This window comes from Rhodobacter sp. NTK016B (genome assembly GCF_017303295.1).
GTDB lineage: Bacteria > Pseudomonadota > Alphaproteobacteria > Rhodobacterales > Rhodobacteraceae > Pararhodobacter.
On record NZ_JAFKOK010000003.1, the window covers coordinates 224,855 to 281,184 of the forward strand.

Sequence of the window (56,330 nt, forward strand, 5' to 3'; positions counted from 1 at the left end):
CACGTCCCAGCCCGAGGCCGCGAAGCGCGCCTTCTGGTCGGTCACGTCCGACAGCGAGACCTTGCCGTCGATGGTGATGCCGTTGTTGTCCCAAAGCACGATCAGCTTCGACAGCTGGTGACGCCCGGCAAGGCCGATCGCCTCCTGGCTCACGCCCTCCATCAGGCAGCCGTCACCGGCGATGACATAGGTGTAGTGGTCCTGCACCTTGGCGCCCCAGCGCGCGCGCAGATGCTCTTCGGCCATGGCGAAACCGACCGAGTTTGCGATGCCCTGACCCAGCGGGCCGGTGGTGGTTTCGACCCCCTTGGCGTGGCCGTATTCCGGGTGACCCGCGGTGATCGCGCCCCATTGGCGGAAGTTCTTGAGCTGCTCAAGCGTCATGTCCGCATAGCCGGTCAGATGCAGCAGCGAATAGATCAGCATCGAGCCATGGCCCGCTGACAGGATGAAGCGGTCGCGGTCGGCCCAGTCGGGCGCAGAGGCGTCGAACTTCAGATGATTGCGGAACAGCACGGTGGCGACATCGGCCATGCCCATCGGCATGCCCGAATGCCCGGAATTGGCCGCGGCGACCGCGTCCATGGCCAGAACACGGATGGCGGTGGCAAGGCGCCAGTGATCGGGGTGCGTGTCTCGAAGCGTGGCGATTTCCAAGGCAGCGTTCCTTCACGGTGGGGAATGTTAGCGCAGGCTCTTAACAGGGATCGGACCAAGATCAAGCGTAGCAGGCAGGAACTGGCGCGCGAAGGGCGCTGATCGGTTGGAAAGGCGCGATTTTCAACCTATTCTCGGACAAAACTATTCCGGACCCGCGGGCGGCATGATTCGTGTGCCGCGAGAACCGGGCTGTCTCGAGGAGAAGCACATGAGCGATCTGGCTCCCGTTGAACGCAGGCTATCGGCGGCGCTCGACCGGATTGCGTTCCAGTTGGAAAAGGGGGCCGCGAAAGCGGCGAAAGGGTCGGTCTTCGGGCTGGGCCGTCCGGCCGAGGCCGCGCCCGATCCCGAACAGGCGGCCACCATCGCCAGCCTGCGCGACGCGCTGGAAAAGGAACGTGCGGCCAATTCCCAGCTTTCCGAGCGGGTGCATCAGGTCAAGCAGCGGCAAGAAACCACGATCGGGCAGCTTGAACGCCGTCTTGCGCGGCTGACAGAACAGCTCGATCTGCAGAGCCTCGAAATGCTGCGGCTGAAAAAGGCCAATGCCAAGCTGATGGAATCGAATACGGCCCTGCGCGAAGCGCAGATCGAAGGCTTCCCCGACGCCACGCTGATCAACAAGTCGATTTCGGCCGAATTGGAAGCGCTGCAGGCTGAACGCCGCGCCGAGATGGCCGAGATGGAAGAAATCCTGTCGGAATTGAAGCCGCTTCTTGCGGCGGATGCGCGCTGAGCCGGAGGCCCCCATGCCCAACGAAACCGTTACCATCGGCGGCAAGAATTTCGATGTCGCCTGCCAGCCGGGCGAAGAGCATTACCTGCGCGCCGCCGCCGCCCTGCTCGATGCCGAGGCGACGACGCTGATCGGCCAGATAGGCCGGTTGCCGGAATCCAAAATGCTGCTGATGGCGGGCCTGATGCTGGCCGACAAGACCGCCGGTGCCGAAGACCGCGTCAAGCAGCTCGAAGCCGAGATGGCCGAGCTGCGCGCCGAGACCGAACGTCTGCGCGCCACGCCCCCGACCAGCGCGCCGACCCTGCCCGAGGGCACGCTCGAACGCATGGCCGATCTGGCCGAGCGGGCCGAGGCCATGGCCGAGGATCTCGAAAACCGCTGAGCCGCGTCAGCGCCGGATCTCGGCTTTCAGCCGCCGCGCGGTCTCGATCAGCGTATCCAGCGCCTCGGGCTCGGTCACTTCGCGCGCCAGACGCAGCTGCAGGCCGTTTTCGGTGATCATCACCAGCGGCTGCTCGCCCTTGCCGAAGACCGACAGCGCGCGCTCGGCGGCAGCGGCATCGAACCATGGCGCGGGATCGACGCTGGCGAGGATCGTCAGGTCCAGACCCGGCGGCACCGGCTGTTCGTCGATCTCGCCCAGATACTCGCCGACATCGTCGCCCAAAATCCGTCCGATCAGCATTTTGCCGATTGAATTGTCGAAGATCCCCGCGAAGGTGCTTGCGGCCTGCGCCATGCCCTCGCGCATTTCCTGCGCATAGATCGCGATACCGCCGGGCATACGGGGATCGTCGAACTGAACCACCGCGCTGCCGCCCGAGCGGCTGCGGCCATTGCCCGATTGCTTCTTGTAGCGCCGCTTGACGATCAGCGTCATGCCTTGATGCGGGTCCTCGAACAGCGCCTCGGCGCCCTTTCCCCGGATCGTGCGGTAATCATGGGTCAGTCCATGCGCCTCGGCATAGGCCCGGTAGCCGGCCTTGATCTGCTTGTTGCGCTGGATCGACCGCCAGATCATGACGCCCATGAAGGCAAACATCGCCGCAAGGCCGATAAAGGTGATCGTCGCTTCCATTCCGTGTCTTTCCGTCTCAATCGTCGTCTTACAGGGCCGCGCGCCTTCGCGGCCACTGCAACCGCCCATAAGTAGCCGGGGCAGGGCGCGCGGTTCAATCGTCACGGACCGGGACACGAAAAAAGGCCGGTGCGCTGCACCGGCCTCTTGTTTCTGAACCCGAAGGCGGTCGCCTCAGGTATTCGCTTCGCGGATCTTGTTCGCGGCGTCCTTGTCATAGGTCACGCCCTTGGCGTCGAACAGCTGGTCCAGCTCGCCCGACAGCGTCATCTCGGTGATGATATCGCAACCGCCGACGAATTCGCCCTTCACATAGAGCTGCGGGATCGTCGGCCAGTCCGAGAAATCCTTGATGCCCTGACGCACATCGGGATCGGCCAGCACGTCGATATCGGTGTACTCGACCCCCATGAAGTTCAGGACACCGGCGACGCGGCTGGAGAACCCGCATTGCGGCATGGTTTTCGAGCCCTTCATGAACAACACGACATCGGTGCTGTCGACTTTCTCGCGGATCTGATCCTGAACGCTCATCTTGGGTCCTTTCCTCGGTGCGCTGTCGGGCGCGTGTTTCTGTGCGGGCCGGAAACGATGTCCGGCGCGATTGTGGTCTCAGATAATCCCGAAATCGCGGGCGAGAAGCCCCGACCCGGCAAAGATTGCAAGCCCCAGCACGATCGCCGTGACCCGGCGCAGGCGCTCGCGTCCGGCGGTGAGGGGTGTCAGACGCCAGAGCCAGAACACGGCCAGCCCGGTCAGCGCCAGATGAAAGACCCGCGCCATGGCGATATCCGGCGGCGCCATCTCGACCTCGGGCCCGGTGATTGCGGCGTGGGCAGCCAGCCCGATCAGCGCCGCCGCGTTGAGCATGGCCAGCCGCCAGCCCGACGGATCGCGGCTCTCACGCATCGCTCTTCCTGCGCGGCTCGGGCTCAATCCGGGGCCTTGGTGGTCAGCGCCAGCGCGTGCAGGTCGCCGTTATGGCCGTCCATCTTGCCTTTGAGCGCGGCATAGACGGCGCGCTGCTGCTGGACCCGGTTCTGGCCCTTGAAGCTGGGATCGATCACCTCGGCGGCGTAGTGATTTCCGTCGCCGGCAAGGTCAGTGATGGTGATCTGCGCCGAGGGAAAGCTCTCGCGCAGCAGGGTTTCGATTTCGGTCGCCGAGATGGGCATGCGCGTCTCCTTGAGTTGAGACAGATGTAAAACCCGGTGGGTTTGGGTGCAAGTCCCGGCTCCGGCGCCCAGCGCGTTAAACATGCGCCCTGAGGGATGCCAAAAAGGCCCGCAGCCGCTTATCAAGCCCTGATGCGGCATGCGCGCGCAAGGTCTCCGGCGTCCAGCCGGCCTCAGGCGCATAAGCAGCGCGCAACGCCGAGCGCTCGCTCGCAAGCGCATCGGGCAGGGTCAGACGCTCTGCCGCCACCAGAAGTTCCAGCGCGGCATGGACGCGGTGCAGCAGGGTCAGCGCCTCGGCCATCGGGGCGCGCAGGCTGGTATCGTTCTGCCAGTCGGCGCCCGCGAAGATTTCGCCCACCACCCGTTGCCCCGCGCCTAGGCAATCGTAAAGCCCACAGCCGCGAAACCCCTCGGTTTCCAGCCGGTCATGGATCGTGCAGGCATGGCCCGACAGGTTGGGGCAGGGATGCAAAGCGGGCTTGTCGAAGGCGAAAGCCTCGCCCTTGTCGAAGGGCAGCGCCATGCAGCACAGCGCCGCGCAGGCCGAGCAATCGGGGGTGAGATCGGGAAGATCGTGCATGACCTCCCCCTGCCGCGCCCCGCAGGACGAAACAACCCCCATTTTCACTTTGCCGGAAATACTCACGGGGATTTCTAAGGGGGGCGTGCCCCCCTTGGAGCGGGGGGCGCGGGGGGCTTGCAGCCCCCCGCCGTGCCTCAGTTCCGTCCCGCGTGACGGTCGGTCAGGAAATCGCCGCCTCGAACGCCCCGCGATAGAGCGCCGACAACTCGGCCAGCGGGGCCGAGGATCCGCCGACGCTGAACGTATCGCCGCCGAACTTGCCGACCGAGGTCAGCGTGACGCCGGCCGCGCTGGCCGCGACCATCAGCGCTTCGGCCCGGTCGAACGAGCAGGCGACGAGATAGCGCGCCTGATCTTCGCCGAACAGGAACTCGGTCGTCGCGGCGTCGAGGCTCACGCCGATCCCGGCGCCTTCGGCCATCTCGAAGGCCGCCAGCGCGATACCGCCATCGCCCAGATCCGTCGCGGCGCTGAACAGCGCGCGGTTGGCGCGCAGGAACTCGCCATTGCGCTTCTCAGCGTCCAGATCGACATGCGGCGCGTCGCCGTCTTCGCGGTTGAACACTTCGGCCAGAATCGCCGACTGGCCCAGATGGCCCTTGGTCTGGCCGATCACCAGCGCGAAATCGCCCAGAACGGGCTGGCCCGCGATCAGCTCGTCAAGGCTGTCGAGCAGCCCGACCGCGCCGATTGTCGGCGTGGGCAGAATCCCGGTGCCGTCGGTTTCATTGTAGAGCGAGACGTTCCCGGACACGATCGGCATGTCCAGCGCCGCGCAGGCTTCGCCGATGCCTTTGATGGCGCCGACGAACTGGCCCATGATCTCGGGCTTTTCGGGATTGCCGAAATTCAGGTTGTCGGTGGCGGCGAGCGGCCGCGCACCGACGGCGGTCAGGTTGCGATAGGCTTCGGCCACTGCCTGCTTGCCGCCCTCGACCGGGTTCGCCTTGACGTAGCGCGGGGTGACGTCGCTGGTGAAGGCAACGGCTTTCTGCGTGCCATGCACCCGCACCACGCCCGCGCCAAGACCCGGCACGCGCACCGTGTCGCCCATGACCATGTGGTCGTATTGCTCCCAGACCCAGGCCTTGTGGGCGTAGTTGGGGCTTGCGATCAGCGCCTTCAGCCCGTCCACCGGGTCGATCTGCGCGACCGGTTCCAGATCGGCAGCGTCGGGCGTCTCGACCCAGGGGCGGTCGTATTCCGGCGCTTCCGAGGACAGTTTCGACAGCGGCAGATCGGCCTTGATCTCGTTGCCATGCAGGATCAGAAAGCGGTCTTCGGCGATGGTTTCGCCGACGATGGCGAAATCGAGATCCCATTTCTCGAACACCGCGCGCGCTTCGGCTTCCTTTTCGGGATGCAGCACCATGAGCATCCGCTCTTGGCTTTCCGACAGCATCATCTCATAGGCGGTCATCGCTGCTTCGCGCTGCGGCACGGCATCGAGCTGCAGCTTGACGCCCAGCTTGCCCTTGTCGCCCATCTCGACCGCCGAACAGGTCAGGCCCGCGGCCCCCATATCCTGAATCGAGATCACCGCGCCGGTCTGCATCAGCTCCAGAGTGGCTTCCATCAGGCGCTTTTCGGTGAACGGGTCGCCCACCTGAACCGTGGGGCGCTTTTCCTCGATCGTGTCGTCGAATTCGGCCGAGGCCATCGTTGCGCCGCCGACGCCGTCGCGCCCGGTCTTGGCGCCCAAATAGACGACCGGCATGCCGACGCCCGAAGCGGCCGAGTAGAAGATCTTGTCCGCATCCGCCAGACCCGCCGCAAAGGCGTTCACAAGGCAGTTGCCGTTATAGCTGGCATGGAAGCGCACTTCACCGCCCACATTCGGCACGCCGAAGCAATTGCCGTAGCTGCCGATGCCCTCGACCACGCCCTTGACGATATGCGCGGTCTTGGGGTGGGACGGCAGGCCGAAGCTCAGCGCGTTCATCGCAGCGATGGGGCGGGCGCCCATCGTGAACACGTCGCGCAGGATGCCCCCCACGCCGGTCGCCGCGCCCTGATGGGGCTCGATATAGGACGGGTGGTTGTGGCTCTCCATCTTGAAGATCAGCGCCTGACCGTCGCCAATATCCACCACGCCCGCATTCTCGCCGGGACCACAGATCACCTGCGGGCCCGTGGTGGGCAGCGTGCGAAGCCATTTCTTCGAGGATTTGTACGAGCAATGCTCGTTCCACATGGCCGAGAAGATGCCCAGCTCGGTGAAGCTGGGTTCACGGCCGATGATCTCGAGGATGCGATCGTATTCGTCGGGCTTCAGGCCGTGGGCTGCGATCAGGTCGGGGGTGATGGCGGGCTCGGTGGTCACGGGCGAGGTCTCCAATGCTTGGGGGCGTCATAGGCCAAGCGATGCCCAAGGAAAAGCGCCGCCTGTTCCCGATCCCGCCTGCCACGGCATTTTTTCGGCTTTTTCGCCTTCCGCGCGCATCTCTGGCCCGGTGCGCCGGTCATGTCGCGTGCCGCGTCGGCTGTCGGGACGCTGTGCCTTGTAGCGACCTCGGTGTTTTCAAACTGCCCGCTTCTTGGGCGTATCCCCGAGTCGCCCTGCAGGAATGCCAAAAAAAAAGGCCGAGCAAAGCTCGGCCCAAGTCCAACAGGGAGGTAAAGATACATGACAGAGCCATGCATCTTGAAAACTCAAATAATCGAGTCGTTGCATTCGTTCAATGATTTCGTTGCTGCGCTTGCATCATAGCCGTGATGCGTTGCATGCATGCCTCACTCAAGGCGCGCAATCTGGGGGAGAGCCATCAGAGATCTGCTGCCGTCACACGTTGCTTGCGATAGGCGATCACGCCCTCCAGAACGAAGTCGCGGAAGGCCGCGATGCGCTTGGAATGGCGCAGCTCTTCGGGATAGGCGAGGAACACCGGGACATCGGCGCTTTCCACATCCGGCAGCACGCGCACGAGCTGCGGAAAATCCTCGGTCAGGTAATCGGGCAGAACGCCGATGCCTAGATGATTGATCACCGCCTGCAGCACGCCGAAATAGTTGTTCACCGTGAAGGTGGTGCGGATCGCATGCGTCATCAGCTCGCGCACCAGGGCCGCACCGGCCGACACCTGATGGGCATTGGCATTCTGGCAGACCAGCCGGTGACGCGCCATTTCCGGCAGCGTCTGCGGCGTGCCGTTTTCCTTCAGGTATTCGGGCGAGGCATAGAGCCGCATTTTCACGCCCATCAGCCGCTTGCGGATCAGGTCCGCCTGGCTGGGTTCTTTCATGCGGATGGCGACATCGGCTTCGCGCATGGGCAGGTCCAGAACCCGCTCTTCCAGCATCAGGTCGATCTTCAGTTCAGGATACTTGGCGTAGAGCGAGGGCAGGCGCGGCGCCAGCCACAGCGTGCCGAAAGCGGTGGTCGAGGTGACGCGCAGTTCGCCATACACCTCTTCCTCGCTGTCGCGGATGCGCGCGGCGGCGGTGTCGAGCCGCTTGCTCATCGCCCGCGTCGCGTCGAACAGAAGCTCGCCCTGTTCGGTCAGGATCAGGCCGCGCGCGTGGCGATGGAACAGCGTCGTGCCCAGCGATTCTTCCAGACCGCGGATCTGACGGCTGACCGCAGACTGACTCAGTCCCAGCGTATCGCCGGCATGCGTGAGACTGCCCGCGTCCGCGACCGCGTGAAAAATTCGAAGTTTATCCCAATCCATCGCGGAAAATTCTGTTTGAGGGGCCAGCCGTGCCGTGCATGAAGGTGTCTATCGGAACGTTCTCGCCGACGAAAGCTAAGAATTCCATAGCAGGGGCTGGAAGGTCAGTAATTTTGACCTATAATCACGCATAGGCCAGCAAATCGGCAAGCGCTTGGGAGGGTGCACGATGGGTAAGCAAACGGTGTCTCTTAACGACCGGTTCGACCTCGAGAAGTCTCCGGTATTGCTTAACGGAACGCAGGCCCTTGTCCGGCTGATGATCGCGCAGGCCGCGCGCGACCGGGCGGCGGGGCTGAACACGGCAGGCTTCGTGACCGGCTATCGCGGTTCGCCGCTGGGCGCCGTCGATCTGCAGATGCAGCGTGCGAAACCCTTTCTCGACGACGCCCATGTGAAATTTCAGGAAGGTCTGAACGAAGACCTCGCTGCGACTGCCATCTGGGGCACCCAGCAGGCCGAGCTTCGGGGCGAGGGCGCCTATGACGGGGTCTTCGCGCTGTGGTACGGCAAAGGGCCGGGCGTCGACCGCTCGGGCGACCCGATGAAACATGCCAACATGGCGGGCACCTCGCCCCAAGGCGGTGTCATCATGGCGATGGGCGACGACCATACCGGCGAATCCTCGACCGTGCTGCACCAATCCGATTGGGCGATGGTCGATGCCTATATGCCGATCGTGTCGCCCGCGGGCGTGCAGGAGATCCTCGATTACGGCCATTACGCCTATGAACTCAGCCGGTTTTCCGGGCTGTGGGTGGGCCTGAAGACGATGAAGGACACGATCGAGGCCACCGCCGTGGTCGATGCTGACCCGCACCGCATGCAATTCGTGCGTCCCGATTTCACGACGCCCGAGGGCGGGTTGAACATCCGGCTGCAGGACACGCCCGTCGCGCAGGAAGCGCGGATGATCGACTACAAGCGCTTCGCCGCCGAGGCTTTCAGCCGAGCCAACCGCATGGACAAGCGGATCTGGGGCAAGCCGGGCGCGAAGATCGGGCTGGTCGCGGCGGGCAAGAACTGGCTCGACCTCGTCCACGCGCTGGGGCTTCTGGGGCTGGATGAAGAGACCTGCGAGCGGCTTGGCATCACCACCTATAAGGTCGGTCAGACCTGGCCGTTGGACATGGAAAGCTTCCATGAATGGGCCGAGGATCTGGATCTGATCATCTGCGTCGAGGAAAAGCGCAAGCTGATCGAGGTGCAGATCAAGGAAGCGATTTTCGACGACCGCCGGGGCCGCCGCGTTTACGGCTGGTACAAGGGCGGCGCCGGGGGGCGGCATTCGGAGGAGCTATTCCCGACCCGCTACGCACTTGATCCGGTGATGATCGCCGAGAAGTTGGGTGGCATTTTCCTTGAGGAAGGCTGCGACAGCGAGACGATTCGCACAGGGCTTGAACGGATGGCCGAAACCCGCCGCGCCGACAACGCCCCCGATATCGCGCAGCGCACGCCGTGGTTCTGCTCGGGCTGCCCGCATAACAGCTCGACCAAGGTGCCCGAGGGCAGCCGCGCCTATGCCGGCATCGGGTGCCATTACATGGTGCAATGGATGGACCGCTCAACGCAGGGCTTTACCCATATGGGCGGCGAGGGCGCAAACTGGATCGGCGAAAGCCTGTTCTCGCATCGCGGCCATGTTTTCCAGAATCTCGGCGACGGCACCTATAACCATTCGGGCGTGCAGGCGATCCGCGCGGCCTTGGCCGCCGGAACGACGATCACCTACAAGATCCTCTTCAACGACGCGGTCGCCATGACGGGCGGTCAGCGTAACGAAGGCGGGCTTACCGCCTATCAGATCGCGCGCGAGATCGTGGCAATGGGCGTCAAACCCGTCGTGGTCGTCTATGACGAGAAGGAAGAGATCGACCTGTCGCAATTCCCGTCCGATGTCGAGAAGGTCGAGCGCGCGGATCTGATGTCGGTGCAGGACCGTCTGGCGGACACCAAGGGCGTCTCGGCGCTGATCTATGTCCAGACCTGCGCCGCCGAAAAGCGCCGCCGTCGCAAGCGTGGGCAATTTCCCGATCCCGACCGCCGGGTCTTTATCAACACCGATGTTTGCGAAGGGTGCGGCGATTGCGGTGTGCAGTCGAACTGCGTGTCGATCGTGCCGGTGGAAACCGAACTGGGCCGCAAGCGCGCCATCGACCAGTCGTCGTGCAACAAGGATTTCAGCTGCCTCAAGGGCTTCTGCCCGTCTTTTGTCACGCTCGAAGGGGCCACGGTGAAGAAGTCCGCGACCCAGGCGCTGGATCTGCCGGATCTGCCAGACCCCGAACTGCCCGCGATCACCGGGACCCATAACGTCGTGATCACCGGCGTCGGCGGCACCGGCGTGGTGACGGTGGGCGCCGTCATGGCGCAGGCCGCGCAGATCGACGGCAAGGGCGCGGGCATGATGGAGATGGCGGGCCTCGCCCAGAAGGGCGGCGCCGTGCATATCCATCTGCGTCTGGCGAACAGGCCCGAGGATATCAGCGCCGTGCGCGTCGCGGTGGGCGAAGCCGATGCCGTGATCGGCGGCGATCTGGTGGTGACGGCGGGTGCGAAGACCGTGGGCCTGATGACCACCGGGCGCACCGGCGCTGTCGTCAACAGCCACGAGATCATCACCGGCGCTTTCACGCGGGACACGGAATTCCGGCTTCCGGTCCGCGATTTGCAGGTCTCTCTTGAAGCGCGGTTGCGTGAAGGTCTGACAATGTTCGACGCGTCGGAACTGTCGCGTCTGTTGCTGGGCGACTCGATCTATTCCAACATGATGGTCTTGGGCGGTGCGTGGCAGATGGGGCTGATCCCGCTGTCGGGCGAGTCGATCCGCGAAGCGATCCGCCTCAACAAGGCCGCCGTCGAGGGCAATTTGCGCGCCTTCGATATCGGTCGCTGGGCAGCGCTGCACCCTGAGGATGCCGCGCGCGTGATCGAACCCGCCGATACGGCCAGCGTGCCGGTCGATCCGGTCGCCTATCGCGAGGCGCGGCTGGTCGCGTATCAGGGCAAGCGTCTGGCCAAGCGGTTCCGCAAGCTGGTCGACCGGGTCGAAGACAAGCCGCTGCGCGAGGCCGTCGCCAAGGGCTATTTCAAGCTTCTGGCCTACAAGGACGAATACGAAGTCGCGCGGCTGCATCTGGCGACCGAGGCCAAGGCGCGCGAAACGTTTGACGGCGATTTCGTGATGAAATTCCATCTCGCGCCGCCGATCATGACCGGCAAGGATTCGCAGGGACGCCCCAAGAAGCGTGAATTCGGGCCGTGGATGATGTCGGGCTTCCGTATGCTGGCGAAGATGAAGGGCCTGCGCGGCACGCCCTTCGACCCGTTCGGTTATTCGTCCGAGCGCAAGATGGAACGCAGCCTTATCAAGCAGTTCGAAGGCGACATGCAGGCGGTTCTGCCCAAGCTCGCGCCTGAGACGCGGGATCTGATCCTTGAACTGGCGATGCTGCCGCTGTCCATTCGCGGCTACGGTCCCGTCAAGGAAGCCAATGAACGCGCAGCGGCGAAACGGCGCGAGGAACTGCTTGCCGCGATCGCCTCGGGCGGCACGCCCACGCGCATGGCCGCCGAGTAACGCCAGCCCGTGACGAAGAGAGAAACGGCGACGCCCTCGCGGCGTCGCCGTTTTGTCATTCGGCGCTGATAGGACAGGCCAACCGCACGAGGTCTGCCCATGTCCTTCGCCATCATCGATCCGCCCCTGCCGCCATTCCCCAAGCGCCGCCGTATGCGGCCCGCGGCCGGTGCCGCGCGCGAGATCACCTATGCCCATTCCGCCGCCACGCCGCTTGGCCGGGCGATGATCCGCAGTGTCGAGAACGCGACGGGCCGCGCGTCACTCTTGCGCCGGGCCGAGGGCTATGGAGACGAGGTCGCCGCGGGTCGTGACTTCTGGCGCGTGATGATGGAGCGCTTCGGCCTGCGGCTCGACATATTGCGCGGCTCGCTCGACACGATGCCCGCGATCGGGCCGCTGGTCGTGGTCTCGAACCACCCGTTCGGCATCCTCGACGGGCTGGTGATGGGGCATATCCTGTCGGCGGTCAGGGGCGGGGATTTCCGCATTGTTGCGCATCAGGTCTTCGACAAGGCTCCGGATGTGAACCGCGCGATCCTGCCCATCGATTTCTCCGGCAGCCGTGACGCACAGGCACGCAACATCGCCACGCGCGCCGAGGCGATCCGCTATCTGAAGGCCGGCGGCGCCGTCGGCATCTTTCCCGGCGGGACGGTCGCCACCGGCGCCACGCCGCTTGCCCCCGCCCGCGATCCGCTGTGGCGTAACTTTACCGCCAAGATGGTCACGCAATCAGGCGCCACCATCGTCCCGCTGTGGTTCGAGGGCCAGAACAGCCGCCTGTTCCAGCTATCGAGCCATCTGCACTATTCCCTGCGCATGGCGCTTCTGGTGCGCGAATTCGCCGCGCGGACGGATCGGCCGGTGCGGCTGGCTGTGGGCGGCCCGATCCCGCATCAGGAAGTCGCGAGCGCGGCGCAAACCCCCAAAGAGGTGATGGATTTCCTGCGCCGCAAGACGTATGACTTATCGTCAAATCCCTCGGACTGGGCCCGGCTGGGCCACGAATTCGAGGATACGTATCGGCGATAGAGGCTCAGATGGCAGTAGGCGTGTTCGATTCAGGGCTGGGCGGGCTCACGGTTCTGGATGCGCTGAACAAGCGTCTGCCCGATGTGCCCTTCGTCTATTACGGCGATAACGCCAATACCCCGTACGGCACCCGCGACGCCGAGGATATCTATCAGCTCACCACCAAGGGCGTGCAGCGGCTGTTCGAAGAAGGCTGCGATCTGGTCATTCTGGCCTGCAACACTGCCTCGGCGGCGGCTTTGCGGCGGATGCAGGAAAGCTGGATCCCCGAGAACAAGCGCGTGCTGGGCGTCTTCGTGCCCCTGATCGAATCGCTGACCGAACGGCAATGGGGAGACAACTCGCCCCCGCGCGAGGTGGCGGTGAAGCATGTGGCGCTGTTCGCCACGCCCGCCACCGTGGCCAGCCGCGCCTTCCAGCGCGAACTCGCTTTCCGCGCCATTGGTGTCGATGTCGAAGCGCAGCCCTGCGGCGGCGTGGTCGACGCGATCGAACAGGGCGACATGATCCTGGCCGAGGCGCTGGTTCACAGCCATGTCGAGGCGCTGCACCGCCGGATGCCCAATCCCGAAGCGGCGGTTCTGGGCTGCACGCATTACCCGCTGATGGAAGACGCGTTCCGCGCGGCGCTTGGTCCCGATGTCTCGGTGTATTCGCAGCCCGAGCTGGTCGCGGCGAGCCTTGACGATTACCTCAAGCGCCATCCCGAGATGGTGGGCGAGGGGCGCGAAAGCGCCTTCCTGACCACCGGCGACCCGGCTGCGGTGGGCCGCAAGGCCACCCAGTTCCTGCGTCGTCGGATCCCGTTCAGCGCGGCCTGATGCGGCATTCGGCCCGATTGCGCCACGGGTCGCGAATGCTTAGCTGATGCCGATATGACCAACGAGCGAGCGATCGGAGCAAGCCCATGGCCGGTATGAAGAGCCTCAAGAAGACCCGCCGCGTGCAGATCATCGTCGTGGCCGCCGTGGCGCTGGCGCTCAGCACCGGTCTGATCGGGTTCGCTATGCGCGACGGTATCAATTTCTTCCGCTCACCCAGTCAGGTGATGGCCGAGCCGCCCGCCGCGAACGAGGTGTTTCGTCTCGGCGGCATGGTCGAGGTGGGATCGATCGTGCGCGGGCAGGGCGAAACCGTCTCGTTCCGCGTCACCGATTTCTGCGAATCCGTGCCCGTGACCTTTCGCGGTATCCTTCCCGACCTGTTCGGCGAGAACGAAGGCACCGTCGCCACCGGCAGTCTGGTCAATGGCGTGTTCGAAGCGTCCGAGATCCTCGCCAAGCATGACGAGACTTACATGCCCCGCGAGGTCGCCGATGCGGTGGGCGTCGAAGGCAGCCCCAACGCCGCCGCCAATGCCCCGGAATGCGAATATCACGGCGAGACTTACGCAACGTCCGCCCGCGATACCTGATCTCAGCCTTTCCGCCGCCACTCTCGCACCGTCTGCAGTGACGGGAGAACGCCATGCGCGATGTGCGAGAGCTGGCCGAAGAGATCGTCGCCCGCGAGGGCGGCTTCGTGAACGATCCCAACGATCCGGGCGGGGCCACGAATTTCGGCGTCACCATCCATACGATGCGGCGGCTGGGGCTGGATCTGAATGACGACGGCGCGGTCGACGAGGCCGATGTACGCGCGCTCAGCCGCGAACAGGCCGTGGCGATCTTCTTGCAGCATTACTATCACGGGCCCGGTCTGGCCGGTCTGCCCGATGCGCTGCAGCCGGGCGTGTTCGACATGTATGTCAATGCGGGCAGCAACGCCGTGCGCATCCTGCAGCGGCTGTTGAATGCGATGGGCTTCGATCTGGTCGTCGACGGGGCCATCGGCCCGCTGACGCTTGCCGCCGCGCGCGAAGCCGCCGACCTGGCCCCCGACCACATCGCCGATGCCTACGGGATTGCCCGGCGCGATTATTACTACGCACTGGCCGACCGCCGCCCGGCTTCGCGCCGCTATGCGCGCCGGCGCGACGGTGGCAAGGGGGGCTGGATCATCCGGGCCGAGGAATTCATCGCGCCGCGCTTTCATCTGAGCGAGGCCGAGCATCGTGAAAGGGTGGCGGCATGGGGCTGATCTCGGGAATTGCGCGGGCGCTCTTCGCGCGCGGCGGGGTGGCCGAGATCGGTCGCGTCGGCGCTCAGGTGGCCGAGGTCTTCCGCCCCAACGCCACGCGGCGGATGGAGCTGGGCCACGACGCTTTCACCGCCACGCAGGCGGCCTATGCGGCCGAGTTCCGCGCGGGCAGGGCAGGGTGGTTCGACGGGCTGGTTAACGGGCTCAATCGCCTGCCCCGCCCGATGCTGGCGCTGGGGACGCTGGGGCTGTTTGCCTATGCGATGGCCGACCCTGCGGGCTTCGCCGTCCGGATGCGCGGCCTTGCCGAGGTGCCCGAGCCGCTCTGGTGGCTGCTGGGCGCGGTGGTGGCGTTCTATTTCGGCGCGCGAGAGACGCATTACTTGCGCGGCGGGCGTCCGGTCACCCTGGCGCCGGGACGCGCGGTATCACCGCGCCCGGTGCCCGCCCCGGACGAGGGGACACCGCCTTCGAACCCGGCGCTCGCCGAATGGGAGGCGCTTCAGGGACGATGAAAGGCAGTAAATGCAGGGAATAGGGGAACTCGCGCGTGGCTTGGCACGTTTGCCTCACGATAGCGGCAACAGGCCCGCGACTATTTTGAGGTTTACCCTATGCTTGAATGGATCCTGATACTGCTCGTCATTGCCGCCGTCGCGGCCCTTCTCGGTTTCGGTCGCCTGTCGGGGCTCGCGCTCAGCGGTGCCAAGATTCTGATCGTTGTCGTGCTGGTGTTGTTCCTGCTGATGTTGCTCGGCGTCTTCGCCATAGCCTGACGAACAAAGACGACCGGCCTGCGCGTCAGCGCAGGCCGAATTCTGCCAAGGCCTCGGCCAGTTCGGGAGGCAATTCGTCGTCGCCCTCCCGATATTCCGGCATGTCGCGCGGCGCATCTTCGGGTTTGAGATATCGCCAGCCCTGAAACGGGCGCCTCGGTGCAGGCTCAGTCCGGATCAGCTTGGGTTCGAACACCATCGCGCAACGCTGAATACCATCCGCGCCCTCGACCGGATCGAGCCGCAGGATCCGCTGGCGCGCCAGCACCAATCCCTTGATCACCCAGTAAATAGACCCGCCGTCGAGCACCTCGTCGGCGCGTTTCGGCCACATGCGCGTGACGTGACGCGGCAGGCCATCGGGGGCCTGCTCGGCGCGCAGTTTCTGCCAGCCTTCGAGATCGTCCACCGACTCGGTTCCGACGCTCAGCTTGAGGATATGCGTGGTCATGGCCGCAATATGTAGCGCCGTGCGGCCGAGAACAAGGGGAGGGACGACAGGTCCGCAGCGGCTCGGCAAAGGCCCGCGAAAGGGCGGCGAAAGCGCCGCCAGCGCCGTTGACCGCGCGCGACGCTGGTCCTATATCCTGCGCCTTCCCCTCTAAGACCCTCTTGCCTCAGGATCCCGCCATGAGCCGTTTCGCCGCCCCCATCGCCGCGCAGATCTGGGACATGAAATACCGGATGAAAGCCGCCGACGGCACGCCGGTGGATGACACGCTTGAAGACAGCTGGCGCCGTGTCGCCCGCGATCTGGCCCGCGTCGAGGCCAAGCCCGAGGCGTGGGAGGACAAGTTCTATGCCGCGCTCGAAGATTTCCGCTTCCTTCCGGCGGGCCGCATTCTGGCCGGGGCGGGGACCGGGCGCTCGGTCACGCTGTTCAACTGCTTTGTCATGGGCACGATCCCCGACAGCATGGGCGGCATTTTCGAGATGCTCAAGGAAGCCGCGCTGACCATGCAGCAGGGCGGCGGTATCGGTTACGATTTCTCGACCATCCGGCCCAAGGGTTCGCCGGTGGCGGGGGTTGCCGCCGACGCATCGGGGCCGCTCAGCTTCATGGATGTCTGGGACGCAATGTGCCGCACCATCATGTCGGCCGGCTCGCGCCGGGGCGCGATGATGGCGACGATGCGCTGCGATCACCCCGATATCGAGCAATTCATCGAAGCCAAGCAGGATTCGGCCCGCCTGCGCATGTTCAACCTGTCGGTGCTGGTGACCGATCCGTTCATGGAAGCGGTGAAGAACGATGCGTCGTGGGACCTGACCTTTGACGGCCGCACCTATCGCAGCCTGCCCGCGCGCGATCTGTGGAACAAGATTATGCGCGCGACCTATGATTACGCCGAGCCGGGCGTGATCTTCATCGACCGCATCAACAAGGCCAACAACCTCAGCTACGCCGAGACCATCGCGGCCACCAATCCCTGCGGCGAACAGCCCTTGCCGCCCTATGGTGCCTGCCTGCTGGGCTCGATCAACCTCGCGCGGCTGGTCTCGGCCCCGTTCGAAACCGAGGCCGGGATCGACACCGCCGAACTGGACGAACTGGTGCGCACCGCGATCCGCATGATGGACAACGTGGTCGATGCGTCGAAATTCCCGCTGCCCCAGCAGGCGCAGGAAGCGCAGGCCAAGCGCCGTATCGGTCTTGGCGTCACCGGCCTTGCCGATGCGCTGCTGATGATGGGCCTGCGCTACGGCTCGGACGAGGCTGTCGCCCAGACCGAAGCCTGGATGAAGGCCATCGCCCGCGCGTCTTACCTCGCTTCGGTCGATCTGGCGAAAGAGAAGGGCGCGTTCCCGCTTTTCGAAGCCGAGCCTTACCTCGCCTCGGGCAACATGCAGCAAATGGATGACGATGTGCGCGAGGCGATCCGCACCCACGGCATCCGCAACGCGCTGCTCACCTCGGTCGCGCCCACCGGGACGATCAGCCTCTATGCGGGCAATGTCTCGTCGGGGATCGAGCCGGTCTTCGCCTATGCCTATACCCGCAAGGTGCTGCAAAAGGACGGCTCACGGACCGAGGAAGAGGTCGTCGATTACGCCGTCAGCCTGTGGCGCGAGAAATTCGGCGATGCCGAGCTGCCCGACTACTTCGTCTCGGCGCAGACGCTGGCCCCGATGGACCATGTGCGGATGCAGGCCGCAGCGCAGAAATGGGTCGATTCCAGCATCTCGAAGACCATCAACTGCCCTGAAGATATCGATTTCGAAAGCTTCAAGGACGTGTATCTCTCGGCCTGGGACATGGGCTGCAAGGGCTGCACCACTTACCGCCCCAATGCGGTGACGGGCTCGGTTCTGGCCGTGTCCGAGAAGGCCGATACCGTGCCGCAGGCCGAGACGGGCGCCGAGGTGATCTATCTCTCCGAACCCCTCGACCGCCCCGAGGCGCTGGAGGGCCAGACCTACAAGCTGAAATGGCCGGTGAGCGAGCACGCGATCTACATCACCGTCAATGACATCGTCGTGGCCGGGCGTCGTCAGCCGTTCGAGGTCTTCATCAACTCGAAGAACATGGAGCATTACGCCTGGACCGTGGCGCTGACGCGGATGATCTCGGCGGTGTTCCGGCGTGGCGGCGATATCAGCTTCGTGGTGGAAGAGCTGAAAGCGGTCTTCGACCCGCGTGGCGGGGCGTGGATGCAGGGGAAATACATCCCCTCGATCCTCGCCGCGATCGGCGGCGTGATCGAGGAACACCTGATCGCCATCGGCTTCATCGAAGGCGCAGGGCTGGGTCTGAAATCCGACCCCAAGGCCGGCGCGGCTTTCTCGGTCAAGGGCAATGCCAAGCCAAAATCCTGCCCCTCGTGCGGCGCCTATGAATTGGTGATGATCGAAGGCTGCATGACCTGCCGCGCCTGCGGTCACTCTAAATGCGGGTGATGGGAAGGCTTTCGCGAGGGCTTGTGGCGTGCCACGCGACATGACCTAACCGTCTCACAAGGTCATTTTGGCTGAGATGATCAAGAAACGGCCTCGGAGAGTACCCGAGGCCGTTTGCATGTCTGGCTGTGGCGACGCTTGGAGGAGTGTTTCGGAAGCATCGCGACAAGACACTCCGCCGGCCTTCACTGCGTCTCGTAAGCTCGTGTGAGCAAAGAGAGGTGCAGAAAGGGTATGTGTTCCGTGTAGTCTGCTCCCAGCTAGGCGGAGATTCCCCCATGGCGTTGGTAGTCCTCAATGCAAAAGCGGCAGCGTTCAAGATGGCCCGTTTGTCTTCTTCCGGGAATTTCAAACAACTCTGGCATCAGGCTGTATGATCTGCGCTTGGTTACAGCTTAAGTTCCTAATCGGCGCGCATGGACGCTGTGCCCAACTCAACGTCCAGTTCTTGCCACGCAAAACTCTCATAGCCCCCACACTTCCTACTGAAGTCTCGACTAATCCGATGGGGGGCTTGATCTATGATGCGCAAGGCGCCGGCGCCGGATGGCGCCAGCTATCCGGTTCAGTCCACGCGAGCTTGCTCCGCCGTGCAATGTAGGATGGGAGTGTACAGGGTATGAACGCGATGCTGCCTAGGAATGCAAATGCAACTAACTGCACCGCCTCGCGGAGAACAGGTCAGGCTCAGGGTCTTCCATGACATCCGCATAAAGGCTCTCCATCGTTGCCAAGAACTCGCTTTGCCCGCCATAACTGGGGTGGCGAACCTTTGAGACATTCCCACACGAGACCGCTGAGGAAACAACCTTATAGGCATCGCTTCCAACGGCGATTATACGCTTTGGCCTCAAATACTCTACGATGTGAACAAGGATATCGGTCCCAGCCCTTCGCTCCTTTGCGTTGTGGGCGCGATTAGTGAATGGCTTATTCTCTTCGAAAGGATGGAGCGGGAATACGTTCCACAAAAAAATTGGCACCTGAACCTGAAGCAAGATATTCCAAATCACCGATGCGGTCCGCTCTGCCACAGGCTCTCCATACGTTGGCCGTTCAGGCTCCAGACCCCAGCGACTCAAATGGCTTGAAAAATGGACATCATCTGTGAGAGCCAGCCCGGTTCTTCTGCCGCCACGATAACCGAGATCGCGTCCGACCCAGATAGCATCAAGATCAGCTGCGGCTGCGCGCTCCAACATTGCGTGCAGATAAAACCGCCTTATTTCAGGGGCTTCCTGTGCATCATAGACCGGGCATCGCTCGAAATATGGGTTGAAAGTGTTATCAAACTCTAGGCGTCCCAAGGCCTTGAGTATATCGCCCGCGCTCACTGCTACGCCCCTTTCAGTGGCCTGTATTCGATCGTCCTCTTATCTCGATTCCCGACCACGATACCACCGTTATTCTTACGCATCTGACGGAAGACCTCATACCCTTGTAGGATAGCAGTTTCCCAAAGATTAAGCGGACATCGCTCCACCTCGTAGCCGCGAACGAAATTGCTCACAGCCTTTAGTAAATCGAAAGAAACCGAATTTTGACTCTCAAAGAAGTTCAATGCCTTAGCCTCCGAAAATATGTAGGCAGACACCCCTTCATCGACAACGATCGCACGGCCACTGTCCTGCGCTTCATCAACCCTAGGATCACTCTTTCGCTTATGTTTGATCAGTGCCCTGAACGTCGGGGACCAGTGCAGGATGGCAGCGTTTGCAAAGTGGAAAACATCATGAAAGCGATAACCATCGGGGTCCGCGATATTGTCCGTAAGCGGGTCCCCGATAAAAACCCCATTCCATCTCAAGTAGCTTCTTCCATTCGATCTTTGCGTGATCTCTATCTCAAACTGACGCGGAAGTTGCTCCTCTGCCAGAAAGCCAGCATCGAAGTCGGGAAGGCAATCTGGAGATGGCTTCAGGAAGCGCCCCGTTGATTTGCGAATGTTTGATTCTAAAACTTCAGAGAAGGACACTCCTGAAGACTGCACGGCCTGAATGTAGGCGCGCACAAATTCAATCATTATCGGCTTGGCAGTTTTTTCATCAGCTTTGACACCAAGAAGACGGGCGGAATCCTGTCCCAGCTTTAATAATACGTTATCTAACGGCCCAAGCCCTTTTGCCGTCATCACACGCGCTATAGGTGCGCTTGGATCGGAATTTGCAGTGATATTTGCGACAAACTGATCGCCCGAGGTCGCCTCCACAAAAAGCTCGGACAAGGTGAGTTTGAGCCTTCGGCAAAGTGCAGCAGCATACCATAGCGTATCACCCAGCTCTTCCTCAACGTCGCGTCGATACCCAGATTCAAAGGCGCCCTTTTCCCGATGAAGCTTCTTGGACGAGCTCATAACACTGCCGACCTCACCAAAGAGACCGAGTAATATCGGCGTAATCTCATCGTCTGCAAATCGATCGGTAGGCGTAACGGCTTTCTCATAATCATAAATTGAAATCTGGGGCATGCTTGTTGAGTTAATCATTTTCTCCGTCGCGCCTCTTCTATCATATCATATGGCCGCCCTTGATAGCCCTGAACACCAAGGTCGGCTAACCAAATTTCAAAACCTTCTATCGTATTTTGATCGGAAACTTTCTTCCGCCCGACACCAGAGTGGACGAGACCCGCATCGCGAAATTCCACAGGAATAAGCGGCCCCTCGGCCCCGAAGTAGATGAATTCGGAGGAAACTAAAACACGGTTCACTGAGGTGTCGCGGTTAATATGCTTCTGTAAGGGCTTTCCCTCTGCGGTGCTGTGGTAAGAGTTGAGTTGACTCCAGCTGCCGTTGCCTGGGTCAGGATTGTATATATTATCGCCGCATGCCTTTCGGTAACTGCTGCGCAAATTGGGCTTTTTTCCAGAAAAGCGTGGGTCATTCCAGTATTCGGAAAATGTTAGTGCTTCCTGCACCCGCATCGCATGAACGAGATGCCCGCCACGTCGCACCCCCTTGCGATTACTGCCGGTGCCAACGACCCAGTCTCCAATAGCGGCATGCTGCCTAATGCTAGGCTTGCAGGTTGCCAAAGTGCAAAACCCAAAAAATGGATTGGGTGCAAACCCACTATCGAAGCGCACAACGTAGCTGTGGAGGGTCTTCATTCTATACCCTCATGCGCACGGATGGCGGCGAATAGCCCGTGGCGGGAGAGGCTGACCTTTCGGGTCCTCAAAGCGCTCATATTCACCATTAATCGCATCGATGATCCTATCAGCATTCCAGCCTACGATCGCGTCGCCGTACTCATCAAGCGCTTCCGGAACTTCACAACCGTTCGATCCTTGCTCCCAAACACCGACGATGGTCTTGCCTTTTTCACGAGCCCGCTCGATTTCCCAGTTCACCCACTCACTGTTTCTTGTTTCCGGAGTGATATAAACGATAAGTGTACTAGCCCAGTCAATTCTGGGCGCAAGGATCTGAGACTTAATATAGTCTGGAGATTTTGCGTTGTTGGGTTTTTCTGAATTTATGGAACCGTCCCTGACATCCATCCCCTTACTTTTTAGAAGATTCTTCAGATCGGCTAATCCTGCATCGTCTTCGTGGATGTGGCTAATAAAAACATTTTTGCTGCCCTTGCTCATTGATGCTATCCTCTGCTTCACACTATTGCTGGCGTCAGCGCAGTCACTCCCACGACATCATGTGTCCGGCGCTCACTCAGATCAAGTCCGATAGTCAAGGAAATCGATGCTACCGCCAATCCTCGAAATTTTCATCGTTTGGCATCCGCAGGATACGTCGGGTCTCCAGACGGCTGATGCGATATTCAAACACTTCATGCATGGCCCGACATTCTCAGGTGTCATTGGGGGAGGGATTCAGGTCTCCTTTCGCAGCACGCCGTGGGGTGGCGCCGGAACCGCACCAAGGCCGATCTACAACAGCGCTCATCCTGCTCCGAACGGCATCCGACCGGCCAGGTTCACTGTGATCGTTCCTCTACTTGGCACAGAACTCGCCGCTAGCGTCGAGGACGGAACGTCGAGTTGGTCCCGATACATCGCCGCGCTTCAAGAGGATCAGGCGCGAGCACCAGATGAAATCGGAATCTACCCCTTTTTGCTGTCAGAGGGTGCCACGAATGGTACGAAGTTAGGCGGTATTTTTGGGCGCTATCAGTTCATCGCTGCCGGGAAGCCTGAGCAGCTTGGTGAAAGCGAAGTGAGCATGCTGTGCCGCGATCTAACGCAAGGGATAGCTCAGCTGATCTCGCCGGATGAGATGGATCGATTGACAACCTTCATTAGCCACACCAAGCGTCATAGCAGCTCTGAAGGTGAAGATGTTGACGCATTGGTCGATTTGGTGCGTGATGTCATTGGGAATACGCGGCTGCGCGAGTATTTCGATGCCAGTGACCTTCAACCAGGCTCTGACTGGGATGCCGAGCTCAGAGGGAATGCTAGTCAGAGCGCGATGCTGGCCATTCGTACCGATCTCTACGCTAGCCGCTCTTGGTGTCAGCGCGAAATTGCCTTGGCGAAAACCAATGGCATGCCGGTGATAATGATGGACGCGATCGGCTTTGGTGAGGAACGCGGCTCCTTCCTGATGGATCATGTCCCACGAGTGGCGGTTCGAAAAGTCGATGGCCGCTGGCAGAAGAAGGATGTCTATCGTGCCCTCAACCTGCTCGTAGATGAGTGCCTTAAGAGGGCGCTCTGGCTACACCAAAAAGATCTATCCGGCGAGCGCCCGGAGCTGGATATAGCCTGGTGGGCACCTCATGCGCCCGAGCCGCTAACCTTACTCCATTGGATCGGCTCTCAGCTCACGTCTGGAAACCCAAGGGAGGCAGAGGGCGCCTTGCGCATACTGCATCCTGATCCGCCCCTCGGAGAAGCTGAGCGGGAGGTACTGCAAGATTATGCAAAGAGCACACAGCTGGGCCGTGATATCGACATAATGACCCCACGCCAGCTTGCGACCAGAGGAGGCTAAAGTGGCCGACGACAAGCAAAGGGCTGAACTGCTGCCTGCCGATGCCTTGAAAGGCAAGCGCTTAGGAATTTCTGTCTCGAACAGTCCGGACCTCGATCGGCTGGGCCTCACTGAGACCCACTTCCGCATGACCTTGGGGGAACTCGTGCGTTCCGTAGTCATCGCGGGCGGCGACCTCTATTACGGTGGCCACTTGCAGCCCGAAGGTATCACGACTTTTCTCATCGAAGAACTTCATCGCTATGGTCGCCGTGACAGGCCTCTGAAAGTTTGCTTGGCTTGGAGCATTCATCGATCTATGAGCAAGGAACAGATCGCCGAACAGAAAGACTTCCTTGGCCTCTTTGGTGAGATCCACTTCTTGGACAACGATGGGGCTCGCCTGGAGGGCCCTCTGAATGAGCAGCCAGTAAGCGAGTTCCCTGCCGAGGAAAGGGCCAAGGCACTCAGCGGCTTGCGCAATTACATGGCAAAAAACACCGACGCCCGCATTGTGATTGGTGGAAAACGCGATGGTTTTGAAGGCGCTATGCCTGGCATCGTAGAAGAAGTCTTGCTCTCACTTGAAAGTAAACAGCCTGTTTTCTTGGCGGGTGGGTTCGGCGGCGCTACGGTGGACATTATCCGCGTTCTCCGTCCTGGAAGTGCAGAATGGTTTCCTTTGAGCCCAGAGCCAAAAAATGATTCCCGCTTACTGGATAGTCTTGAACGGGTTGCAGAAGCTGCCACGCGGATGGAATGGGATGTTTTGGAGAATGGCCTGAGTGAAGAAGAGAATAACCTCCTCGCAGCCTCATATCGGCCAAGCGAAATCGCAGCTCTCGTAGGGCGCGGACTCGGGAAAGTTCTATAAGACTGACGTTTCCTTAAGATATATGCTTCGCTTCGAATGATGGGCGTCAAACATGTCAAGGAACACTTGACTCGGCTCAGGACCCATTTTTTTGGTTGGACGCTCGTGATTCATCGCTCGAAAACGAGTGGTGACCAGGTCAGATCTTTTCTGGTTGAGCGATGCGCAGATGGCGCGTCTCGAGCCTTACTTTCCGAAGTCGCACGGCAAGCCCCGGATCGATGACCGGCGGGTTCTGAGTGGCATTATCTTCATAAATCGCAACGGCTTGCGTTGCCACAACGCCCCAAGGGAGTATGGCCCCCACAAGACACTCTACAACCGCTGGAAACGATGGAGCGATAAAGGCGTCTTCGCCCGGATCATGGCGGGGCTGGCCGCTGAGCACGTCGAGGAGACGACTGTGATGATCCCCTCTCGGGACATCATTTCGTGATGCACTGCCGGGCAGTGGACGCCACCCATCTGAAGGCCCATCGCACGGCGTCCAGCCTGGGCGTTAATAAGGGGGGCGTGGACGCCTGATTGGCCGACCCAAGGGCGGCATGAATACTAAGCTGCACGCCATCTGCGACAGCCGCGTTCGGCCCATCGACCTGTTCCTGACAGCCGGTCCCGTCAGCGACTATATCGGGGCGCGTGCGCTCGTCAGCCGGCTGCCCAACGTGAAGTGGCTTCTCGGAGATCGCGGCTACAATGCCGACTGGTTCAGAGAAGCCTTGCAGGACAAGAAGATACGTCCTTACATCCCGGGCCGGAAGAAACGGAAGACGCCCATCCGGCATGACCAGCGGCGGTACAAGCGCCGTAGTCGCATCGAGATCATGTTCGCCAGGCTCAAGGACTAGTGGCGTGTTGTGACACGCTACGACCGATGCCCGAAGACCTTCTTCTTGGCGATCGCACTCGCCGCAACCGTTATTTTCTGGTTGTGAGTGGGAACAAGTCCTGAGCCTTGTTTCGACAACTTCACCGTGCAAGCCATTGCGCAAGAGCGCTTGCCGTGTTTTTGCGTCGATCCCATACCATCCATTCTTCTTTCTCTTTTCCTCGGAATTTTCGCCAGGCCACGTGGTCATATAGTCCCAGATACTCCCAATTGGTCCAGCTGTCGTTCATGGTATCTTCCAACACGGGAAAGATCGCGATGTTGTCAAAAGATTTATTCCCATCGGCGACGCCCAACTCCCAAGGCACCCATCGGCTATCCTTGCTGTTCTCCGTGGCCAAGAGGACAAATTTTTTCGACTGTTGAATTCGATTTTTCAGCTTAGCAGCCGTATCTTTACTCGTGTACGGGGGCAGGCTAGAATCCTTTTTGTCGATGTAGACCGTAGCTCCATGGTTCTCCAGGACGCGAATAACGCCGGGCAAAATGTCTTGATCTTTGCTGGAGTGAGATAAAAAGGTGGTGCCACTTGGGGACCGTTCTTCGGCCCGTTTTCTGATGTTGGTCCGCTCTTGCAGGGAGAGATTTTCCGTGAAGCCACGAAATTGGGAGCGCGTGAAGAAATTGGCCAAAACAGCGAAACCTTCTTGGAAATGCGATGCGAACTAAAGTTCACGCAAGCGTTGTATTGTAGTTCTTGCGGCGCATTGGCAGCGAGAGATCATATTCATTGGTGCGCCCCACTTTGGCCGTGGCATCAACCAAGAACTTAAGATTTTCCGGTTGATTCTCGATTCGGTGCCACGGTACAACTGACATCGCCACACCCGGTTTTATCAGGTTTGCGATGATCCGCTCGGGCAGATGTGGATGCCGCTCTCGCTGCTCTGCCTTGGTTTCGATCGCGGTCCAACCACTTGTATAGTCTGGGTAAATGGCGTCTTTCTCACCAGGAAGCGCTGCAACCCAATGATTGCTGTTAGTCGAGGGTAATTCGACCACCAAAATGCCGGACCTCTTGTTCAGAAGACCGTCGATCATCGAAGATTTCAACTCCCAATCGATGTGCTTACGAAAGCGTGTTTCTGTTCCACAAAGCAGGATGGTGACTTGGGTATCGCGCAAATACCCATCACGGATAACCCGCCGAATGGCCTCACTCGTTAGACTCTCCTCTATATCGCCAATCACGACGGACCCATCTTCGAAGGCATGATGGTAGTTCGCCAGATACGCGAGGTGATCCCGGTAATGTTGGTCGTTGGCGTGATGATAGCTTACAAATGCTTTGGTCATGTTCAAATCTCCTGACGGAACACTAGAGGATCAGATTGAAGAGCGGCACAACCTGACCAGACGAAGCGGTGACAGATTTTAACGGTCACTGCTACACCCACTGAAATTGATGCTGCTGGAGTGCAGGCAAAGTTCGGTAGCGTGAAAATAAACCGTAAGCTATGCATCCGCAGCGGAGTTTCGTTTCCTGCCCTTCGCGCCAAAGCCTAGCGCATAGATGCTTTTTCAAAGCGGGGACAAGTCGTGCGAGTGACGCGACGGGTGCTTGCTGCCGCCATACCACTGCGCTGCATAACGGGCGCAGAGTTTTCAACTTAGTTCGTTCCCGTGCTCCACATCGTGCCAGTGCTTGTTCAGGGGCAGTTTCGCGGCCCGAGTTATGATGTCGGAAACCTGCACTCGACGGAAGTCCCACTGGTCGACGCCGACGTTCACGCTGTTACGTGAGCCAGGCCATTGATCGTGAACATGGCCGAAGAGCTGCAAGGCACCCCGCCGAGCGCCGTTCCATGTGATCATCGGGTAGTGGCATAGGACGAGGCTTTGATCGCCGTCCTTGATCTCTGCCATGTACTCGGTGCTGGCCCAAGGCAGCGAAATCACCGCTTCATCATCGTGGTTGCCGATGATCAGGTGCTTGCGCCCAGGGAGGCTGTGAAACCAGCTCTCGAACTGGGCTGTATCCTCGGCGCGTCCGAACGCGAAATCCCCCAGAATCCACAGGTCATCGTCATGACGGACGCAGGCCTGGAAGTTTGCGATCAACGCGGCGTTCATCTCGGCTGTCGAGGCAAACGGGCGCTTGCAGAAGTCGATTATGCGATGATGGCCGAAGTGCAGGTCGGCCGAATACCAGTTGGCCAAATGCATGCCCTCCGCTTTCGTCTGAATCCGTCCCAGACATTGGCATGTGACTGCACAAAAGCCGAGGACCTCTTTTTGTGTGGCGCAGGGTTCCCGGTGCTGTTTGAAACCTTCTTTCCTCCGCCAATGTCCAATGTGAAATCGCCATCTGACATTCCAAAGGTAATGTAGGTTAAGTGTCAGAACTAATTGAGACTTCTCGGGTGAAAGTCCTCATATTCCCCTTGCAAGCTGCTCTGGGACGTTCCTAGAATCGGTTCAGGTCGGGAAAGCGAGCCCGGCTTGATCAGAAACGTTTGTTCCCACTGAAGGCTGCAAGATATGGACGCAGACAAAATGCGCCAGCAGATCGTGAAGCTGCATCTCGGGATGTCCGGGACGACGATCACGGAGCTTGCTGAGAGTATCGGATACAGTCGACCTGCGGTGTCGAACGTGTTGGCCGGTAGGAAGAGATCGCCGCGGATCGAAGCGGCAATCGCCGAGCGCACTGGGTTTCGCGCAGACGACCTGTGGCCTGCTGCCGGTGTAAGAAAAAAGGGAGGTCAGAAGGGATGATCTAGAAAAGAGAAAAGCCCCGAGAGCGGACTCTCAAGGGCCTTCATGTCGATTGGTAGCCGACAATCCGAAGGTCTCTCGATTCCCCTCAAAAGTCAAGTCTGGCGGCCGGGTCACCTGACCCGATCGGTCGTGCTCGGCCGTCTTCCATTATTCGACAAGAGGATCGTGAGCGGTTCACCGTGGTTAGTATGACCCACGGCCGATCCCGCACGCTAAAAAACATGGAAAAAGAAATCTTCGTGGCCCCCCGGGCCAGCCGTTCGACGCGGAACCTTTCGGAACGCTCGAAGGCGCGAACCTATGTAGAGACAGGCGCTTTCCGACCTTATGGCGGTGAGAGCCAGAAAGTGAAATTCGACAGCCTTGGTGAGTTCGACGCTTTTGTCACGATCACCGCCATCTATCCCGTCGCTGACATGGTAGAGCAACCTCCAGCCATCGAGTACGTCGACGCAGAGGGTCGACCCAGACGCAAAGTGATCGACCAGGTCTATACCTTTACTGACGGAACCACGTTTGCCACCGAGGTGAAACCTGCGGCACGCGCCATGGCCCAGAACCTTGAAGAGCAGCTGAGCTTTGTGGCGGCGGCCATGCCGCCAGAGTTCGCCGAGACCTTGGTTCTGATCACCGAGGATAATTACGACCAGTGGGAAGCCCTGAATGCGCGTCGCCTCTTGGCGTACAGGCGGGAAGACGATCCGGAAGCCGCGTCTATCATTGCTGGCTTGGCAGCCGAGCTTGAGCTGCCGGCTACCATCCGCGAGCTGATCGCGCAGGCTGACATCGGGGGGAGGGCATGGCCTGAGGTCTTCAAGGCTATCTATGCTGGTGTGCTGCGGCCGCTTGAGGACGGCATCATCGACCTCGAGATGCTGGTCGAAGGAGGCTTGAAATGAACGAGATCATTCGTCTGGAGCCATACTCGCAAATCCGCCACGGCGGCATAGCCAGCTTGGTCGTCGACCAGGGGCCCTTGGGGGTTACCGTCACGCGCGAAGTTGATGGAAATGTTGCTTTTGATGAGCTGACCTATGATGAGATCAACGATGGCCTAAGGACGGGTCATATCGTTATACAGGACGGCTACCACAGCGAGGAGGCGGCGCGACAGCGAACCAAGTTCGGAGAGCAGGTCGTCTCCCAGTTGCCGCGCAAGCAACGCGGGAAGGTATTCTTCCGGCAGACATGGTGCGATTTCTTTCTAGATGCCGAGGCGCGCGAAGAAACCGGGCGGGATTGGAGGGACGTCGACGCTTGGATTCTCAAGGTCGCCCCGCAGATAGAGAAGCATATCCCTCAACCCGAAGGGCCTGCCCAGAAACGCAAGTATTGCGGCAAGAAACGATCGCGAAACGAAATCGACCCGCCAAGCTCGTCGGCCCTATTGCGATGGGTGCGAAAGTACCAGGATGCAGGGCGTTCCGTTCTGGCGCTTATCGATAAGAGGCACTTGGCCGGTCGTACAAAGGTGAAGTTCGGCCCAGAGAGCGCGGCACTGCTGCGGAAGTGCGCAGATCGATATGCCAGCTTCAAACGACCCTCCAAGAAAAGTGTCATTCGGCAGACAAAGCGGGCGTTTCGGCTGGCCAATGCCTTTCGGGTAGACCGCGGCCAACCGGCTTTGGAAGTGCCGTCCGACAGTACCGTCTACAGGGAGATCAACCGTCTCGAGCCCTATTACGTCATGTGCCAGCGTCAGGGGCTGGAGGCGGCCAACAGGCATTTTGCAATCATCGGAGAGGGCCTCAACGTCCTGCGTCCCGGAGAGCGGCTCGAGGTTGATGAGTGGAAGGTCGATCTGATCACCTTTTTCGCGGAAGCCGGCGTGTTCGGGCATCTGACCGAAGAACAGATCAAGACGTTGCCGAAGGGGCGACGCTGGATCTATGTGGTGATCGATGTCCGAACGCGGCTGATCCTCTCGGTGAAGGTATGTGCTGCCCCCAACACTGAAGACGCGATTGCCGCGTTGGACCTTGCCACGCGCGACAAGACTGAGTTGGCAAAGCTCTTTGGGTGCAAACTGCCCTATTGGCCGGGGACTGGGTTCGAGACCGTTGCCTCTGATCAGGGCGTTGCCTTTGCGAACTTCGACTTCCGGGCTGCTGTGACTGACCTGCGTGGTACGGTCATGTTTCCTCCCGCGGGCGTGCCCAAGTTGCGTGGGCATGTCGAACGGTGTTTCCGGACCTTCGGTGTGGATCTGATGCAGTGCCTGAGTGCGCGCACGTATTCGAACATCGTCGAAAAGGGCGACTTCGAACCTGAAGACTATGCGGCGCTTGCCGACGACGAGCTGACACGGATCTTGGTGCGCTTCGTTCTCGACGTGTACAACAACAAGCCACATGGAGGCCTTGGTGGACAGACGCCGCTGAATTGTTGGCGGGAGCTGTGCTCGACGGTCGGAAAACCTCGGCAACCGGGCCGGTTCGAGCGCCTGGGTGCGTTCGGCCGGAAGTATACCCGGACCATTTCCGGGCGCGGTGTTCGATTTGCAGGTATCTTCTACACCTGCCAGGCGGTGGAGGACTACTTCCTCTCCAACCCTGATCTTGAAGTCGAAATCCGGGTAGATCATGAAGACCTGGGGCTGATTGAGGTTCACCTTGATGGTGTATGGGTCGTGGCGCGCACCCGCGCAAAGGGGTTCGACGGCCTGTCTCTGGATCTTTGGACAGAAGCCTGCACCAACCTGCGGCGGCGTTTCGAGGCAGAGGCGGAGCTGACTCAAGATGTCATTGATCAGGCTCTGGCCGATTTTTCGGAAGAGGATCGCGCAGCCTCACAACGGCTCGGTATTTCCGCTCTCGCGCCGACACGGGCCGACGTCGAGCGTAATCGGAAACAGCTTTGGCTTGGTCTGGAGGTCGTTGCCGGACACTCTCCTGCGGTTTCCAGAAAGAAGCGTGGGCTGCTGTCCGGCGTGATCCCCAAAGCCGAAAACGCGCTTCCGGCACCCCTGACCGTTCTTTCATCGGAAGAGGACGTGGCCAGTACCCCTTCCTCCCAACGCCCGCGGTGGCGCATGGAGGAGGGTGAATGACCCGCATTTCACGTGAGGAGGTCAGCCACATCGTGGCTGACCTTGAAAGCCGCTTCATCGCTCACGACTCCTATCGTGACCTCCAAGATCAGATCGATGATATTTTCTACCGGCGCAAGGCGCATATGGCGGCCGGGCGGATGCCCGCGGAACGAGGTATTGTTGTCATCGGGAACGCCGGGGCTGGCAAGACGGTCAGTACAACGCATGCCTTGGAACAGCATCCCCAAATTTCGTATGGGTCGCCCCTGCGAGAAGCACTGACCGTTCGGCTTGAGGCCGGTGCAACGATCAAAGGGGTCGGCGTCGATACTCTCGATGCGTTTGGTTACGAGAGTAAGAGCGAGCGCAACGCGCATTCCATCTGGCAGCAGGTGATGCGCCAAGCGCGGGCGCACAAGACCTTGTTCTTTCACTTCGATGAGGCCAAGCACATCCTGAGATCCAAGTCGAAGCATGATCTGGACCAGGTTATGCTCGTGTGGAAATCCTGTCTGGAATACGCCACCTGGCCTGTCAGCCTGATCTTGAGTGGGACCTGCGAACTCCTGGACCTGATCAATAGGGATGATCAGCTGAAGCGGCGGTTTGAGCCCGTGCATTTCGCCCCGATGACATACGCCGCGCATGGGCATGAGGTTGGCAGTGTGCTGGAAGCCTATCTCTCGACAGCGAAGCTAGGACGAGGGCAGTCTTTTCAGGCTGCGTCCTCTGTTCAGCGTTTGCTGCATGCTTCCCGGTACGAGTTCGGGCTGACGACGCGTCTGATCATCGAGGCCATCAAGATCGCGTTGCTTGAGGGGAGTGCTTCGGTGGAACAAGCGCACTTTGCGACCGCCTATCGTAAGCAGAAAGGCTGTGTGGACGCATTGAACCCCTTCATCGTGGAGAACTTCCGCGCCATCAACACCGGGCAGCTGTTGGGCAGCGCGGACCTCGAGGCGCCGCCAGTCAAGGCGAGGGGCGCGGCATGATCCGTCGCTTGCCGATCCTGGTAGCGTTGGTGCCGGGGGAAACCCCGGCGTCTTTCGCATCACGGCTGGCCTGGGCCAACGGCCTTTCTTTCGCATCGGAGTTTTGTGCTGATCAGGGTTTTGCGCTGCAGGCTCTTGCTGATGGCGAGGAGCGCGCGCTGTCCATCCTTGCTCAGCTTGGTGGTGTCGTTCGCGCCGAGCTCTTGCGAGGGCTCGTGGCCAAGACCTCGGCCGGTCAGTACCTGGTCGCCGGGCAACTTGTTGAGAAGCGGTGGATCACACGTAGACGGCTGAGGTTTTGCCCGAAGTGCGTGGCCGAAGACATTACGACGTCATCGGTGGATGGTGCCGCTCAAAAGTGCGTTTGGCACATCCCTTCGATCCTGGCCTGCCCGCAGCATGGATGCAGGCTCCACGAGGACGAGAGCTATTCGCATAGCCGGGGCCCACACGACTTTGCGGGCCGCATTCGCGACCTGGGGCTTGAGCCTGAGGAACTGGAACAACTGGTCGTTCCTCAGGCGCCGACCGGTCTGGAAAGTTATCTGGCTCGCAGAATGTCAGGTGAACGCCAAGACCGCTGGCTAGATGATCTGGGCTTCGGTGCCGTAGCACTCGGTGCCGAGATCCTGGGCATCGTGGACCTCTTCGGGGTTGGGGCGAAGCCGAAGTTCTTGTCGGAAGGCGACAAGAGCCAGGCAGGTGCGCGGGGCTTTGAAATCTTGTCGCGGGGTGAGCGCGGGCTGCGAGATTTGCTTGAGGCCATCCATTGTGACGCTGGATCGCCGGTCTCCCTGTCCCGCAGGCACTATGGCTGTCTGTTCAACTGGCTGGAGCAGTCACACGCGGATCAATATGAACCCTTGAGAGCCATCGTGCGGGATTTCATGGCGGAGACGTACCCCATTGGTGCAGGGGACATGCTCTTCGGCAAGCCGTGTGCCGGTCGGCGCGTCTACAGTGTCGAAGCTCTGCGTCGTGATCTGGGACTGGGATATCGTCAAACGTTGGAGCTGTTGCAGGCCAACGGCTTCCTGACTTCTGGTGGCGATGTCGGCAAGGGCGCGCTTCTCGATGCGCGGGCGCTGAAGCCAATCGTCGAGCGCTTCTCCGGGGCCATTTGCCAAGTTGCTGCGCAAAGAAGGGTCACTGCTCCCAGGGCTCAGTTCGATGCACTCGTTGCGGGCGGTATCCTGTCACCGATTGCCGGATCGCCCGTTGGGCGTCCCTATTACGACGAAGGCCAGCTTGATGCATTCCTCGCCAGCATCAAACCTCGCGTCGAATTGGGCGAAGGTGATGGCGGTGCGGAGCGCCTGGTCGGGATTCAGACGACCTGCCGGAAAGCCGTCGCAGGCGCGGCTGACGTTGTTCGCTTGATCCAGAAGGGGGCGCTGAAAACTGTCGCCAAGTCATCTGAGGAAAGTGGCTACTTGTCTGTGCGGCTGGACCCACAAGAGGTTGCCGAGGCGTTGCGTCTGCTCAAGCCAGAAGGCTACCTTCGGTCCACGCTAGCACGTTATCTGGGGATCAATGAAGCTGCCGTCCGGTATTTGGTGGAGGCGGGCCACCTGACGCAAGTTCGGGCACGGCACCCGCACTCACGGAAGTCGATCAAGGTTGTGACCTACGAATCCGTCGATTGTTTCCTGGACCGATATGTCCCCTGCAAACATCTTGCTGAATTCGAAGGCGAAGGCACGCGGAGTGTCGGTGATCAACTCGAAGCAATCGGGTTGAAGCCGCTGCCGTTGTCACCAGCGGGTAGGGGGCGTGTGTTTCTGCGCGCCGACGTGTCGCTGGGTCGACCGGAGCTAGAAAAGCGCTTGCGATCACTGCACCACGATAAGATAGCTTGGCCTGACCTGTGATGCTAAGTTTTCTCAATGGAGTGACCCGCGTTCCACCTGTCTAAGTCACTCGCGTAAGACACAGCATGGCGCTAGGAACTAATAAAATGACAGACGCCGAACTTTTGACGATCGTGCAGAAGTGGAAGTGACATTAAGCCAAAGTGCACTGCGGCAGTCAGATATCTCCACTTTCTTACTGTGCTAAATGTTGGTGAGCGTTAGGTTCGATAAAATTGGAGGTGCCCGATTTTGAGAAATGATATCGCAAGTCAGGTCAATAGATTCAAATTTGAATTGTTGACCATGTCCGTTCAGGATGTTCGAGAATGGAATGCATTTGGCGACATTGATCTTGATGGGTTCTGCGAGAAACTTTGGGGTCATTCTGAACGCTCCCCAGATCTCCAGACATCTAATGGATACCGGGCCGAAGACGATCCCACCTCGCCAATCAAAAAAGCGTTCGGCAGAACGGTGTCCCTGCGTCTGCAAAACCTTTCGCCGAGACGGCGAGAATGCGTTCTGAAAATTTTTCTTTTTGGAAGCAATGAGATAAAGGATGGATTGGACGCGGAGGTCAAGATTTAGATGGAGAGGCGCTCTCTCATCGAAGAGCTACACGCACTCATGGATGAAGATCCTGCCGCCGCTCTGGCACGGATTCGCGAGCTCGGAGATAGCCCTGAAGAAGCTTTTGCCTCCGCTGCCATACTCATCGACTGTGGCGGGCACCTAGGCAACTCCATAGCCATTAACAGGGGCGTGGAAATACTGGAAGAGTTGCGCAAGAGCACCAAGCCGGACCCAGGCCTCGCCTATAACCTTGCCAATGGTTTGCAAACCCGTGCGCGGCTGATCTATGGGCCGCACTCTCCCTATTTTGGCCAGTCTTTTGAGGACCACTTTCAAGCTAGAATTCGCTTCGGGGAGGCCGCTCGATCGCCACATGCACCGTTTGATTTGGCCTCTCAGGCGCTAACCAATATGGGTACGCTGTTGCAGGATACCTCACGTTGGATTGAGGCATTAGACCACTTTCGAGAAGCCCAATATGTCTGTCCGGAGAATGCCGTAGCAATGCTCAAAGAGCTCACGTTGCTTCAGCATCTTGGACAATTGTTCCAGTCAGACCCGCATAACTACCAGTGTTACGGCCATATACCGACGCTGGTCAATAGAATACGTATCCTCGCAGTAAACATTGAGCGTAACCTAGACACGCTTACCGCTTTCTCTGGGACAGCAGCGCTTACATTCGCGCAGCAGCAAATTGCGATGGCAAAAGCGCTTCCGTCCAGTTCTCAGGGACCGATCGAGAAGCCCTTTTTTCAGTTCGTCTCCAAGCATCAACTGGCGTTGTTTTTGCATTGCGGCGCGGAAGACTTTGACGCGGGGATTTTCGATGTGCTGACCATCCCGACCATTACGAGAACAATGGATGATGAAGATGGCGTACCGGAAATCTATGCCATGCTGAACGTGATGAAGGCCGATTTTGCTTTTGCGCGGCAGGTCTACTTTGAGGTCCTCGAAGATGACACTGACACGCCCTACCTTGAAACTACGACTCACGGGGACACATTGGATTACGCGCTTTACGGGGTGCGCTATTCGGCACTGACCAGTGCGCAGCGCATCGCCTTCGACATCCTGGATAAAGTGGCAGTCGCCATCGCCTGTTATCTAAAAATGCCCAAGGCTCATAAGGTGAGCTTCGCAACACTCTGGGGGCGCATAGAAAAAGGCGGATCGTTTCGGTTTCACGATGAAATCGCTCGATGCCTTGCCAAGGGCAATTTCGGCCTGATAGCCCTACACAACATTTTCCATGATATGTCGAGTGATAATAGCCGAGGTGTCGGTATCATGGAGGCGCACAAGAGCTATCGAAATTCCTCCACACACCGTTTCACGGTGCTTCATGATTTTGGCAAGCAAGAACGCAAGTCCCCTTCGCTTGCAGTGGACCATCAGGACATCATGGAATTTGAGCGGATGACACTGGACTCACTGAAGCTTGCTCGTTCAGTGATATTCTACCTTGTGGACATGATCATGTTCGCGGAAGCGACGAGGCCAAAGCGCGATACTGGCATCACAGTCCCAATGTCAGTTCCCGATCATGCGTACATTCGCGGCCGGTACGATTGAATCGAGACGGGAAAGGGAGCACATATCTTTGTTCGGTCATCCCAAAAAAAAGGCATTGGAAAATGACCATAAAGTACTTCGCCTACGGTTCCAACATGCTCGAAGGACGCCTGCGACAACGCTGCCCGTCCGCGCGTGTGCTCGCCGTGTCACAGCTCAAGGGTTGGGCACTGTCCATGCATAAACGAAGTAAGGATGGATCGGGCAAGGCGACAATCGCTCCTTCTAGCGAACCGAGTACATCTGTTTTTGGCGTGCTCTACGAGATAGATAGTGACGACCTTGACCCGCTAGACCGCGCCGAAGGCCATGGACGTGGCTATAACCGGGTTTCGATCAAAGTTGCTATGGCCAGTTCTGGTGAGACCGTGACGGCGATCACATATCTCGCAGAAGAGGGCGCAATCGACTCGTCCCTCTACCCCTACAATTGGTATGTGAAGCTGATTGTGGCTGGGGCTAAAGAACATGCTCTGCCCCATGGCTACATCGAACAACTTTCCTGTATTCATGCGAAAGCAGACCCCGTACTGGCTCGACCAAGTCGGCGTCAGGCTCTTGCGCTGCTCAAAGAATGGGAAAACCGATGACCGTTGCCACACCCGACACCACCAAAATAGCTGGCGCGCAGACAGTTGCGGGCTGGAAAGCCCTCCGGACAAAGTTGGATGCTGCGCCATCCAAAGAGCTTTGGGAGGAAGCCTTTGAGGAATTCTATAGAGCTCGCCTTAAGACTCGATATTTTGATCCGGTCGAGACCTTGGAGAAGAATGCGACGCATAGTGGTGAAGGTTTTGCCATCGTCGCCATACTATGCTCGCTGATCGAGTTTCTTGAATCCACGTTGCAAGGAAAGACGTATCGCTACAGGCGCCGAAACGACCCGGTCCTGACAATCCACGAATATGAAAAAAGCGGAGCAATCTTCGAGAATTTTCTCACGACGGGGGCCCCCTTCAGTGCTGTTTTTGACAAGAAATTGGCCAAGGACTTCTACACGAACGTCAGATGTGGGCTGCTCCACGAGGCACGGACTAAAGGTGGATGGCTGATACATACGGGTAAAGACACCGACCCGATGATCGACACTACCAAGAAGATCATCAATCGAAAGTGCCTACAGAAGGGCTTTGGCGAGTTCATAGATTCTTACAAAATTTCGTTGTTTGCCGATCAAACGCTCCAAGATGCCTTCAAAAGGAAAATGGACAGTCTGTGCATTGAATAGCAGACTGGCCCCTGTTTTTTTCGCCTAGACTAGCGCCTCAACAAGATCGTGATCCTGTTGAGGCTAGGTGCGACGAAGCTTGCAAACAGACCCAGCTCCTGTTGCGCCGTGCCTGGCTTTTAACCACTCACAAGTCAACTTCGGAACTGTGGGTACCAGGCGGATGAGGGAGAGCGAAGTCGGTTGCGGGGCCATTCTTTATGAAATTCTGCATCAACAAGCTGCGCCACTGGAACTAAGTGGCATTGAAAAGAAACGATTTTTGAGATTTCGATAGGTAATGCCGCATGCAACGCCACAGGGCTTCTCTGCGGTGACCTAACCGCTCCAAGACGGAAAACCACCGGCTGCATTGCAGTCGGTGGTTTTCCGTTTCAGCGGTGGGCGTCACCGGGGAGGTTTTCGCACCCGGCAGCCTTGGCGGACATCTGAATGCGCATTGCTCTGACGCGCGCGGCAGCGGCCATGATCTGTGTTTCGGTCAGGGTGCCCTGATTGATGGCCTTGCGTACCCAGCGGACGGCGCGTTGGGGGAGCAGGGTGTCGTAGCCGAAAAGGTTCTTGATCATGATCAGGTCATTTCCGGCGGCGAGGGCCCGCACGACGGCGCATCGCCGGCCCATTTGGTGACGGATCGCATCCATGTCGATATCGTCCGTGATCACGACGCCCGCGTAACCGAGTGTCCCGCGCAGAAGCCCCGTCACGATGGGGGCCGAGAGGGTGGCGGGCCGTCCGTGAGTGGACAGACGGTCGAGGCGCAGATGGCCCATCATGACCATTGCGGGGGGATGAGCCGAGGCGAACAGGCGCGCGAAGGGGGCCAGCTCGGCCTCGGTCCAATGCGCGGAAATGTCCGCGACCCCGTGATGGCTGTCGCTGACCGAGCGGCCATGGCCGGGAAAATGCTTGGCGGAACACAGGATGCCCGCGCTGGCGAAACCGCTGACAAAGGCCGCCGCATAGGCGGCGATACAGTCCGGGTCGGTGCCGTAGGCGCGTTTGGGTTTGCCGATCACCGGGTTGTCGGGATCGTGGATATCCAGAACAGGGCCGAGATTAACGTTGAAGCCAAGTGCGGCAAGATCCTGTCCCGCTTTGGCGTAAAGCCGCTGCGCCTCGGGTGGCGACAAGCGCTCTGCGACTATTTGGGCGGCGGGCAGTTTCGTGAGGCCGCTTAGCTTTTTCAGGCGCTGAACCTTGCCGCCTTCATGGTCGATGGCGATCAGCGTCTGGAGGCGGTCGTCGCGAAACAGGCGCATCAGCCCGGTCAGCTCGTCAATCGCACCGACATTCTGCGCGACGAAGAACACCCCGCCGACCTGACCGCGCCTGACCTGCCGGGCCAGCAGCCGGGCCGAGGGCGAGCGGGCCGTTGCGCCGTAAAACCCGATGACAAGCAGCTCTGCCACCGCGTCTGCCAGCGCGTCTCGCGGGCGAAACAGGCCGAACCACGCGACGGGGTAGGTGAGCGTCGCAAGCCCGAAGCCGAACAAGGCGCGCGCGCCACGCCAGAGCGTACGTGCGCGCGTGCGCAGTCCGCCGGGCGCGCGGAACGTGACCTTGCTCAGGCGCTGCAGGGCCGTAGTGAAAGACACGGCCACCGTCAGCCCGGTTCCGCGCGGTCATGGACTGGTGCAAGCGGGGCGTGATCCGGCAGGCGGGCGCGATGGCGATCCATATGGCGCAGCAGCGTCGCGGCGAGGGTGTCGATATTCTCGGGCCGGAAGTAATGCCCGTGGGCGCCGGGGATGATCTCGACATGATGGCCCGCAGGATAGGCGGCGCGGAACAGCTGTTCCGGGGCATCGAGCTGACCATAGGGGTTGAGATAGCTGCGCGCGCCGAAAACCAGCAGCGTTTCGCCCGGATAGTGAAAGAAGCGGCCCTGCTCCATCAGGATCGTGAGCGGAACCTCGCGGCCTCGGCGCAGCAATTCCAGACCGGCCTCGCGCATCACAAGACCCCCCTGGCAATTCCCCCCGAGGAAGACCGGGCCGGTGGGCGCGATGGCTGTCACCTCGTCGGCATAGAGACGGCCCAGCGCCGAGAGCGTGTCGGGATTGTATTCTACGGCCAGATGCCCCGAGCGCAGCCCGAAGACCGAAGCCTTGTCACGCAGGCTGTCGCTCAGCCGCGACAGCTCGGTGCCGTTCTGAAAGCACCAGAAAAGCTGGGGCAGCGGTTGCGTGTCGCTCAGACTGCGTACCAGCCCCACCTTGCCCAACGCTCTGCCGGGCCATGTGGCGAGGTGGGGTGCGATCTTGGCCCGAAGGTCGTCGTCGAGGCCGGACGAGACAGGCGCATGGGGGGCCTTGAGGCGCGAATCCACCATCAGGCCAAGGATCTCGATGGTATCCAGACCCGCTTCGAACCCGACATCGAGCGTGATGCCAAAGGCATCCTCGACCGCGAAGAGAAGGTTCGCCATCGACAGCGAGTCGAGACCGGCATCGTGCAGGCTGTCGCGGGTGCCGGATACCACATGGGCGCCAAGCTGTTCCTCGATCAGCGCAATGAGCCGAGCCTCGGTCGCGGTGCCGATGGTGCGGGCTTTCGCGGGCTGCGTCAGTTGCGGCGGCATCGGCAGCGCGCTTCGGTCGCGCTTGCCGCTGGCATTGCGCGGGATCTCGGGCACCGGCAGGAAGACCGAGGGCACCATATACGACGGCAGTTGCGTCTGAAGCCGCTCTCGCAGGGCCACCGGATCGGGCGAGGGCGCGCCGGGCAGCATCACCAGATGCGCGATCAGCCGATCCGCGGCATCGGGCGCAGACAACAACGACACCGCCGCGTCGATCACGCAGGGCAGGTTGCACAAGGCCGCCTCGACCTCGCCCGGCTCGATCCGGTAGCCGTTGACTTTCAGCTGACTGTCCATGCGCCCCAGATAGATCAGCGCGCCGTCGGGCCCCGCCTTTGCCCGGTCTCCGGTGCGATACAGCCGCGTCGGGCCTTGTCCGGGGATATCAACCACCGGGAATTGCTGCCGCGTCATTTTGGGCCGGTTGCGATAGCCGTTAGTCAGGCCGGGGCCGAAGAGACAAAGCTCGCCCTCGTGGCCCGGGGCAACGAGGGTGAGGTCCTCGTTCAGCAGGCAGGCGCCCATATTGTCGATAGGCCGCCCGATCGTGACCGGATTGCCCGGGGTGCAGACCGCGAACAGCGCTTCGATCGTGGCTTCTGTCGGCCCATAGGCGTTGATGAAACACCGGCCGTTTCCCCAGCGCTCGACCAGCGCGGGCGGGCAGGCTTCGCCCGCGACGATCACATGGGTAAGGCCGGGATGCTCGGCCGGTGGAATGATCGACAGGGCCGAGGGCGTCAGCGACAGATGCGTCAGCCGCCCCTGCGTGATGAAGCGGCCAACGGGCGGGCCAGGGATCGCCTGCAAATCCGTGGGGTACAAAAGGCACGCCCCCGCAGCCAGCGCCATGGCCATGTCGCCCACCGACACATCGAAGCCGAAACCGCTGAGTTGCGAGACCCTTGCACGGGCGTCGATCCCGAAATGCCGGGTTGCTGCGACCGCGTAATTGGCCAGCGCGCCGCGCGGGACTTCGACCGCCTTGGGCCGCCCGGTCGTGCCTGAGGTGAAGATCATGTAGGCGAGCGTCTCAGCCGAAACCGGAACGGGGTTGAAGCTGACCTCGGCGGTTTCGTCACGCTCGGGCAATTGGCCGCAATTGACGAAGCGCAGGCCGATATCCGGCAAGGCGGGGCTTGCGGCGTTCACGATGATCGTCCGCACCTCTGCGGTTTCGATCATGTAGCGCAGCCGCCCATCCGGCAGGGCCGGGTCGAGTGGCACGAAAACACCGCCGATCTGCAGAATGGCCAAAAAAGCGGTGACCCGATCCACCGTCCGGCCAAGGCAGACGCCGACGCTGTCACCGGGTTTCACTCCGGAGGCTGTCAGCGCCTTGGCAAGGTCGCCGGTCCGCGCGACCAGATCCGCGTAGCTCAGGCAGCGATGCCCCATCGCGACCGCGGGCGCCGTCGGCTGTCGGGCCGCGTGCCCGGCCACGAGGGTCAGCAGATCGGGGGGCGTCGGGTGCTTTTCCCCATGGAGCAGGCTTGGAATGAGCGTCTGCACAGGCGGGCGCGACAGCGCATCGGCAAGTCGTTGGGCGAGACCCGCGCCGCTGGCGCCCGCCATGACGACAAGCGTGTCGCCGTCTTGTAGGCTCGCCCGCAAACGCCGCAGCAATTCCGACCCGTCTGACACAGCGGTGCAGACCAGTCCCGCAGCCCTACACGCCTCGGCCAGCGCGGCATCGCCGCTTTGCCCCTGAGGCGCCTCGCCAAGGGCGGCCACCGGCAGGATGAAGCTGTGGTCCGCGCCGGCCAAGGCCTGCGCAAAGCGTGGGGCCATGCGCGTGACCCGGCTGTGAAGCTGAGGTTCTAGGATCGCGATCACGCGCCCCTTGGTCGCCTCGCGTAGAACAGCGATAGAGGCCGCGATCTCTGCCGGGTGATGGGCGAAATCGTCATAGATCCCTAGTCCGCTGTCAGACGGGATGCGCTGCAGCCGCCGCGCGACCCCGTGGAAGTCTGCGAGCGCGCTGACGGCGCTCTGGACGCTGATTCCCAGCGTCAGCGCCATGCCAAGGGCTCCAAGCGCATTGAGCAGGTTGTGGCGTCCGGGAAGGGCGAGCGACAGGGTGCCCAGTTCCTCGCCGTCCAGAAAGACGGTGGCGTTTCCCTTGGCGTCCGGCAGGGCCCGCAGGGAATTCGCTTCGCCAAAGCCATAGGTCAGCACTTTGCACTTAGCGGCGCGCAGAGCCTCGGTCACGCGTCGCTCATCGCCACAGGCGACGATTGTCCCATCCGACGGGACGCGCGACAGGAACGCGGCGAAGGCGCTCCGCAACCCGTCTTGGCCACCATAGTGGTCCGCGTGATCGTCATCGAGATTGGTCAGGATCGCGTGCGATGGCTGCCATTGGGCAAGCGCACCATGAGCCTCGCAGGCTTCGGTCACGAAGGGGGCCGTGGGCGCGCCCCACCGCGCCGGGGGACGCTCGGAATCGGCGAAGGACGCGCCCAGCATGTAGCCGAAATCGGGCTGACCGGCAGCGCTGAGGATATGCACAAGCATCGCCGTGGTCGTCGATTTGCCGTGACTGCCCGCTACGCAGAGATTGAGACGCCCGGCGATCAGTTCGGCCAGCATCTGCGCGCGGGTCTTGACGGGAAGGCCCGCCCGCCGCGCCGCGCGCTTTTCCACATGGCTCTCGGGGATGGCGGGGCTGACGACGATGCAATCTGCGGCCCGCACAAGCGCCGGGTCCGGCACGGATTGCACCGCGATCCCTTGCGCTTCCAGCAGGGCCAGACGCGCGGGCGCGCAATGATTGTCGCTGCCGGTGACCATGTGGCCCGCCTGCCTGAGCAGCAGCGCCAGAGGCAGCATACCGCTTCCGCCGATACCGATCAGGTGCAGCCTTTCGGGATCAGACATCGCCCAGATCGCCCTTGAGCGCATAATCCCCGATTTTGCCCAGTTCGGCGAAGACGCGCTGACGCCCTTTCGCGCTTTGCCACCATGTGTCGGCAGACAGATCGCCGGGATCGTTTGGGGGCTGCGCAATCAGACGCGTATCGGCGGGAACGTGGCGGCGCACGGTCATGATCGCGCGGCGCATATGGAAAGGCTTGGCGCAGATAGCAAGACTGCGCACCTTGTCCCAACCCAGGTCGCGCTCGATCAGGGCGGCGCCGAAAGCGGCGTTTTCGGCGGTGTTGCGTGCGTCTTTTTCAAGCAGCAAGGCGCTTTCCGGGATGCCCGCGGCAAGCGCATGTTCGCGGTAGAACGCCCATTCCGGCGATCCGTCCACTGCCGTGCCGCCACCCGAAATCAGGATGCGCCGGGTCAGGCCGGCCTTGTAGAGCGCAAGGGCCGGCTGAAGGCTGCTGACAGAGGGGCTGCACAGGACGAATGCAAGATCCACGGCTTCCGGCGGGCATTTCTTGAACAGGAAGGCACTGATGCCTGCGCGGCTATCGTAGAGATCCATAGCTCGACCGTGCGATTTTCTTTGGGATTTTCAAGTGGCTGACCCTACGGCTTATTCCCTTGGGGTCAATCGGAAACGGCGGCAGTAACATCGCGCATTACGGATGATGGCGGCGTGCGTTATCCCGCCAGTTTCCGCATCAACGCCTCTATCGGTCCGCGTTTGAACCAGCGTGCCCAGATCAGCGCATAGAGCGTCGCGGCAAGGCAGAACAGAAGGGCGGCACCGACCGCTTGGGCGATGGTTTGTCCGCCCAGCATGTCCAGCGCTTCCAGCGTCCCCATCCCCACCAGAACATGCGCGATGTAAAGCGTCAGGGTCTGCCGCCCGGCCGGAACCAAGAGACCCAACACTCCCACGCTAGCCAGACTATCCGAGAACCGCAGACAGAGGCCCACGACAAGGCATGCCGCGCCCAGACCGGCGAGGGTGTAAAGCGGCATCGGCGGCACCGGGCCGGTCGTCGCGAGCGCCACGAGTTCGGGGTCAATGGGGGCCAGCTGCGCGATCAGCACGGCACTGATGCCTTCGGCCACGGCCAGGGCAATCGCGCCGCCAAGGATCAGCTTCCGCTGCGTCACACGCTCGGCCAGCGAAATTCGGCTGAGCAAGATGCCGAACAGAAGGAAACCCAGCCACGGGATGACGGGGTGCCAGCCATTGAAGAACAGATTTCGCACGAAGCCGGCGGGCGTCCAGAACCCGGAATAGGTATAGGCTTCCCAGTTCCAGCCCGTGTCGTAATTCAGCGTCAGGATCATCACCGTGAAGGCGAGGTTCAGGGCCAGCACGATCCCGAACAGCCCCCGCGATCCGAGCGGCAGCAGCAAGGCGCCGAACAGGAAATAGAACGCGTAATAATGCAGGATGTCGGCGTCGAAGATCGTCATGTTCAGCAAGCCGATCACAAGCAGGAACAGCGCTCGCCGGATGGTGACAGAAAGGGTGCGGTCGTTTCCCCTCAGCCCCGACAGGCCAAGCCCGATCCCCGCGAGGACGACGAAGGTGGCGGCGGCGCGGCCCTCAAGCGCCGAGGTCAGCGCGCCAAGGACCCCGTCGCCGCTTTCGGCGCCCATGGCAATCTTGAAGTTGACGATCACCATCCCGACGAAGGCCACGAAGCGGGCCAGATCGAGACCTTCAAGACGGCTACCAGAAGGGGATTGCCGGGTTTGTGTCATTCGCGCTCTCCTGTTCGCCGCGTTGACGTCGTGGACCAGTCGGCCGATATCGGCAAGGGCCCTCAGCCCGGTGGGGCGGGATTACATCGCCGACCATGTCGCAAAGACGACAATACCCAGCGTCAGGACCACGAGCGCGCCGATCGTCGGCGCCGAGAGCGCGGGGCGATCCGCCGCGCTGCTGCCCCCACGGGAGAGATGGGTCACCGACAGCGCGATCAGCGCAGCGCCCAGAACGGTTCCGATCCATTCCATGGTGAACAACGCCAGAGACATCGGCGCGGCAGAGACCGGGAAGATCTCGGCGAGATCCAGACCGTAAACCGCGACATAGCCGATACCGGCAAAGAGCGGCATCGCGCCCGCCTGTCCGCTGCGCAGGATGCGGTAGCCAAGGATCAGGCTGCCCAGCCCCAGAACGGTCAGGAAGACGTTGAAAGCCGCGAGCACGGTGACGGAATAATCGGGAAAGCTGCGCGTCTCAACGATGCCGCCCGGCACCATCAGGGCAAGGTTCAGGGCGCTCAGGAGAACAAAAGCAGCAATGGCGCGGGGCAGGGTCATGACAAAGGGCCTTGTGTTTGCGAGGGGGGAAGCAGCGGCGTCATGAGAAGCGAGAAGGCGCGTCGCGACAGCGCAGCCTCTTCGCCCTCAGACAGGGCGGCAGCGTGGTGGGCAAACCAGCGGTCGATCGAGATAAGTAGGTCCAGCGCCACATCGCTCAGCATGGATAACGGCAGGTCGTCGCGCACCGCGCCGATGGTCTGGCCCGCCTGCAGCGCCGCGCCAATCTGCGCTCGGAACGCATTGAGCGGCGCGGCGACGGCCTCTTGCGCGGCGATTTCGCGGTGCAGCGTGCGGATCAGCGCGGCGAGGCGGGTGTCTTGCTGAAAACACTCGGTCAGGCGAAGGCACAAACCGGCGAGGGTCTGCCAGAATGCCCGGGCATCGCTCGTGGTAAGGTCGTCGACGGTCGGCATCAGATCGGCCAGAGGCGCAAGCCGCCGCTCGAGCGTGGCGCGAAACAACGCGCCCTTGTTCGAGAAGTAGTGATAGGTCCGCCCCTTGCTCTCACCCGCCGCCGCGATGATGCGGTTGAGCGACGCGCCCTCGAACCCGTGGGTTGTGAATTCGCCCTCAGCCGGGTCCAGCCACAGCGCCCGCTCCTGCGGATCGAGATCGAGAAAGCGCGCGCGCGCCGAGGGAGAAGACGAGGACATCGGGGGCTCCGTAGACCAGTGGTCTAAGTTCTTCCCTGCATTTAGACCGGCGGTCTAAGCGAGTCAACCGGGCCGGGCCCCGTGTGACGCAGCGGCATGAATGGGCCGGGAATTGCGCATTTCTTCAGCGATCACGCGGATTTTCGCGGCAAAGGGGCGGGGTTGCGGCCTCGGCGCTTGACGGAGGCGTGCCGCAATGCAGCATTCTTATATGATCAAATGACGGAGCCGGATGCCCATGCCTCAGACCCTCTCCGCGCCTCAGCCCGTCGCGTCGCCCCGACCGGTCTCGGGCCTTGCCACCAAGACGCACTGTGCCATCGTCGCGCGACGGCCTGCCAACCCCGTTGCCGCGCAGGTGCTGGACCTCTCGCTGATCGAAACGGGGGAATTCGTGATCGTGCCGCTCGACCCGGCCCGGATCGAAGCGCTTTGCACGCGGCTGAAACTCGATGACCGGCCGTTTTCTGACATGGCGCCCGATTGCGCGCTGACCTTGCGGCTTGCCGATGAGCTGGGCCTCGACCGTTTCGCGCTGATCCAGACGGATGAGACGGGCTGGCAGGGGGCACAGGCGGCCACAGTCTATCATGGCCGGGTGCGGACGATGGCGGTGCGCAAGGGCGCGGGCGCTCTCAACGACGCGCTTGAGCGGATCGGTGTGCGGCCCGATGGCGGGCGCGATGCTGTAGATACGCTGGGGCTGGGATTTGTCGGCAATGCCGGGCTGTTCCCTGGGCGCTGAAGCGGGCCTAAGCATTTCACTGGGCGGCGCCGGATGCGACAGCGAAATGCCCCGGGGCCCTGTCGGGCGCCGGGGCGTGGTACTCGTTACTCAACAACCAGAGTTGCAGAGAAACATTACTGAGCGGTAATCACCGTCATGACGAGGTTACCGTCCAGACGCACGGGGCCATCCTCGGACGCGCCCAGCGTGTATTCGAAGATCCCGGTGGACATGCCGCCGTCTTCACCGTGAACCATCAGCATCAGCATGTCGCCCGGTTCGACCGCTTCGGTCAGGATCGCGGCAACATCGGCGGTTTCGCCTTCGCGGATCGGGGCATAGCCGACGACCGGACCCGGAGCCATGTCGGCATCGGTGCGGTGAACGACCATCCAGCCATTCGCCGGCGCGACGATGCGCTCGGCGCTGACCACGCCGTTGGCGACGCTCTGATCCGAGGCTTCGACCATCGGCATCATGTGATCGTCGGCCAGCACGGGGGCGGCAAGAACGGTGGCAGTAGCGGCAATCGCGACAAGGCTTTTCATAAAACTCTCCTGTTCAGTGATGACGCTTTCGAGCGCCTCTGCCCTCAGGTACGTAAGGATTTCGCGCCGAGTTTCAGAACGGGCAAAAAAAGTCGCGAGAAATTTGCGCGCCCCTGCAGTCGCGTTCCCGGCCGTGCTGCGTTAGCCTTTGCGCACCCTCTTGAAACCGGTCCGGACCCATGCGCGACGACCCCGAACAACCCGACCCCGAACAACCCGACCTCGTGCGCCCGGTCATATCGGGTGCGGTCCCGCCGGTTTTCATCGGCTCCGAGATCTACCGCGCCACACCTTTCGCCCGCCATCATCCGCTGTCGATTCCGCGTGTCTCGACGGTGATGGATCTTGCCCGCGCGCTGAGCTGGTTGCCGCGTGAGCGGTTCATCACCTCGCCCCGCGCCCGCGCTCCGGCTTTGTCGGCGTTCCACAGCCCCGCTTATCTCGAGGTGCTTCAGCGGGCGGAGGCCACGGGTGACGTGTCGGAGGCCGAGCGCGAACGCCATGGCCTGGGCACGTTGTCCAACCCGATCCATCCGCTGATGTTCAAACGCCCCGCCACCAGCGCCGGGGGCGCGCTGCTGGCTGCCGAACGGGTGCGCCATGGCGGGGTGGCGCATGTCCCGGGGGCGGGCACGCATCACGCCATGGCCGACCGTGCGGGGGGATTTTGCTATCTCAACGATCCGGTGCTGACGATCCTGCATCTGCGGCGGCTGGGTCTGAAACGCGTGGCCTATGTCGATATCGACGCGCATCATTGCGACGGTGTGCAGGCGGGGCTGGCGGGGGCGTCGGGCGTGATGCTGATCTCGGTGCACGAGGCCGCGCGTTGGCCGTTCACCGGGGCGCTGCAGGATGAGGGCGGGGGCAATTGCCTGAACCTGCCCGTGCCGCGCGATTTCAACGATACCGAGATGGATCATGTGCGCGAGCGTCTGATCCTGCCCGCGCTCGAGGCATTCGCGCCCGAGGCGATCGTTCTGCAATGCGGCGCCGATGCGGTGACCGAAGACCCGCTCAGCCGTCTCGCGCTGTCGAACAACGCCCATGTCGCGGTGCTGCGCGCGCTCAGGCGCATGACCGAGCGGCTGATCGTCACCGGCGGTGGCGGCTATAACCCGTGGTCGGTCGCGCGCTGCTGGACGCGGATCTGGGGTGAGATCGCGGGGCAGGCCATCCCCGACCGGCTGCCGGCTGAGGCGCAGGAGATCCTCGACGCGCTGGTATGGCCGGGCCGGGCGGCGGGCCGGAACCCGCCGCGCCATTGGTTCGACACGCTGACCGACCCGCCGCGCCCCGGAGAGCTGAGGCCCGAGGTCACGGCAGGGGTCGACACGTTGCGCGCCCGGCTGCCCGCTGTCGCGCGGCTGCCGTAGCGTGGGGCGCGGTCAGACGGGGTGCAGGACCAGCGTGGTCACGGCATAGATCATGAAGGCCGCGATTGCTGCCAGAAACAGGGTCAGGGTGGGATAACGGAACATGGGATCCTCGCTTTGTCGAAAATGTCAGACGGGGGCGACGATCAGCTCCGGCGGGCCGCGCGGATGCGGACGGGTGAGGGGCGCAAAGCCCGAGGGACGCGTCACAACGCGCCAGAGCACCTTGCCCGACGCGACCGGCGGGACCGTCAGGCGCGGCAGGGCGGGAAGTGCTGCATCGGTACCAAGATCGGATAAGGGGGGAAGCGGCACGGTGCGGTCGCTGGCCAGCGCCTCGGCCGTGCGCGGCTCAATCAGGACCAGAACGCGCTCGGCGCCTTCGTCCTGCACCAGCGCCTGTGCCACGGGGCCGAAGGCAAGCAGCCCGGCCAGAAACGCAACGGCCAGCATCCCGCCCCGACGCCTGAAGGCGCGCAACAGGCCCCCAACGGCCACAAACAGGAAAAGACGCAGGATGCGCGTCATCATGGCTCAGCTTTCGCGCCGATTCGACAGAAGACGACATTGCCCCGGACGGGGACGAAATCAAGCACGCGTGCAGCCGATCCGCGTCAGAACGGTCAGAAAGGTGTGATCCATGCGCCAGAACCGCGTCGATCCCGAGGGTCAGCTTCACGCTGTGCCGCAGCGCATGGGCTGGATGGGCAATCGCGGTTGCCTGCATGATGGGGCGGAACAGATCCGCCATCACCACCGGGGCCTCCGCTGGATCACCTGCGTGACCGAGTTCCGGGGACGGTGGCGCGCGCCGATGCCCGAAGGGCGCTACACCGCGCTGTTCTTTCTTGACGAGGCCACCGCCTATGCCGCCGGTCATCGCCCCTGCGCCGAATGCCGCCATGCCGACTGGAAGCGGTTCCGCGCGCTGTGGGCCAACAGCTTCGGCGACATGCGGGCCGACGCCATCGACGCGGCCCTGCACAAGGCACGGTGGGATGGCAGGGGCAGGGTGCTTGCGCCTATGGACCCGGCGCAGGTGCCGCCCGGCGCGATGATCCGCGACGCGGGCGGGCCGGTGCTGCGAACACCGGCGGGCTGGGCGCGCTGGTCCTTCGACGGCTATCAGCCCGCGCTCATGCTGAAAGGTCCCGTGATACTGTTGACGCCCGCGCCGCTCGCGCATCTGATGGCGCGGGGATTGCCGGTGCAGATCGACGCGACGGCGCTGGGGTGATTTGCTTGCTTTGTTCAGTATTTTCTGTTTCTGTCCGGGCAAACGGCTGAGGGAGGCACCACGATGACCGAGAAACCCGTGATGGACTGGGAGGAATTCGCCCGCCTCGGTGCCGATATCGCCGCCTGGGGGGCCGCGTATCACCGCTCGCTACCCGACCGTCCGGTCCGCGCGCCGCTAACCCCCGGTGCCATCGCCGCGCAATTCCCCAAGGCGCCGCCCGAAACGGGGCAGGGGCTGGATGGGATCCTGTCGGAACTCGATGAAAAGGTCGTGCCGGGGCTGACCCATTGGCAGCATCCGCGCTTCTTTGCCTATTTCCCCTCGAACGCGACGCCCGCGTCGATGCTCGCCGATTTCGCGGCCTCGATCATGGCGCAGCAATGCATGCTCTGGCAGACCTCTCCCGCCGGGACCGAGATCGAGACGCTGATGCTCGACTGGCTGCGGCAGGGGCTGGGCCTGCCCGAAGGGTTTCACGGTGTCATTCAGGACAGCGCCTCGTCCGCGACGCTGGCGGCGGTGCTGACGATGCGCGAGCGCGCGCTCGACTGGGCCGGGAACGCGAAGGGCCTGAGCGGACAGCCCCGGCTGCGGATCTATGCCTCGAGCGAGGTTCATACCTCGGTCGACCGCGCGATCTGGGTCGCGGGGATCGGGGCCGAGAACCTCGTGCGGATCCCGACGCAGGGGCCGCTCAGGGCGATGGACCCCGATGCCCTGAGGGCACAGATCGCCAGCGACCGGGCGGCAGGATACGTGCCCGCCGGAATAGTGGCCTGCACGGGGGGCACCGGAACCGGCGCCTGCGACAGGCTGACCGAGGTGCTGACCATCGCGCGGGATGAGGGGCTGTATTCCCATGTCGATGCCGCCTGGGCCGGGGCGGCGATGCTGTGCCCCGAATTCCGCAATCTCTGGGCCGGGATCGAGCAGGCGGATTCGCTGGTGCTGAACCCGCATAAATGGATGGGCGTACAGTTCGACTTTTCGGCCCATTACCTGAAGGATCCGGCCGCGCTGACAAAGACACTGGCGATCCAGCCCGAATACCTGAAGACCCATGGCAAGGACGGCATCGTCAATTACTCGGAATGGTCGGTGCCGCTGGGCCGTCGGTTCCGTGCGCTGAAGCTGTGGTTCGTGCTCAGGGCCTACGGGCTGGACGGGCTGCGCGCGGTGATGCGCGACCATGTGCGCTGGTCCGGCGATCTTGCCGAAACCCTGCGCGCTGATCCGCGTTTCGAGATCGTCACCGAGCCCGTGCTGGCGCTGTTCACGCTGGCGCTGAAAGGGGCGTCGGACGAGGACATGATCGCCTTCGTCAACCGCGTGAACGAGGACGGGAGGATCTATGTCACGCAGGGACGCACGCAGGGACGGATCGTCATGCGCTTCACGGTCGGCAGTTTCGCCTGTACCGAGAAGGATGTGCGCCTTGCGGGGGACGTGTTGAAGGAACTGGCAGGCTGAGGCGCTTGCGGCACGGTTGGGGGCGCTGCCCCCAAACCCCCGGAGTATTTGCGACAAAGTGAAAGGGAAGATCGTGGAGATCGAGAGAAACGCGTTCAAGGCAGCTTTGGCCGCGGGCGAGACGCAGATCGGCTGCTGGGTCGGGCTGGCGGATGGCTATGCCGCCGAAATCGCGGGCGAGGCGGGGTTCGACTGGCTGCTGATCGACGGCGAGCACGCGCCCAACGACATCCGCTCGATGCGCGAACAGCTTGCGGCGCTGGGCCGCTCGGCCTCGCATCCGGTGGTTCGGGTGCCGATCGGCGAGACATGGATCATCAAGCAGGTGCTCGATATCGGCGCGCAGACCGTGCTGGTGCCGATGGTGGAATCGGGCGCGCAGGCGGCCGAACTCGTTCGCGCCATGCGCTATCCGCCGGATGGGGTGCGCGGTGTCGGCGCGGCCTTGGCGCGGGCCTCGCATTTTTCGGGTGTGGCGGATTACGTCAACAAGGCCGATGCCGAGACCTGTCTTCTGGTGCAGGTGGAAAACCGGGCGGGCATGGCGGCGCTGGACGATATTCTTTCGGTCGAGGGCGTCGACGGTGTGTTCATCGGCCCTGCCGATCTGTCGGCGGATATGGGCTTTCGCGGCAATCCCGGCGCGCCCGAGGTGCAAAGCGCGATTGCCGATGCGATCCGGCGTATCCGTGCGGCGGGCAAGGCCCCCGGTATCCTGACTTCGAACGAAGCGCAGGCGCGCGAATGGATCGATATGGGCGTCACGTTCTGCGCGGTGGGCATCGACGTTCTGGTGCTGGCCAACGGGCTGCGCGCGCTGGCCGCCAAGTTCCGCTGACGCCCGAATGCGGGTTCTGACCTTCAACGTCCAGAACCTGCGCCTGCGCCGTCCCGACGGGCGCGAACGGCTCGACGGGGCGCGCGACGGCGAGGACGGGGCGGATCCGCTCGATTACGCGGATCGGCGCCTGACCGCAGAGGTGCTGGCGCGGGCCGATGCCGATTTCTGCGCGTTGCAGGAGGTCTTCGACCGCGACACGCTGGATTATTTCCACGACCATTTGCTGCGCGCGACAGGGGCCACGCCATGGCCGTACCGTGCCTGTCTGTCGGGCAATGACGGCGGCGGGCGCGATCTGGCGGCGATGGCGCGGCGACCCTTCGCCGCACGTAGCGATGCGCGGCTTCTGCCCGGCGATCTGGGGTTGCAGGGCCTGCCGGGTGCCCGCGCCGATCTGCCGGTCTTCAGCCGCGATCTGCTGGAGGTGGGGCTGGGGGCGCTCAGCCTGTACGTGGTGCATCTGAAAGCGCCGTGGCCCGACCCCGAAGCCGCGTGGCAGCGCCGCCGCGTCGAGGCGCTGGCGGTGCGCCGGGTGATCGAGGCGCGGCATCCGGACCCGGGCGCGTTGTGGCTGGTGCTGGGCGATCTCAACGATCCGAGGCGCGACCCTGAGCGCGCGGTGGCGCCGCTGCTGGCGCCGTTCGGCGTGGATCTGACCGAGCGGATGCCCGAGGCCGAGCGCTGGACATGGTGGCAGGACGACCATCATCGGGGTTGCCCGGACGCGATGATCGCCTCGCCCGCTCTGGCCGCGCGCTGGCCCGGCGCGGTGCCGCGCGCGATCCGGGCGGGGCTGAGCCGCGAGGCCGGGGGCCGCCAGCCCCGGCTTGAGGATGTGGGCGCGCTCAGGCCCCGCGCCAGCGATCACGCGGCGCTGGTGCTCGATCTCGACGGCCTGTGACGGATAGGGGGCCGGGAAAGCGCGTCGGGGGTGATACACGTCTGACGCGACCGTCATCGTTCTGTTACAAAGGCCTGCGAGAAGCCACCAAGCAAGTCCAGAACAGACCCCCGATCTACCTCTATTCACGCCGCCAAGGCCCACTCAAAGCCCCGCTCAAAGTCCAGACATGACCGCCGACCTCGCCTCTTGCGGCGCCCTTCTTGACGCGCTTTCCGACCCCGCGATCCTTGTGGGGCCGGAGCGGCGCATCCTGCTGGCCAACCCGGCGGCGCGCGAACTGTTCTCGGCCCCGCTGACCGGCGCGCTGGCCTTCAGCTATATCCGTCAGCCCGAACCGGCGGCGGCGCTGGAAAAGGCGTTGTCGGCGCTGTCGCAGCCCGGCGTTCCGGCTGTGCCGCTGGAGGCGCGGATGATCCAGACCTCGCCCACCCGCGACACGGTGCTGCGTGTACAAGCCGCGCCGATCGTGGCCGAGGGCGTGCATCCCGGCGTGCTGGTCACGCTGCGCGATATCAGCCATGTCGAAGAGGCCGAGCAGCAGCGGCGCGATTTCGTCGCCAATGTCAGCCACGAGATGCGCTCGCCGCTGACCGTGCTGGCGGGCTTCATTGAAACGCTCAAGGGGCCGGCGCGCGAAGATCCTGTCGCGACAGGGAATTTTCTCGACATCATGGAGCGCGAGGCGCAGCGCATGACTCGGCTGGTCAGCGATCTCTTGTCACTCAGCCGGGTCGAGGGCGAAGAACGCGTGCGACCGCGCGACCGCGTGTCGATGAGTGAAGTGCTGCGCGCCACGCTAGCCGCGCTGCGTCCGCAATTCGAAGATGCCGGAGTGCGCGTCGATTTCACCGATCTGCCCGACGCCCCGACCATCGCCGGCGACCGCGATCAATTGGTGCAGGTTTTCCGCAACCTCGTCGAGAACGCGCTGAAATACGGCGGTTCGGGCGGGCACGTCGAAGTGGTGATGCGGCTCATCGAACAGATGCCGGGTTTTACCGGGCCGGTCATCAAGGTTGATGTGCGCGATTTCGGCGACGGGATCGACGCCATTCACCTGCCGCGCCTGACCGAGCGGTTCTATCGCGTCGACGGCCACCGCTCGCGCGCGATGGGGGGGACCGGGCTGGGCCTTGCCATCGTCAAGCATATCGTCAACCGCCACCGGGGCCGTTTCGCCATCCGCTCGACGCGGGGCGAGGGCTCGACCTTTTCCGTCACGCTGCCGCTGGGCTGATGACGGCCCTTTGAAACCCGCGCGCCGCCTCCGGCGTCAACGAAGTGTCACAATGCGCCGCTATGGTGCCCGAGAAACAACGAGACCTGCCATGACCCGCGTTCACATCGATTCTACCTTCGACCAAGACCTCGAACAGATCCGCGAGCTGATGCTTGCGATGGGCGGCCGCGTCGAAGAGGCGATCACCCTCTCGGCCAAGGCCCTGGAAGAGCGCGACGAGGATCTCGCGCAAAACGTGGTCGAGGGCGATCACGCCGTCGACCGGTTGGAAGAGGAAATCGACCAGAATGTCGTGCGTCTTCTCGCCTTGCGCCAGCCGCAGGCGGGCGACCTGCGCGCGGTGATCGCGGTGATGAAGATGGCTGCCGATCTGGAGCGGCTGGGCGATTACGCCAAGAACATGGCCAAGCGCGTCTCCGTGCTGTCCGCCGGGCCGCAGATCGAGGGCGCGGGCTCGTCCATCCGCCGTCAGGCGCGGCAGGTGGGGCAGATGCTCAAGGATATGCTCGACGCCTTTGCCCGGCTCGATGTCGATCTGGCGCAGGATGTGATCCACCGCGATGTCGAGGTCGATCACATGACCAACGCGCTGTTTCGCGAATTCATCACCCACATGATGGAAGACCCGCGCAACATCTCGGCCTGCCTGCATTACACTTTCATCGCCAAGAATGTCGAACGGATGGGCGATCTGGTCACCGGCGGGGCCGAGCAGGTGATTTTCCTCGCCACCGGCGAGCGCGTGGGCGACCGTCCCAAGGGCGACAGCACCGCCACCATCGACATGAAGCCCGAGTGATGTTCATGGGTCGCACCGATACGCCCCTCGTGCTTGTCGTCGATGACGAGCCCGCGCAACGCGCGCTGCTGTCGTACAATCTGGAAGCCGCCGGTTTTCGCGTCGCCACCGCGTCGGACGGGGAAGAAGCGCTGCTTCTGGTCAGCGAGGAGGCGCCCGACGTCATCCTGCTCGACTGGATGCTGCCGCGCGTCTCGGGGATCGAGGTCTGCCGCCAGCTCAAGGCGCAGAAGGGCGGCTCGGATGCGGCGATCATCATGGTCTCGGCGCGCTCGGATGAAACCGACCGCGTGCGCGGGCTGGAAACCGGGGCCGACGATTACATCACCAAGCCCTATTCGGTGAACGAGCTTCTGGCGCGGGTGCGCGCCAACCTGCGCCGCGTGCGTCCCGCGCGGGCGGGGCAGGTGCTGGAAGTGGGCGATCTGACGCTCGACCCCGAAGCGCACCGCGTCCACCGTTCGGGCAGCGAGTTGCATCTGGGCCCGACCGAGTTCCGGCTGTTGTCGGCGCTGATGGAGAAACCGGGCCGTGTCTGGACGCGCGAGGCCTTGCTCGACCGGGTCTGGGGGCGCGACATCTATGTCGATACCCGCACCGTCGACGTGCATATCGGCCGGCTTCGCAAGGCGCTGATGGCCAAGGGCGGCGAAGACCCGATCCGCACCGTGCGCGGCGCGGGCTATTCGCTGGATTGACATCCCGGTCCCGGGCCTGTCGGATCGCCGCATAAGCGACGAGAGGCCCGCCATGATCCCCCAGAATTCCGCGCAGAACTCTGCCCAGAACTCCGCACAGGGCTACCAGCCCGATCCCCGCAACGAGGACGTGCTGGTCTGGGTCAATGGCGATCTGGTGCCCAAGGCGCAGGCCATGGTCAGCGTCTTCGATGCGGGCTTCGGCTTTGGCGACGGCGTCTGGGAAGGTCTGCGGCTGGTGCGCGGAACGGTGCTGCAACGCGAGGCGCATCTCGACCGGCTGTTCGAGGGCGCCTGTTCGATCGCGCTGGAGATCCCGCAGGGCCGCGACGGCATCAACGCCGCGATCGACGCGGTGATCGCCGCCAACGGGATGGAAGACGGCGCGCATCTGCGGCTGATGGTGACGCGCGGCGTCAAATCGACCGCCAATCAGGATCCGCGCTTCATTCTGGGCGGGCCGACCGTTGTCATCACCGCCGAGTACAAGACGCCGCGCCCCGAGGCGAAGACCAAGGGCATGACGCTGTTCACCTCGACCTTCCGCACCTCGCAGCCCGATGTCTTCGACCTGCGGCTCAATTCGCATTCGCGGCTGAACCTGATCCAGGCGCTGATTCAGGCGATCAATGCGGGCGCCGACGAGGCGCTGATGCTCGACCCGCGGGGTTTCGTGGCGTCGTGCAACTCGACCAATTTTTTCATCGTGCGGGGGGACGAGATCTGGACCTCGACCTCGGCCTATTCCTTCAAGGGGATCACGCAGGGCGCGGTCATCAGGGCCTGCCGCGAAGCGGGCGTGACCGTGCGGGAATGCGATTTCACGCTGGCGCAAGTGTATTCGGCGAATGAGGCCTTTGTCACCGGCACGCTGGGTGGCGTGACGCCGGTCTGCCGGATCGACGGCAGGGTGATCGGAGACGGCAAGCCCGGCACGATGACCGAACGGGCGCGCGCCTTGTACGAGGCGGCGGTCTACCCGTAAACGGGGCGCCGCCCGGCACAACGCCCGCCCGCCCACCCCGTTGCGCCGGGCGGCGCCCCTTTGACGCAGGCGCGCGCGGCGGCTAGGGTGACGCGCCAGCCATCCCGCCAGCCCGTTCCCCGACCGGGG

54 protein-coding genes and 1 pseudogene (1 of these 55 cut by a window edge) are annotated in these 56,330 nt (G+C 62.1%); 31 read left to right on the forward strand and 24 right to left on the reverse strand.

The genetic code is table 11. The features are described 5' to 3' along the window. Positions 1–657, reverse strand: partial view of a transketolase gene (gene tkt, locus JI664_RS05460; protein WP_207012713.1) — the 5' end (the start) only. The gene continues 1,356 nt to the left of window position 1, outside the view; the window shows 657 of its 2,013 coding nt (coding positions 1–657); the start codon lies at positions 655–657; the stop codon falls past the left edge of the window. 211 nt (positions 658–868) lie between these two features. Here tkt and JI664_RS05465 point away from each other — a divergent pair, with 211 nt between their 5' ends. Together JI664_RS05465 and JI664_RS05470 are read left to right on the forward strand one after the other, a co-directional pair. Next, positions 869–1,396, forward strand: a complete 528-nt coding sequence (locus JI664_RS05465; protein ID WP_207012714.1) for a hypothetical protein — start codon at positions 869–871, stop codon at positions 1,394–1,396. Between the two features lie 13 nt (positions 1,397–1,409). Then, positions 1,410–1,781, forward strand: a complete 372-nt coding sequence (locus tag JI664_RS05470) for a cell division protein ZapA (protein ID WP_207012715.1) — start codon at positions 1,410–1,412, stop codon at positions 1,779–1,781. A 6-nt stretch (positions 1,782–1,787) separates the two neighbouring features. Here the strand turns inward: JI664_RS05470 and JI664_RS05475 are convergent, their stop codons facing one another. The 7 genes from JI664_RS05475 to JI664_RS05505 all read right to left on the reverse strand — a co-directional run bounded on the left by JI664_RS05475 (position 1,788) and on the right by JI664_RS05505 (position 7,909). After that, entirely contained in the window at positions 1,788–2,477 is a 690-nt protein-coding gene (locus JI664_RS05475) for a hypothetical protein (protein ID WP_207012716.1), read from the reverse strand. Positions 2,478–2,651: 174 nt separating this feature from the next. Then, positions 2,652–3,011 (reverse strand): Grx4 family monothiol glutaredoxin, encoded by a 360-nt coding sequence (gene grxD, locus JI664_RS05480; protein ID WP_207012717.1) that lies wholly within the window; start codon positions 3,009–3,011, stop codon positions 2,652–2,654. Positions 3,012–3,089: 78 nt separating this feature from the next. After that, entirely contained in the window at positions 3,090–3,386 is a 297-nt protein-coding gene (locus JI664_RS05485; protein WP_207012718.1) for a hypothetical protein, read from the reverse strand. 23 nt (positions 3,387–3,409) lie between these two features. Then, entirely contained in the window at positions 3,410–3,652 is a 243-nt protein-coding gene (locus JI664_RS05490; protein WP_109532438.1) for a BolA/IbaG family iron-sulfur metabolism protein, read from the reverse strand. 76 nt (positions 3,653–3,728) lie between these two features. Next, positions 3,729–4,235: a hypothetical protein gene (locus tag JI664_RS05495; protein WP_207012719.1), complete on the reverse strand. Its 507-nt coding sequence runs from the start codon at positions 4,233–4,235 to the stop codon at positions 3,729–3,731. Positions 4,236–4,398: 163 nt separating this feature from the next. Continuing rightward, on the reverse strand, positions 4,399–6,561 hold the full coding sequence (purL, locus tag JI664_RS05500) for a phosphoribosylformylglycinamidine synthase subunit PurL (protein WP_207012720.1): 2,163 nt from the start codon (positions 6,559–6,561) through the stop codon (positions 4,399–4,401). 442 nt (positions 6,562–7,003) lie between these two features. Beyond that, complete coding sequence (locus JI664_RS05505; RefSeq protein WP_207012721.1) at positions 7,004–7,909, reverse strand: LysR family transcriptional regulator; 906 nt, start codon at positions 7,907–7,909, stop codon at positions 7,004–7,006. A gap of 169 nt (positions 7,910–8,078) precedes the next feature. On the opposite strand from JI664_RS05505, the gene JI664_RS05510 reads away from it, so the two are divergent. The 7 genes from JI664_RS05510 to JI664_RS05540 all read left to right on the forward strand — a co-directional run bounded on the left by JI664_RS05510 (position 8,079) and on the right by JI664_RS05540 (position 15,382). After that, positions 8,079–11,492 carry an indolepyruvate ferredoxin oxidoreductase family protein gene (locus tag JI664_RS05510; RefSeq protein ID WP_207012722.1) on the forward strand — a complete coding sequence of 1,138 codons (3,414 nt, stop codon included), beginning with the start codon at positions 8,079–8,081 and terminating at the stop codon, positions 11,490–11,492. 99 nt (positions 11,493–11,591) lie between these two features. Further along, complete coding sequence (locus JI664_RS05515; RefSeq protein ID WP_286173869.1) at positions 11,592–12,527, forward strand: lysophospholipid acyltransferase family protein; 936 nt, start codon at positions 11,592–11,594, stop codon at positions 12,525–12,527. An 8-nt stretch (positions 12,528–12,535) separates the two neighbouring features. Further along, positions 12,536–13,348 (forward strand): glutamate racemase, encoded by an 813-nt coding sequence (locus tag JI664_RS05520; RefSeq protein WP_207012723.1) that lies wholly within the window; start codon positions 12,536–12,538, stop codon positions 13,346–13,348. Positions 13,349–13,443: 95 nt separating this feature from the next. Beyond that, the gene (ccmE, locus tag JI664_RS05525) at positions 13,444–13,941 is read left to right on the forward strand and encodes a cytochrome c maturation protein CcmE (protein WP_207012848.1); all 498 of its coding nucleotides are present in this window, start codon (positions 13,444–13,446) and stop codon (positions 13,939–13,941) included. Positions 13,942–13,994: 53 nt separating this feature from the next. Then, entirely contained in the window at positions 13,995–14,606 is a 612-nt protein-coding gene (locus JI664_RS05530) for a holin-associated N-acetylmuramidase (RefSeq protein ID WP_207012724.1), read from the forward strand. Then, a complete protein-coding gene (locus JI664_RS05535; RefSeq protein WP_207012725.1) occupies positions 14,597–15,121 on the forward strand; it encodes a holin family protein in 525 nt (174 codons plus the stop codon). The genes JI664_RS05530 and JI664_RS05535 overlap by 10 nt, the downstream gene beginning before the upstream one ends. Before the next feature lie 99 nt (positions 15,122–15,220). Then, positions 15,221–15,382 (forward strand): DUF1328 family protein, encoded by a 162-nt coding sequence (locus tag JI664_RS05540; protein ID WP_207012726.1) that lies wholly within the window; start codon positions 15,221–15,223, stop codon positions 15,380–15,382. A 25-nt stretch (positions 15,383–15,407) separates the two neighbouring features. Here the strand turns inward: JI664_RS05540 and JI664_RS05545 are convergent, their stop codons facing one another. After that, positions 15,408–15,833: a DUF1489 family protein gene (locus JI664_RS05545; RefSeq protein ID WP_207012727.1), complete on the reverse strand. Its 426-nt coding sequence runs from the start codon at positions 15,831–15,833 to the stop codon at positions 15,408–15,410. A 179-nt stretch (positions 15,834–16,012) separates the two neighbouring features. Here JI664_RS05545 and JI664_RS05550 point away from each other — a divergent pair, with 179 nt between their 5' ends. Further along, positions 16,013–18,280: an adenosylcobalamin-dependent ribonucleoside-diphosphate reductase gene (locus tag JI664_RS05550; RefSeq protein ID WP_207012728.1), complete on the forward strand. Its 2,268-nt coding sequence runs from the start codon at positions 16,013–16,015 to the stop codon at positions 18,278–18,280. A gap of 653 nt (positions 18,281–18,933) precedes the next feature. Here the strand turns inward: JI664_RS05550 and JI664_RS05555 are convergent. The 4 genes from JI664_RS05555 to JI664_RS05570 are packed head-to-tail and all read right to left on the reverse strand — an operon-like array spanning position 18,934 to position 21,874. Then, positions 18,934–19,614, reverse strand: a complete 681-nt coding sequence (locus tag JI664_RS05555) for a uracil-DNA glycosylase (RefSeq protein WP_207012729.1) — start codon at positions 19,612–19,614, stop codon at positions 18,934–18,936. 2 nt (positions 19,615–19,616) lie between these two features. After that, complete coding sequence (locus JI664_RS05560) at positions 19,617–20,765, reverse strand: nucleoside triphosphate pyrophosphohydrolase family protein (RefSeq protein ID WP_207012730.1); 1,149 nt, start codon at positions 20,763–20,765, stop codon at positions 19,617–19,619. After that, on the reverse strand, positions 20,762–21,388 hold the full coding sequence (locus JI664_RS05565) for a hypothetical protein (protein WP_207012731.1): 627 nt from the start codon (positions 21,386–21,388) through the stop codon (positions 20,762–20,764). Before JI664_RS05565 ends, JI664_RS05560 begins: the two co-directional genes overlap by 4 nt. 9 nt (positions 21,389–21,397) lie before the next feature. Then, positions 21,398–21,874, reverse strand: coding sequence for a TIR domain-containing protein (locus JI664_RS05570; RefSeq protein WP_207012732.1), 477 nt, complete (start codon positions 21,872–21,874; stop codon positions 21,398–21,400). Between the two features lie 106 nt (positions 21,875–21,980). On the opposite strand from JI664_RS05570, the gene JI664_RS05575 reads away from it, so the two are divergent. The 3 genes and pseudogenes from JI664_RS05575 (at position 21,981) to JI664_RS05585 (ending at position 25,022) form a co-directional block, all read left to right on the forward strand. Continuing rightward, positions 21,981–23,234: a toll/interleukin-1 receptor domain-containing protein gene (locus tag JI664_RS05575; RefSeq protein ID WP_207012733.1), complete on the forward strand. Its 1,254-nt coding sequence runs from the start codon at positions 21,981–21,983 to the stop codon at positions 23,232–23,234. A gap of 1 nt (position 23,235) precedes the next feature. After that, positions 23,236–24,087, forward strand: a complete 852-nt coding sequence (locus tag JI664_RS05580; protein WP_207012734.1) for a hypothetical protein — start codon at positions 23,236–23,238, stop codon at positions 24,085–24,087. A 169-nt stretch (positions 24,088–24,256) separates the two neighbouring features. Then, positions 24,257–25,022 (forward strand): annotated as a pseudogene (locus JI664_RS05585) (IS5 family transposase). Between the two features lie 34 nt (positions 25,023–25,056). Here JI664_RS05585 and JI664_RS05590 read toward each other — a convergent pair. The 3 genes from JI664_RS05590 to JI664_RS05600 all read right to left on the reverse strand — a co-directional run bounded on the left by JI664_RS05590 (position 25,057) and on the right by JI664_RS05600 (position 27,136). Then, a complete protein-coding gene (locus JI664_RS05590) occupies positions 25,057–25,608 on the reverse strand; it encodes a toll/interleukin-1 receptor domain-containing protein (RefSeq protein WP_207012735.1) in 552 nt (183 codons plus the stop codon). Positions 25,609–25,648: 40 nt separating this feature from the next. Next, entirely contained in the window at positions 25,649–26,272 is a 624-nt protein-coding gene (locus tag JI664_RS05595) for a TIR domain-containing protein (RefSeq protein ID WP_207012736.1), read from the reverse strand. 309 nt (positions 26,273–26,581) lie between these two features. Further along, entirely contained in the window at positions 26,582–27,136 is a 555-nt protein-coding gene (locus JI664_RS05600) for a metallophosphoesterase (RefSeq protein WP_207012849.1), read from the reverse strand. 369 nt (positions 27,137–27,505) lie between these two features. On the opposite strand from JI664_RS05600, the gene JI664_RS24220 reads away from it, so the two are divergent. From JI664_RS24220 to JI664_RS05640, 8 genes are all read left to right on the forward strand, one after another. Next, positions 27,506–27,694, forward strand: a complete 189-nt coding sequence (locus JI664_RS24220) for a helix-turn-helix domain-containing protein (RefSeq protein ID WP_414707719.1) — start codon at positions 27,506–27,508, stop codon at positions 27,692–27,694. A 224-nt stretch (positions 27,695–27,918) separates the two neighbouring features. Further along, positions 27,919–28,596 carry a hypothetical protein gene (locus JI664_RS05610; protein WP_207012738.1) on the forward strand — a complete coding sequence of 226 codons (678 nt, stop codon included), beginning with the start codon at positions 27,919–27,921 and terminating at the stop codon, positions 28,594–28,596. Beyond that, positions 28,593–30,746 (forward strand): Mu transposase C-terminal domain-containing protein, encoded by a 2,154-nt coding sequence (locus JI664_RS05615; protein ID WP_207012739.1) that lies wholly within the window; start codon positions 28,593–28,595, stop codon positions 30,744–30,746. Before JI664_RS05610 ends, JI664_RS05615 begins: the two co-directional genes overlap by 4 nt. Next, positions 30,743–31,720 (forward strand): TniB family NTP-binding protein, encoded by a 978-nt coding sequence (locus JI664_RS05620; protein ID WP_207012740.1) that lies wholly within the window; start codon positions 30,743–30,745, stop codon positions 31,718–31,720. The genes JI664_RS05615 and JI664_RS05620 overlap by 4 nt, the downstream gene beginning before the upstream one ends. Further along, entirely contained in the window at positions 31,717–33,591 is a 1,875-nt protein-coding gene (locus JI664_RS05625; protein ID WP_207012741.1) for a TniQ family protein, read from the forward strand. The genes JI664_RS05620 and JI664_RS05625 overlap by 4 nt, the downstream gene beginning before the upstream one ends. A gap of 609 nt (positions 33,592–34,200) precedes the next feature. Further along, the gene (locus JI664_RS05630; protein ID WP_207012742.1) at positions 34,201–35,724 is read left to right on the forward strand and encodes an LA2681 family HEPN domain-containing protein; all 1,524 of its coding nucleotides are present in this window, start codon (positions 34,201–34,203) and stop codon (positions 35,722–35,724) included. Between the two features lie 62 nt (positions 35,725–35,786). After that, a complete protein-coding gene (locus JI664_RS05635; RefSeq protein ID WP_207012743.1) occupies positions 35,787–36,314 on the forward strand; it encodes a gamma-glutamylcyclotransferase family protein in 528 nt (175 codons plus the stop codon). Next, complete coding sequence (locus JI664_RS05640) at positions 36,311–36,952, forward strand: hypothetical protein (protein WP_207012744.1); 642 nt, start codon at positions 36,311–36,313, stop codon at positions 36,950–36,952. Before JI664_RS05635 ends, JI664_RS05640 begins: the two co-directional genes overlap by 4 nt. A gap of 374 nt (positions 36,953–37,326) precedes the next feature. Here the strand turns inward: JI664_RS05640 and JI664_RS05645 are convergent, their stop codons facing one another. The 6 genes from JI664_RS05645 to JI664_RS05670 all read right to left on the reverse strand — a co-directional run bounded on the left by JI664_RS05645 (position 37,327) and on the right by JI664_RS05670 (position 45,373). Beyond that, entirely contained in the window at positions 37,327–38,550 is a 1,224-nt protein-coding gene (locus tag JI664_RS05645) for a glycoside hydrolase family 3 N-terminal domain-containing protein (protein WP_207012745.1), read from the reverse strand. An 8-nt stretch (positions 38,551–38,558) separates the two neighbouring features. After that, on the reverse strand, positions 38,559–42,416 hold the full coding sequence (locus JI664_RS05650; RefSeq protein ID WP_207012746.1) for an amino acid adenylation domain-containing protein: 3,858 nt from the start codon (positions 42,414–42,416) through the stop codon (positions 38,559–38,561). Beyond that, on the reverse strand, positions 42,409–42,972 hold the full coding sequence (locus JI664_RS05655) for a YdcF family protein (RefSeq protein ID WP_207012747.1): 564 nt from the start codon (positions 42,970–42,972) through the stop codon (positions 42,409–42,411). Before JI664_RS05655 ends, JI664_RS05650 begins: the two co-directional genes overlap by 8 nt. Before the next feature lie 119 nt (positions 42,973–43,091). Next, positions 43,092–44,153, reverse strand: coding sequence for a DUF418 domain-containing protein (locus tag JI664_RS05660; protein ID WP_207012748.1), 1,062 nt, complete (start codon positions 44,151–44,153; stop codon positions 43,092–43,094). An 81-nt stretch (positions 44,154–44,234) separates the two neighbouring features. Further along, on the reverse strand, positions 44,235–44,717 hold the full coding sequence (locus JI664_RS05665; RefSeq protein ID WP_207012749.1) for a hypothetical protein: 483 nt from the start codon (positions 44,715–44,717) through the stop codon (positions 44,235–44,237). Beyond that, complete coding sequence (locus JI664_RS05670; RefSeq protein ID WP_207012750.1) at positions 44,714–45,373, reverse strand: TetR/AcrR family transcriptional regulator; 660 nt, start codon at positions 45,371–45,373, stop codon at positions 44,714–44,716. Before JI664_RS05670 ends, JI664_RS05665 begins: the two co-directional genes overlap by 4 nt. A gap of 238 nt (positions 45,374–45,611) precedes the next feature. On the opposite strand from JI664_RS05670, the gene JI664_RS05675 reads away from it, so the two are divergent. Continuing rightward, complete coding sequence (locus JI664_RS05675) at positions 45,612–46,118, forward strand: hypothetical protein (protein ID WP_207012751.1); 507 nt, start codon at positions 45,612–45,614, stop codon at positions 46,116–46,118. 116 nt (positions 46,119–46,234) lie between these two features. On the opposite strand, the gene JI664_RS05680 is transcribed toward JI664_RS05675, so the two are convergent. Next, on the reverse strand, positions 46,235–46,648 hold the full coding sequence (locus tag JI664_RS05680) for a DUF7282 domain-containing protein (protein WP_207012752.1): 414 nt from the start codon (positions 46,646–46,648) through the stop codon (positions 46,235–46,237). 179 nt (positions 46,649–46,827) lie between these two features. Between JI664_RS05680 and JI664_RS05685 the strand changes: the two genes are divergently transcribed. Next, positions 46,828–48,024 (forward strand): acetoin utilization protein AcuC, encoded by a 1,197-nt coding sequence (locus JI664_RS05685; protein WP_207012753.1) that lies wholly within the window; start codon positions 46,828–46,830, stop codon positions 48,022–48,024. A gap of 129 nt (positions 48,025–48,153) precedes the next feature. Here JI664_RS05685 and JI664_RS05690 read toward each other — a convergent pair whose 3' ends face one another. Beyond that, complete coding sequence (locus JI664_RS05690) at positions 48,154–48,555, reverse strand: hypothetical protein (protein ID WP_207012754.1); 402 nt, start codon at positions 48,553–48,555, stop codon at positions 48,154–48,156. Between the two features lie 109 nt (positions 48,556–48,664). Between JI664_RS05690 and JI664_RS05695 the strand changes: the two genes are divergently transcribed. The 8 genes from JI664_RS05695 to JI664_RS05730 all read left to right on the forward strand — a co-directional run bounded on the left by JI664_RS05695 (position 48,665) and on the right by JI664_RS05730 (position 56,201). Continuing rightward, entirely contained in the window at positions 48,665–49,261 is a 597-nt protein-coding gene (locus JI664_RS05695) for a hypothetical protein (protein ID WP_207012755.1), read from the forward strand. 81 nt (positions 49,262–49,342) lie between these two features. Beyond that, complete coding sequence (locus JI664_RS05700; RefSeq protein WP_207012850.1) at positions 49,343–50,734, forward strand: pyridoxal phosphate-dependent decarboxylase family protein; 1,392 nt, start codon at positions 49,343–49,345, stop codon at positions 50,732–50,734. A 73-nt stretch (positions 50,735–50,807) separates the two neighbouring features. Further along, positions 50,808–51,572, forward strand: a complete 765-nt coding sequence (gene hpaI, locus JI664_RS05705; RefSeq protein WP_207012756.1) for a 4-hydroxy-2-oxoheptanedioate aldolase — start codon at positions 50,808–50,810, stop codon at positions 51,570–51,572. 7 nt (positions 51,573–51,579) lie between these two features. After that, positions 51,580–52,476 carry an endonuclease/exonuclease/phosphatase family protein gene (locus tag JI664_RS05710; protein WP_207012757.1) on the forward strand — a complete coding sequence of 299 codons (897 nt, stop codon included), beginning with the start codon at positions 51,580–51,582 and terminating at the stop codon, positions 52,474–52,476. 169 nt (positions 52,477–52,645) lie between these two features. Beyond that, complete coding sequence (locus tag JI664_RS05715) at positions 52,646–53,716, forward strand: sensor histidine kinase (protein WP_207012758.1); 1,071 nt, start codon at positions 52,646–52,648, stop codon at positions 53,714–53,716. A 91-nt stretch (positions 53,717–53,807) separates the two neighbouring features. Next, entirely contained in the window at positions 53,808–54,518 is a 711-nt protein-coding gene (gene phoU, locus JI664_RS05720; RefSeq protein ID WP_207012759.1) for a phosphate signaling complex protein PhoU, read from the forward strand. Between the two features lie 5 nt (positions 54,519–54,523). After that, complete coding sequence (phoB, locus tag JI664_RS05725) at positions 54,524–55,216, forward strand: phosphate regulon transcriptional regulator PhoB (protein ID WP_207012760.1); 693 nt, start codon at positions 54,524–54,526, stop codon at positions 55,214–55,216. A gap of 52 nt (positions 55,217–55,268) precedes the next feature. Then, entirely contained in the window at positions 55,269–56,201 is a 933-nt protein-coding gene (locus JI664_RS05730; RefSeq protein WP_207012761.1) for an aminotransferase class IV, read from the forward strand. Positions 56,202–56,330 lie beyond the last annotated feature (129 nt).

Excerpts from the sequence above, each read along its gene's own strand:
- JI664_RS05465 (WP_207012714.1), top strand. The coding sequence starts at position 869 with ATGAGCGATCTGGCTCCCGTTGAACGCAGGCTATCGGCGGCGCTCGAC.
- JI664_RS05470 (WP_207012715.1), top strand. The coding sequence starts at position 1,410 with ATGCCCAACGAAACCGTTACCATCGGCGGCAAGAATTTCGATGTCGCC.
- JI664_RS05475 (WP_207012716.1), bottom strand. The coding sequence starts at position 2,477 with ATGGAAGCGACGATCACCTTTATCGGCCTTGCGGCGATGTTTGCCTTC.
- grxD (WP_207012717.1), bottom strand. The coding sequence starts at position 3,011 with ATGAGCGTTCAGGATCAGATCCGCGAGAAAGTCGACAGCACCGATGTC.
- JI664_RS05485 (WP_207012718.1), bottom strand. The coding sequence starts at position 3,386 with ATGCGTGAGAGCCGCGATCCGTCGGGCTGGCGGCTGGCCATGCTCAAC.
- JI664_RS05490 (WP_109532438.1), bottom strand. The coding sequence starts at position 3,652 with ATGCCCATCTCGGCGACCGAAATCGAAACCCTGCTGCGCGAGAGCTTT.
- JI664_RS05495 (WP_207012719.1), bottom strand. The coding sequence starts at position 4,235 with ATGCACGATCTTCCCGATCTCACCCCCGATTGCTCGGCCTGCGCGGCG.
- JI664_RS05505 (WP_207012721.1), bottom strand. The coding sequence starts at position 7,909 with ATGGATTGGGATAAACTTCGAATTTTTCACGCGGTCGCGGACGCGGGC.
- JI664_RS05510 (WP_207012722.1), top strand. The coding sequence starts at position 8,079 with ATGGGTAAGCAAACGGTGTCTCTTAACGACCGGTTCGACCTCGAGAAG.
- JI664_RS05515 (WP_286173869.1), top strand. The coding sequence starts at position 11,592 with ATGTCCTTCGCCATCATCGATCCGCCCCTGCCGCCATTCCCCAAGCGC.
- JI664_RS05520 (WP_207012723.1), top strand. The coding sequence starts at position 12,536 with ATGGCAGTAGGCGTGTTCGATTCAGGGCTGGGCGGGCTCACGGTTCTG.
- ccmE (WP_207012848.1), top strand. The coding sequence starts at position 13,444 with ATGAAGAGCCTCAAGAAGACCCGCCGCGTGCAGATCATCGTCGTGGCC.
- JI664_RS05530 (WP_207012724.1), top strand. The coding sequence starts at position 13,995 with ATGCGCGATGTGCGAGAGCTGGCCGAAGAGATCGTCGCCCGCGAGGGC.
- JI664_RS05535 (WP_207012725.1), top strand. The coding sequence starts at position 14,597 with ATGGGGCTGATCTCGGGAATTGCGCGGGCGCTCTTCGCGCGCGGCGGG.
- JI664_RS05540 (WP_207012726.1), top strand. The coding sequence starts at position 15,221 with ATGCTTGAATGGATCCTGATACTGCTCGTCATTGCCGCCGTCGCGGCC.
- JI664_RS05545 (WP_207012727.1), bottom strand. The coding sequence starts at position 15,833 with ATGACCACGCATATCCTCAAGCTGAGCGTCGGAACCGAGTCGGTGGAC.
- JI664_RS05550 (WP_207012728.1), top strand. The coding sequence starts at position 16,013 with ATGAGCCGTTTCGCCGCCCCCATCGCCGCGCAGATCTGGGACATGAAA.
- JI664_RS05560 (WP_207012730.1), bottom strand. The coding sequence starts at position 20,765 with ATGATTAACTCAACAAGCATGCCCCAGATTTCAATTTATGATTATGAG.
- JI664_RS05565 (WP_207012731.1), bottom strand. The coding sequence starts at position 21,388 with ATGAAGACCCTCCACAGCTACGTTGTGCGCTTCGATAGTGGGTTTGCA.
- JI664_RS05570 (WP_207012732.1), bottom strand. The coding sequence starts at position 21,874 with ATGAGCAAGGGCAGCAAAAATGTTTTTATTAGCCACATCCACGAAGAC.
- JI664_RS05575 (WP_207012733.1), top strand. The coding sequence starts at position 21,981 with ATGCTACCGCCAATCCTCGAAATTTTCATCGTTTGGCATCCGCAGGAT.
- JI664_RS05595 (WP_207012736.1), bottom strand. The coding sequence starts at position 26,272 with ATGACCAAAGCATTTGTAAGCTATCATCACGCCAACGACCAACATTAC.
- JI664_RS24220 (WP_414707719.1), top strand. The coding sequence starts at position 27,506 with ATGTCCGGGACGACGATCACGGAGCTTGCTGAGAGTATCGGATACAGT.
- JI664_RS05610 (WP_207012738.1), top strand. The coding sequence starts at position 27,919 with ATGGAAAAAGAAATCTTCGTGGCCCCCCGGGCCAGCCGTTCGACGCGG.
- JI664_RS05615 (WP_207012739.1), top strand. The coding sequence starts at position 28,593 with ATGAACGAGATCATTCGTCTGGAGCCATACTCGCAAATCCGCCACGGC.
- JI664_RS05620 (WP_207012740.1), top strand. The coding sequence starts at position 30,743 with ATGACCCGCATTTCACGTGAGGAGGTCAGCCACATCGTGGCTGACCTT.
- JI664_RS05625 (WP_207012741.1), top strand. The coding sequence starts at position 31,717 with ATGATCCGTCGCTTGCCGATCCTGGTAGCGTTGGTGCCGGGGGAAACC.
- JI664_RS05630 (WP_207012742.1), top strand. The coding sequence starts at position 34,201 with ATGGATGAAGATCCTGCCGCCGCTCTGGCACGGATTCGCGAGCTCGGA.
- JI664_RS05635 (WP_207012743.1), top strand. The coding sequence starts at position 35,787 with ATGACCATAAAGTACTTCGCCTACGGTTCCAACATGCTCGAAGGACGC.
- JI664_RS05640 (WP_207012744.1), top strand. The coding sequence starts at position 36,311 with ATGACCGTTGCCACACCCGACACCACCAAAATAGCTGGCGCGCAGACA.
- JI664_RS05650 (WP_207012746.1), bottom strand. The coding sequence starts at position 42,416 with ATGTCTGATCCCGAAAGGCTGCACCTGATCGGTATCGGCGGAAGCGGT.
- JI664_RS05655 (WP_207012747.1), bottom strand. The coding sequence starts at position 42,972 with ATGGATCTCTACGATAGCCGCGCAGGCATCAGTGCCTTCCTGTTCAAG.
- JI664_RS05660 (WP_207012748.1), bottom strand. The coding sequence starts at position 44,153 with ATGACACAAACCCGGCAATCCCCTTCTGGTAGCCGTCTTGAAGGTCTC.
- JI664_RS05665 (WP_207012749.1), bottom strand. The coding sequence starts at position 44,717 with ATGACCCTGCCCCGCGCCATTGCTGCTTTTGTTCTCCTGAGCGCCCTG.
- JI664_RS05670 (WP_207012750.1), bottom strand. The coding sequence starts at position 45,373 with ATGTCCTCGTCTTCTCCCTCGGCGCGCGCGCGCTTTCTCGATCTCGAT.
- JI664_RS05675 (WP_207012751.1), top strand. The coding sequence starts at position 45,612 with ATGCCTCAGACCCTCTCCGCGCCTCAGCCCGTCGCGTCGCCCCGACCG.
- JI664_RS05680 (WP_207012752.1), bottom strand. The coding sequence starts at position 46,648 with ATGAAAAGCCTTGTCGCGATTGCCGCTACTGCCACCGTTCTTGCCGCC.
- JI664_RS05685 (WP_207012753.1), top strand. The coding sequence starts at position 46,828 with ATGCGCGACGACCCCGAACAACCCGACCCCGAACAACCCGACCTCGTG.
- JI664_RS05690 (WP_207012754.1), bottom strand. The coding sequence starts at position 48,555 with ATGATGACGCGCATCCTGCGTCTTTTCCTGTTTGTGGCCGTTGGGGGC.
- JI664_RS05695 (WP_207012755.1), top strand. The coding sequence starts at position 48,665 with ATGCGCCAGAACCGCGTCGATCCCGAGGGTCAGCTTCACGCTGTGCCG.
- JI664_RS05700 (WP_207012850.1), top strand. The coding sequence starts at position 49,343 with ATGGACTGGGAGGAATTCGCCCGCCTCGGTGCCGATATCGCCGCCTGG.
- JI664_RS05710 (WP_207012757.1), top strand. The coding sequence starts at position 51,580 with ATGCGGGTTCTGACCTTCAACGTCCAGAACCTGCGCCTGCGCCGTCCC.
- JI664_RS05715 (WP_207012758.1), top strand. The coding sequence starts at position 52,646 with ATGACCGCCGACCTCGCCTCTTGCGGCGCCCTTCTTGACGCGCTTTCC.
- phoU (WP_207012759.1), top strand. The coding sequence starts at position 53,808 with ATGACCCGCGTTCACATCGATTCTACCTTCGACCAAGACCTCGAACAG.
- phoB (WP_207012760.1), top strand. The coding sequence starts at position 54,524 with ATGGGTCGCACCGATACGCCCCTCGTGCTTGTCGTCGATGACGAGCCC.
- JI664_RS05730 (WP_207012761.1), top strand. The coding sequence starts at position 55,269 with ATGATCCCCCAGAATTCCGCGCAGAACTCTGCCCAGAACTCCGCACAG.